We start from the raw sequence: 43429 nt of genomic DNA, 5'->3' as shown, positions 1-43429 counted from the left end.
TTCTTGACAGGTTACTTCCGTAACCCGCACTTGGTTCGTCTTGTTCAGTTTTCAAAGGGCTGATATGTGCTGTCTGAGACAGCAACTCTGATAGTATATCAAAGCCTTTATAAGTTTGTCAACACTTTTTTACAAATTTTTTCAAAAAAGTAAAAAACAAAGGAAGACGAGCCCTTCCTCTGTTTTATCCTTTGTTAATCCGTTAAGATTGATAGTGTTTCCAGCAGATTTTCAGCATTAACTTCAATCGTATCGCCAGTTGATTTGATTTTAACTTCAACAATTCCATCCGATGCCTTTTTGCCGACAGTTACGCGGATTGGCAATCCAATCAAATCACTATCAGAGAACTTGGAGCCGACTCGTTCATTGCGATCGTCTGTCAAAACAGAATAGTTAGCCTGTATTAAGCTTTCTTCAACTTTTTGCGTTAATTGCTGAGCAGCTTCATCTTTGACATTAACTGTAATCAAATGGACATCAAACGGAGCCAACGATTTAGGGAAATTGATTCCCCAAGCAAATCGGTAGCCGCCTTTAGGTGTTTTATTGACAAAAATACGGGCATGCTGCTCAATGACTGCAGACAAAATCCGGCTGACACCGATGCCGTAGCTGCCCATCACCACAGGAATTGAGCGGCCATTTTCATCCAGAATATTAGCCCCCATGCTTTCGGAGTAACGTGTTCCTAATTTAAAAATGTGGCCAATTTCAATGCCGCGGGCAAATTTCAAAACTCCTTTGCCATCCGGTGACGTTTCTCCCTCACAGACTTCGCGAATATCTGCATAAACGGCTTTAAAGTCGCGTTCAGGGTTGACTCCGGTCAAATGATAACCGTCCTCATTGGCGCCGACAACGGCATTTCCTAAATTCTGAACGTTGAGATCGGCTACAATTGTAACATTTTCAGGAAGATTGACAGGGCCTAAAGATCCAAATGAAGCACCGAAAATTTCTTTAGCTTCGTCCTCAGTCGCCGGCTCTAAAAAGTCTGCACCAAGATAGTTTTTCAGCTTAACATCGTTAATGCGGTCATTGCCTACAAGTAAAGCGACAACAGGAGCCTCATCTGCAATGAAAAACAGAGTTTTGATTGTTTGCGTCTCATCAATTCCTAAGAAGGCCGCTACTTCATCAATCGTCTTGCAATCCGGAGTTTCAACACGCTGAAGCTCTTCATGGGAAACAACCTTACCGCTTGGTTTATACTCGCTTGTAGCCATTTCAAGGTTAGCAGCATAATTGGATTCGCTTGAATAAGCAATAGTATCCTCACCTGATATAAGCCAGGATGAGAGCTCTTCTTTAATCTCTGATAAAACATCTTCAGGAATTTCTTCTATTGAAGCAATAGACTTATCAAGAACCAGCCAGTGTTTCAAATCGGTTCGGTCCGGCGTAATGGCCATAAATTCTTGGCTGTCCTTACCGCCCATAGCTCCGCCGTCTCCAATAATTGCCTTAAAATCTAAACCAACTCTGGTGAAAATGGCTTCATACGCTGTCCGGTAATCTTCATAAGTAGTATCAAGACTGTCATAGTTCGCATGAAAACTATAACCATCTTTCATAATGAATTCACGAGTACGAAGCAGACCGTTGCGGGGACGCTTTTCATCACGGTATTTAGCCTGAATCTGATAAAGGTTCAGCGGCAGCTGTTTGTATGATTTGACAGAATCTCTAATCAAGCTGGTAAAGGTCTCTTCGTGAGTCGGACCTAAAATAAAGTCTGACCGGTCACGGTTTTTTAACTTATACAGATCCTCGCCATAAGTTTCATAACGGCCCGATTCACGCCACAAATCAGCTGTCAAAAGAGCAGGAGCCAGCATTTCAACTGCGCCGATTTTGTCAAACTCTTCGTGCATAATCTGCTTAATCTTTTCAATCACCCGATTGGCCAAGGGCAGATAAGAATAAATCCCTGCTGACACTTGGCGAACATAGCCGGCACGTACCATAAGCGCATGGCTGATAACCTGCGCATCACTTGGCATTTCGCGCAAGGTTGGGATTAACATATTACTTTGTTTCATTAAAAATTTTTCTCCATCTAAATTAGTTTAGAAAAAGGCTCGCATAATATCATTCCACGTCACGGCGATCATCAATGCGACCATAACCAGAACACCGGCGAGTGTAATGTAAGTTTCTGTTTCCTGCCTAAGCGGCTTTTTGCGGATAGCTTCTATCAGATTGATTAGAATTTTTCCGCCATCCAAAGCAGGAATAGGAATCAAATTGAAAATACCTAAGTTAATAGAGAGCATTGCCATTAGGTTAAGTACAGGCGCTAAGCCTCCTCTGGCAGCCGTATTGCTCATCTGATAAATAGCAACCGGGCCGCCCAGTCTATTCAGACTGGGCTGTAGAATAAGACGCTTCAGTTCATTTAGTATGGCAAAAGCACCGTCCCAAGACATCTTAAACGCACCGACTATCTTATCAGAAAAGCCGGTCTTCAAGCTCGGCATAACACCGATAACATAGCTGCCGTTGACTTTCCTTGGGCGAACCTGTAATACTTCAACGCCGGTTTTCGTTTTGACTTTAAAGGGAATCGTTTCGTTCTTTCCTAAATCAGCGGTTGATTCAGCCACTGCCTCAGTAAGATCTTCCCAATTGTCAACTTTATTTTTACCAATTTGCAGAATTTGGTCATTATCTTTGACACCCAGCTTTGCCACAGCACCATCAGGCACTACCCTCACATGGTTGCTGGAAGCATCTTGGACGCCGCCTTGCACAAAGACAAGGATAATAAAGACGAGGATTCCCAGAATAAAATTATTCATCGGACCCGCAAAATTAGTAATCAAGCGCCCCCAGATACTGGCATTTTGGTATTGAACATTAAGCGGCGCAATTCTGATTTCTGTTCCGTCTTCTTCAACAATCGTTGCGTCATGGTCAACCTGATAGGTTTTTGTCTCATCCAGTACACGGCCGGTAATTTCCAGCCTGTCTTCTAAATCATAGGCAGTTACATTCATGGGCAGTGCCGTTTTGTCTAACTGTCTATTCGAAAGATTGATCCGAACCACAATTCCCTGATCATTAAGCGTTAAAGCAGCGGGTGTTCCCGTTTTAATTTCGGTCGTATCATCTCCCCAGCCTGCCATGCGAACATAGCCTCCCAAAGGCAGCATGCGAAGAGTGTAGGCCGTACCGTCTTTGCCCTGATGAGCAAAAATCTTCGGTCCCATACCGATCGCAAATTCTCGAACTAAAATGCCCGATTTTCTGGCAAAATAGAAATGCCCAAATTCATGGACAAGTACTATAATTCCAAAAATAATGATAAATGCAATTAATCCTGACATATTTTCACTGCCTCCCTTTTAGAACAATCCAAAGAAGTGCATAATAGGGAAAACAAAGATCATACTGTCAAAGCGGTCCAAAATACCGCCGTGCCCCGGTATCAGTTTGCCTGAGTCTTTAACACCGAAATGACGCTTTACAGAACTTTCTACTAAATCACCAAACTGAGCGAAAATACTAAAGAGCACAACCAAAAGGAGCATCACAAAGAAATTGTGAGGGGCATAGACAGCCTTATCAAAAAGCATGAACACAAAAGCAATGACAACTGCTGACAAAATACCGCCCAAGCTGCCTTCAACCGTCTTATTGGGTGAAACAGCCGGCATCAGCTTGCGGTTGCCAAACTGCCGCCCAATCATATAAGCACCGATATCTGTTGCCCAGACGATGAAAAGAGCCAAAAAGACTTTGTCAAGACCAGTGGTGCGGGCATTGATAAGATTTTGAAAGCCGATTCCTACGTAAAGACTGGATGCAATGGGAAAAGCAGCATCGTCAAAAGAATAATGTCCGGTATTGAGAACAGTTCCTGCTAAAATCAGGAAAACTACCAGACTAAAAGTGCTGAAATTACCATCAATCGGCAAAAAAGTTAAGTAATTATCCAAAGGAACGGTCAGCACAAAAGCTGCCAGCATTGTCAGGATACCTTCAAATGAAAAAATTTCTAAGCCCTTCATTTTCAGCATTTCCGATACAGCAATCATAGCTAGAATACCGACAAAGAGCTGAAAAAAGATTCCCCCTAAGAACAGGAATGGCAGGAAAACAGCTAAGGCCGCTCCTCCGAAAATAACGCGTTTCTGCATATGATAAACTCCTTCTAAACGCCGCCAAACCGACGGTGACGATGATTGAATTCTTCAATAGCCAAAAGCAGGGCATCCCTGTCGAAATCCGGCCACAAAACGTCAGTGAAATAAAACTCACTGTAAGCAGACTGCCAAGGCAAAAAGTTACTGAGCCGCATCTCCCCGCTGGTTCTGATGATTAAATCAGGATCCCGATACAGATAAGGAAGGCTGTCAGTCATCAGATAGGCAGCAATAAGATCTTCGGTAATATCTCCGGGATTCAGACGGGCATCCAACACATCCTGAGCAATTAATTTTACAGCATTGGTGATTTCAGCACGGCCGCCATAATTAAGGGCAAAATTCAAAATCAAGCCCGAATTATGTTTGGTCAGCTCTCTGGCACGCTCCAAAGCATCCAAAGTAGGCTGAGGCAGCCCTTCTTTGTCTCCGATGACTACAATGCGAACGTTATTTTTATGAAGTTCAGGAACGTACTTGTCAAAAAATTCTACCGGCAGATTCATGATGAACTTGACTTCGTCTTTAGGCCGGCTCCAGTTTTCCGTCGAAAAGGCATAAACCGTCAGCACCTTAACCCCTAAATCCGATGCAGCTATCGTCACTTCCTGCAGAGCATCCATTCCCGCCTTATGCCCAAAAACACGCGGTTTCATCCGTTTTTTTGCCCAGCGCCCGTTGCCATCCATAATAATAGCAATATGATTGGGGATTTTGGCTAATTTTACGTCTTGTTTTTTTCTCTTAAATGCAAACATTACTTTTCCTTAAAAAATACTATTGTTTCTATTTTACCATAATTTAAGAATTGTGACTGTTCTTTCACCTAAAAAAGCCCCAATCTAGTATGATTGAGGGGGCAATATTATTCTTCAATAGCAGATTCGCCATCTGATGCTTTGTCTGAAGCATCAACTGTATCTGAAGTTTCAATTGCTTCAGCTGATTCTTCCGGCAGCGAAGATGCACTGTCTCCCTTAGCCACCACGCGCTTGATCGCTGTCAATTCAAACGGAAGGAATACTCCGTCAACATCAAGGACGATTTTTTTGCTGTCATTATCCACTTCGTCAACAACAGCATACATACCGCCAATAGTCACTACTTCATCGCCCTTAGTGATAGCATTCAGCTGATTCTGGCGTTCCTGAGCCTGTTTCTTTTGAGAACGCTGCATCAAAAAAATAGCGCCAACAAGAACAGCAAACATAATAATTGTCGTATAAGGCATAGTTAATTCTCCTCATTATTTAAAGTCATCAAATACTATAACAAAATTAAGCCTTAAGAGCAAGCGGAAAGTCAGTAAAAAATCCCTGAGAGCAGGGATTGTAAGCGTTAAGCAATGAAATCACGGATTGCTTCTTCTGAAAGCGATGAGTCGCAGACCACCTTGATGTGACCATTTTGAGCTACCAAAAGCCCCGGAACAGTGTTGACAGAATAGGAGCTGCGCAATTCCTGAATTCCTTTTAAATCATTTTGATCCTCACTGTTTAAAAAGGCAACTGCCTGAAGGTCAGCTTTAGCTACAGCACTCAGCTTAGGCGCAAACCGCCGGCAGAAAGGACAAGTGGAACGTCCGATAAAAAGAACAAACCGTTCACCGCTGTCAATTCTTTTTTGTGCTTCTTTGGCTGTTACGGGTTCAAAATCTTTTATATCTTCTGCAAAAGTTGACATATCATTCCTCACTTCTTTTTTAATATCCCTATGATAGCCCTTTTAAAATAACTTTTCAAGAATTGCGCTTAAAGAAAAGGCCTGCTATGCAGACCTTTTATCTTATAAACCTTCTACATTGTGATAAACCTTTTGGACATCATCATCGTCTTCAAGGGTGTCTATCAATTTTTCAAAGATTTCTAAATCTTCTCCCTCCAAAGTGACCTCAGACTGCGGAATCATTTCAAGTTCGGTAATCTGAAATTCTTCAATACCTGAAGCACGCAAAGCTTCAAGCGCCTTATGCAGGTCAGTTGGGGCTGTATAGACAGTAACACTGCCGTCTTCTGCCTCAACATCTTCCACATCAACATCTGCCTCTAAAAGCTGTTCAAAGACAGCATCTGCATCGTCGCCCGCAAAAACGATAACACCTTTCTTGTCAAACATGTAAGATACTGAGCCTGCAGCTCCCATATTCCCGCCGTTTTTACCAAAGGCCGTCCGAAGGTTTGCTGCCGTACGGTTAACATTTGAGGTCAGTGTGTCCACAATAATCATTGACCCATTGGGGCCAAAGCCTTCATATCGCCCTTCAACAAAGGTTTCATCTGTATTTCCCTTGGCCTTGTCAATCGCCTTATCGATAACATGTTTAGGAACCTGTGCCTGTTTAGCGCGTTCAAGTACAAATTTTAAAGCTGAATTTGACTCCGGATCCGGCTCACCTTGCTTGGCAGCCACATAAATCTCAACGCCAAACTTAGCATATACCTTTGAATTTGCGCCGTCTTTAGCCGTTTTCTTTGCAACAATATTTGCCCATTTACGTCCCATTAAAAATTCTCCTTTGTATTTTTCAATCGTTAATTATTATAGCACAAGATAAGTCATTTGAGAATTCGCTTAAATTAATCTTCCCTCCAAATGATCCATTTCATGCTGAATAATTTGAGCAGGCAGCTCTTTAAAAGACAGGCTTTGCTTTTGCCAATGGTTATCAAAAAAGTCGACAGTGATATGGCGATAGCGCTTAGTAGGTCTGCTGCCAGTCAACGACAGGCAGCTTTCTTCAGTCTGATAAGGCTGTGTTTTTGCTGTGATGACTGGGTTATACATGACAAGATTGCTAAAGACGGACAGAAACAATAATAATCCGTTTATTAACACCAATCATGTTGGCTGCCATGCCAAGGCAAATATCCCTGTTAGCTAATAGTGTATCCTGCAAGTCCTGACCGACAGACAAGTCAGATTTTGCCGCCGGCTCCGCTTTTTGCTGTAACAAGAAGATGTCTTTAACGATAGGTCTAACCATAAGAAACCTTTTCTAGTTTTATAGCTAGTATAACAAATTTTGCAAAAAGGAAATACTCTTAACTGCAAAAAACAAATATATATAAATCAGATCCTGAGAAACATAGTACAATATACAATAGGCCAAAGCTAGTGCTTTGGCCCCTAGAGCAAGATTTACTGGCAGTAAGCCGCAATCGCCTGAGCTGCAAAAGCAGCTGTCCCCTGACCGCCTGCCTGATCAATAAACTGGCTAAATCGATTATCTGCAGCATACATTTGCCCTAAACTTGCTAAAACATCATTGCTGCAAGGATAAAAATGGTCACTGATATAATCTTTCAGAATATCCACCTGCTGCTGCACCTTGTTATCATCAACTGATAAGTCCTTCAATCGTCCGAATTCTGCCATAATAGCAGACATTTTTGAACTGATTTGAGAAAAATCTTGCTGATTGGTTCTAGTGTCAAATACCTGAAAGGCCGCTGTATTTCCCCAGCGTTCTTTAGCTTCTGCCTGAAAGGCTGTCAGGTCTGTTTTATCAAATGCTTGAAAATCCATGTAATTGTCCCCCTTCTGCCGCAAGGATTTAGCATGCTTTATGACTTTCTCTAAATGCTTCGTTTTCAGTTCCAGAAGTTTGATCTGATCTTTTAAAGCAGCATCTTTATCATAAGCAGCATTCCCTACAATCTTTTTAATATCTTTGAGAGGAAATTCCAGTTCCCGAAAAAGTAAGATTTCCTGCAGCTTTTCAAAGGCTTCGTTGTCATAATAGCGATAGCCGTTATCAGCAACAAAACTAGGTGTCAGTAAATTTATTTCATCATAATAATGAAGGGTGCGCACGCTGATACCTGAAAGCTGACTCATTTCTTTAACTGTTTTCATAGGTAAACTCCTCTCATAATTAGCAGTATAATCTATGACCCTACGTTAGAGTCAAGGGAGAAATTAAATAATTTATCGGTCATAAGATTATTTTTCGTCATCCAAAAGGCACTGGATAATTGTCATAACCCAGCGCCTTTTTACATCTCTTATTTTTTAGCTTTAGGAATAATAAAGATGATTGACAGAATAGACAGGCAGCCAAAGAAAATATTAGTCAAGAGGCCAAACACTGCAGCCTTATCGAAATTTCCTCCGGCAGCAACAGTATTAAAGACTGCCAGCGAAATAGCTACACCGATAGAATTACCAAGGGAACTAGCCATTTTATAAATGCCTGATGCTGTTCCCACTTTTTCTTCTTCAATTGTTGAAATAGCTGTGTCGGTTGACGGTGTCGCATAAATTCCCAAACTAATACCAAAAATAGCATAGCCAATAAAAACCAAAGCTAAATAGGCTGGCCCCTGCACACCAACAAGTGCCATAAAGGCAATACCTATCAAAGTACAGCTAGGTCCCCAAATCATGGGCTTGCGGGCACCAAAACGCTGCAGTAATTTCTCACCGATACGAATGGTAATCAAGACACAGACAAGATAACCCAACGACATGGTTCCTGCAAATCGGGAAGACAAACCGCGTCCCTGCTGCATATAAGTATTGATAACAATCAAAGTTCCAGCCACGCTATTTAACAAAAAGTTAGATAGAGCTGCACCCAGATAATATTTATTATGAAAGAGAGCAAAATCAATAAAACTTGTCTCCTTGCGAATTTCTACAAAATAGAAGACTATAAAGCCAATAATCATAAGGGCAAACAGTCCCAAGGTCTGAGGATGAAGGAGACCCTTACCCTGTGCGCTTGAAAGGCCGATATTTAAAGATAGCATGCTGATGATAAAAATCATCAGGCCAAGAAAATCAAAACGGCTCTTAGTCTGAATCTTACTCTCAGGTGTTCCCCAAATCAAGGCAAAACTGAGTAAGGAAGCAAGAATAGAAAAGACGAATACATAACGCCAGCCTAAAGAACCTGCAACAGCTCCGCCAAAGAAGGAAGCAAGTCCTGTACCACCCCAAGTTCCCATAGACCAGTAACTGACAGCTCTTTGACGGTTAGGACCGTCATAATAGGCTTTAACAAGAGACAGAGTTGAAGGCATAATACAAGCAGCTGCCAATCCTTGACAAATGCGTCCGATAATAAAAAGCGGCGCATTAGCTGCCAAAACAAGGCATAGAGAACCGATAATATTGAGCCCAAGACCTAAATAAGTAAATTTGACACGACCAATCTTATCAGCCAAGCCACCCGCTAAAACGATGAACAAGCCTGAAAAAAGTGACGTGATCGATACCCCGATAGAAAGAGTACTTTTACTGATTGATACGGACGCTAAAATAGTAGGCGTTAAATTTAAGATAGATTGGGCAAACAGCCAAAAAGATAAGACGGCTAACACGAGCCCAAATAACAATTTGCCATTCCCCTGAAAGTTTTCTGTTTGACGATCCATGACTGTCAAGTCTCCTCCTGTAAAATAAAGTTAGATAAAAATCAAAAATAGACTAGGTAAGATGGCAAAATTAATAGGGTTAATCTCCCTCATTAACTAACGGCTAATGGCGGCTGCTACAACAGTTCGCCCAAGCCACCTTACTAGCTTGTTCTCCCTGTGTTGTCGCTGCTCAAATACGCGTCGTAACCTAACCAAAGTTAATAGGCAAAAAGTGCCAAGGACTCCATAAGCTATGATTTTGATTTTTAAAGAGTCTTAATTTCCTAAATAAGCCCAAAGGGCGATTATGGCTGCCTGAGTTCCTGTTGTTAAGCTTGGCTGAATAGCTGGCGCAAAGTAGGAACTGTGGTTAGGATAAACAGCCTGTCCTTCAGTAAAGCCACCAAATCCCCAATACAAATAAGGAACGCCAAAAGCTTGTGCAAGGTATGAGAAATCTTCAGAAGCTGTCATTGGCTGATAAGTTATTACCCGATCTTTTCCCAAGTAAGTTTCAAAAGCAGTCCTTACTTTTTCGGTCACTTGAGCATCATTATCCGTCAATGGATAACTGTCGAATACTTCAATATCCGGCTTTTCCACACAGCCGCCTGCCTGACATTCTCCCAAAACAATACGCTCAATAGCTGCCAGCAAATCCTGCTTAACATTTTCATCATAGGCTCTGATATTCAAGAGCAAAGTGGCTTCGCTAGGAATAATATTAGCTTTCAGACCCGCTTGGAAAGAACCAACTGTCACCACTGCAAACTGAAAAGGATCCACTTCACGCGCCACAATCGTTTGCATTTTAGACACAATAGCCGATCCGATAACGATAGGATCAATGCTCAAATTAGGCATGGAGCCATGAGCCCCCTTACCATGAATGACCACCTTGACAGAAGCTGCACTAGATAAAAAAGCACCTACCTTAGTTCCCACTTTACCGGCTGCAGGTGAAGTCAGCACATGCTGAGCTAAAGCGACATCAGGCTGCGGAACCTTGTCCACCAAGCCATCAGCCAACATAGCCTTAGCACCTGCTGCAATCTCTTCCCCCGGCTGAAAAAGAGCGATATAGGTTCCTGACCAGCCCCCTTGATGCTGAGCCAAAGCCCAAGCGGCACCAAGGCCAGCTGTGATATGAAGATCATGGCCGCAAGCGTGCATCACAGGCACCGTCTGACCATCTGCATCCACTGCTTTAACTGTGGAAGCATAAGGAAGGCTTGTTTCCTCTTTAACAGGAAGGGCATCAATATCAGCACGAAATAGAACAGTTGGCCCATTCCCATTTTTCAAAACACCAACAATACCGCCTCCGATAGCCTGAGTTTCATAGCCATAAGATTCTAAAGTCTTTTCAATAAAAGCACAGGTCTCATGCTCTTGCATAGACAATTCTGGGTTGGCATGCAAGTGTTTATAAGCTTCTTCCTGCCAGTCTTTAATTTCTTCTAAAGAAGCAAGAACAGTTTGAAGTATCATCTCGGGTCTCCTTTTTCTTTTTAAAAGACGATAGATATTAGTATATTATTTTTCCAAGTAAAGCACACTTAGGATTTTAAATGATGAGTGATTTCCAAACAAGAATCTACTAGGAAAATAGACAAGGCAATGGCTCCTGATACAAGAATAGATTCGATGACATTTTGACCAGCCAATTCAGCATTTCCTTGAATATAATAATAAGCAATTTTATATACCCCAGCTCCTGGTACAAGCGGGAAAAAACTAGGAATATAAAAAACAGTCACAGGAGCTTTTAAGATTCTTGCAACAATTTGCGAGAAAAATGCAATGATAATCCCGCCTAACAAAGTCGCTACTGCATTTTCCATGCGTAAATGCAGGCACAGCAGATAAACGGCATAGCCCAAAGCACCGATAAAACCCGTTTGATAAAGCAGGTATTTGGGAATCTTCAAAATAACCCCTGATGTCACAGTTGCCAGATAAGCTCCTAAAATTTGAAAAATTAAACCCATGCTATGATTCCTTTCGATAAAAAGAGACCAAGAGCAACACCTACACCAAGGCTGACCGCAATGATAAGTGCCTCCAAAATCTTTGCCAGACCAGCACCATAGTCACCTTTGAAAGAATCTCTAAAACCATTGGTAAAGGCGGTGCCCGGAAAAAGCGGCATCAAGACAGCAATAATAATCTTATCAAAAGAAATGTCCGAATCTCCTAACATATGAATCAGTATTGGAATGACAGCAGCAACAATCAAAGTCGCCACTATCCCAAAAATAAAATCATTTAGCTTGAGCCAATCTTTCAGATAATTGGTCAATAAAAGCAAGAGCGCCGCAACAAATGATAAGACCACCTCCATCATGTTCCCGCCCAATAAAATGGTAAAAGACAGTACCAGCAACAAAAGCGAATAATGATGCCATTTCAAAGAATAGTCCGTTTTATCAACAGTCAGCCCCAGCAGCCTCTGATGAGCCTGTTCAATACTGATACAGCTCGCCGTCAAATCACGGGAAATCTGATTAACCGCATGAATCCTCGATAAATGCGTCGAACGCTTCTTGATACGCTTGACCAAACTAATGGGCTGAGGCAACTCAGGTCCATCCAGAGTAATAAAAAGTCCTGTGGTGTTAGCAAAAGCCTCAGCAGTCGGTAGCTGGCTGGTTTCTAAGATATGCGAAACCGTATTTTCCACACGATAGCACTCGGCATTGGATTCCAGCATAATAATGCCAGCCAAGGCCGCCACCTCTGCTATATATTTATAATCCTTAATAGGCATAGTTTCCTTTCACTTTCAAAACTATAGCAAATCCATTATATCACAAAAGCCCATCGCAATTGGAGGCTTTAGATTATAACTATTAATTAAAAAATTGATAGGAGAACTCATACCAATAATTTCCAATCATTATCAATTGGATTCTCACCTAAATTCCAATCACCGTTCACTTTATCAAGGAGATATTCCACATGTTCATCTTTCACATTATAATAACTAATTTTTATCGTATCAAAATTTTCATTCAAGTCTTTCCTACTTAAAATAAACAATAAGTCAAATCTCCTTATTGTCTGGGGTTTTATTAAAAATGAATATATTCCATTATCACCATATTGAAAGACTTCTTCTGCATTAATACTAGACTGAGCCTGAATCATCTTTCTCAGAAACCTATCATTTTGGTATAGGGAAACCTCTAAATCTCTGATAATTTTATTTTTTTGTATTAGAACACAAAAAAATAAAGCACAGCATTTTTACTGAACTTCATTTTTGATTGTTATCGGCACCCGTCCCCATGTTTGTTCTGTGATTTTGTGATGGCCCAACTGATAGACCTGGTCGGCTTGCTGGGTCATGGAATCCCACGGTTCAGCGCCGATGCGAGAGATGATATCCACAGATTTCTTTACCATTTTGAGATGCTTGCGCCCTTTGTCAGTGAAGCCGAGGACATGGACAGCTTTGGGCAAGCCAGCTTCTCTGGCATTGACAAGGATATAGGTCAGGATGCGGCGCACGCGCGCCTTGGTGTAGCGCTTGGTAGCGACTTTTTCCACCAGTTCTTCTGCCGTCGCTGCGCTCCGAATAGCCGAGCTGATACGGCTTGCTAGTTCCTCATTGACTTGAAAGATTTGAGTTAAGTCCGGACTGGTCACAATCTGATATTTCAACAGATTAAAATAATTCCCCCAAGATACCTGCGGGGAACTTAAGATCAGGCCACTGCTGGGTGCAGATTTTTCCACAAATGATTTATCGGTGATATGCCTGCGAATAGCCGTTGCTGAGGCAATCTCGATTTTCTCATCGGAATGATAGCCTGCCCCGATGCGCCGGATAGGCTGCAGTCGGATATTCTTCCCTGCGCAAGCTTTAGCGTAAGCAAGCCCAAGAATGTGGTTAGGTGTTTCTCCTGAGAATTTAATCCCCGCAAAGGTTTCCCACATTTTCTGTGTTTTCTGTGGATAGGACAGGTCATCTGGCAGCGTTTGGACAAAAGCCTCCATCTGCTCTGCTTTTTCCCCATAAACATCAGATAAGCGCTGATAATCCAGCACTTCCTCCGTACCAAAGGCCAGAGTATCAACGCCCAGCCGGTGCAGAATAGCTACAGCACCTGCCGCAAAATAGTCAGCAGACTGCACGGAGACGAGAAAAGGCAGCTCCACCACAAGGTCGGCACCATGCGCAAGCGCCATCTGCGCCCGGGTCCATTTATCAATAATAGCGGGCTCACCGCGCTGCACAAAGTTGCCGCTCATAACCACAATCTTTAGCCCTTGCGCCTGCTCTAGCAGATATTTGTGCCCATTATGAAAAGGATTAAATTCGGCGATGATGCCAGTTATGGTCATAAGATCTCCTTAAAGATATGTATCGCTGAGGGTAGTGTTAAATAGAGTTTACAACACCTTCCGATAGGATAATTGTACTCGTTTGTTCATAATCAGACAGCGCTGATACTAACTGCTCTTTTTCATGACTACCATTTGTTGGTAGTCTCAAAAGAGGGATATGATACTTTTCTAAAATACTATTTTTCACAGTGTCACGCCTGATTTGATCTGGGTGATGATGGTATCGATAACCATCTACCTCAACGGCTAAAACCGGAACTCTGGTTATTTTGTTAAATATTAAAAAATCTAAGCTTGTTCGACTTTGATTAGCAAAAGTCTTCTCTGCATCTGTCAATAATGAAACATCTCTTATAAGGTGTTGTAAACGATATTGTGTCACAACTTCTAGATCAGTATAGGAAGATAAAACTTCTTTAATTAACTCATGCATTAAGTTTTCTGAATCATATTTAGAATGTCTTTGCTTATTTTTAAAATACAATTCTCGCCGTTTTTCATATTGTTTATAAAGGTAATCAAACACAGATCGAATCTGGCTATCCTTAATTTCACAATTTTGATAGGAAATATATCCCATTAAGTCACTTATATTTTTCTCGGGCTTCTGTTGGTTTCCAGAAGTGACCATAATTAGCTGTTCCTTTGCTCTAGAAACAGCAACGTTTAATAAATGTGCATCATCAGTAAAACGTGTTATTTGATTATCTACCGTTGAAACAATCATTGTATCATATTCACGACCTTGAAACTTATGTACAGTATCACTTATAAATGTTTCTACTTGCTCTTGTAATAAGTTAACTTGCTTACGATAAGGTGCAACAATTCCTGTCTTGTCTTCATTCAAGTGGTAATGCTGTATAACTTCTTGCTTGATGATATCAACTTCTCGCTGATTAGCATGGTTTCTTGCATGGTTCCCTTCCACAGACTTGTAAGCAAGCAGGACATCTTTTTCACCTTTATCTTCTGTCATAATATGCAATTGACCATTGTAAAATTTGTGGTTACAAAACTGAATAATTTTAGGATGACAGCGATAGTGCTCTCTTAATAAAGTTTGTGGTTCATCAGGAAATAACTCTGTCATCACCTCTAAGAAACTTTTTTTAAAACTATAAGATGGGCTTATCTTATTTTCTTTCCTAAGACGCTCTGCTTGTTTTCCAACTTTTTTTGTTACGATATTAGGTAGTTGTTTAAGATCTCCTACAACAACTACATTTTTAGCACAGGACAATGCTAGTGCACCAGTGGCTATATCTACTTGGGACGCCTCATCTATAATCAAATAGTCATATATGACAGACGTATTTAAACAATTTTTAGCTGAAAAAGTTGTACTCAAAACAATAGGATATTCTTTCAAAAAATCATTCGACGATTTTAGAGTATCTAAATCTTTATTTTTAAATGATTTCCGTTTACTATTTGGTATGAATCTTTGCGATAGTTTATATTTTAAAGTTGTTTTTGAATACGACTCCATTTTCATCAATTTATCATCGCCCGATAATCTTTGATATTGACGTTTTAGTTTAGATAATGTCTTCTTTAGTTCCGATATTCTAGATTCGTAAAAATCTTTTTGAATTGTTGTAGCCAACAATATAGGATCCTGCTCATAAAAAGTAAAATCTTTGATTCGATATTTAAACAAACTTTTCAGTTTAAATATGAAACCGACTTTTTTATGTTGTTCAAAAAGATTCTCACAATCCAACAACAGTTCTAAAACTCTCTTCGAAGGTAGATTCGATAAGTCTGTCTCCAAAATGTTTTGCTCTACTAGGTAGTCTTGAAAATGTTTGTACTCTGTCTCAATAAACGCTAATTCTGACTTAATATCAGCTTCTTGCTCCTTAATAGCAAAAACTTGAACTAGGTCATTCATACTTATATCTTTATTGGCATCACTAGAAAACTCCGGCAAGTAATCAGGAAAAATTGTAGATTGGTTATTTAGAAATAGGTCCTTATTTTTCCGACTTCCTAAAGTAGCTGTTAGAAAGTCTAAAGATATCTCTGGCTGAGCTAGTTTTTCTGAAATATTGGCAATAGCAGAATTATTATTTGAGACCACAAGGGCTGTCTGACCCCTATAAAGGATATTTGACAAGATATTCAAAATAGTCTGAGTTTTTCCTGTACCTGGAGGCCCTTGAATGAGACTAATTTGATTTTCCATTGCATGCTTTGTTGCTGTAAATTGGCTATTATTACAACCAAAAGGAAAAATTAGCTCCGTATCAGCTAATTGGGGATTTTCTTTTGAAGAGTTTGGTAATAAGAAGCGAGTCAACACGATCTTTTTTGATATGAAATCTACTTTATCATAATTCTTACTTAATAAAGAGTTGCCATCCTCATCCCGAAGATCATTTAAATCAGCGAGTTTTTTTAAATAAGAAAAAATACTATGCGATTGCTCGTTAAGAAAGATAGATTCTTCAACTTCTAAGTTATCAGAGTCTACAATACTATAGCTGCCGTTTTTAAAACAAATCATAATTTTAACTTCATTCGCACAAGAATACTTCTTAACTGATACAACATTTGTGTAAGGCCCTTGTCCTAATCTACGATATTGATAATTGTTTACAGGAAGTTCTTGTAAGTAGTGATAAATTTTTACATTTTCTTTTTTATATAAGCATTCTTTACCACTTTGAAATTGAACTCTAACCTTATTGGTCGGTTCTAATTGGTAGTTCACAACTTCGGCTGTTTTATTTTTTTGGTTTATAAAAATCAGTTCATCCATATGTTTCTTTCCATATTGCTACTCTGGAACGTTTAAAACTAGAATTTTTTCCTCGTCCTACTTTTCACACACAAAAAACAAGGCATGCTTGTTGCTGCTGGCTTCTTTTTTATCTTTTTCTATTACTTTATTATACCATAGGTCGGAACAATAGATGTTTTAACGGAACAATATTTTACGATTTACGGAACAACAAAAGGCTATCAAATAGCCAGCTTTTGTCACTATTGCCTTATGCTGTTTCTTTAGTTAATAAGCCAAGTCCCCGTTATCAAATAAGTGATCAAATCTGAACACAAAACAAAGGTCGCTAGAAAAACCAGGCCCGTTACCATATTTCTAACAAGCTGTCGATGTTTTGCTACAAGCTTATCAAACCATTTTGTAAATATTAGATGTTTATTAGTCAAAATGGTGAACGTCAGTAAAAAAAGAGGCAGCTGGCTTAAAACAACCCAGATAAGGTTGCTCATAAAAGCTAATACTAAACGTTGCCGTCCCGAAAGGGCTAAAACAGCAATGAAGGTGGGATCAATGAGAGCTGTCATAATCATAAAACCAATCATTCCCCAAAGCCCCTTTTTACCTCCCTTTGCTGCTTTATCTTGCGCAATCTTTTCGATAGCTCGTAGCCTCTTTAGCCCTAAAATAACAAGGAAGAAAATGATAAAAATGTAAATGACAACCCATAGACTATCAGGCAGCTTAAAAAGACTAGATAATAGCTTCTCTATGAAATAGCTCAATTTATTGCCAAAAACAGCAGATAAAACCGTTCCTAACAGACTGGTCCCCAGAAAGACACCTAGCGCATAAATGAGGGTTTTCTTCTTATCAAATCCCTTAGCCAAGCCGCCAAGCAACAGTAACATACCTACAGGGTCAATGCCGGCAAAGCCAAGTCCCACAATAATCAGTAAATTTGTCATATTCAACCTCAAAAAACGAAAATTATCTATATTATAGCAAAAAAGCCCACTCTCTTGAGTGGGTCTAAAGTCGTATTTAGGGGTTTTTTCCTATTTCTCACACACAAAAAACCACCGCTTACTGGTCTTCGTCGGCTCCTTATCCTCAAAGTCGGCATAGACGCTAACTTTTTTAAAGCCTGCCTGCTCCAGCAAAATGTCATAGGTTAAGAGTTCATAGGTGCGTTCTTCATGGACCTCATCGTAGCGCGTGAAATGCCCGTCTTCGTTCTGAATGAAAAAGGTCAGCTCGTGGACAACCGAATGCGGTGCCTCATCTTCATAAGTATCCCAGACCATGGCAAAGTCTTCGGCATTTTCATGGTAAGAATAGCCCGGAAAAACCTCATCCGTCTGATAAGTCGAGTGCACATCAAAAATGAAAATCCCGCCTTCATTGAGGTGATCATAAACCTCTTTAAAGGTATCACCAACCTCCACCTCGTCCTGCAAATAGCAGAGCGAATCCGAATAGCAGGTTACAAAATCAAAGTTGCCGATTGGGGATAAATCCAGCATATTGCCCTGCACAAAAGGAACATCCACGTGCGCTGCCTCGGCACGTTTGCCTGCCAAGTCCAGCATGCCCGCACTCAAATCCAGTCCGGTCACATCAAAACCGGCCTTCTTAAAGCAAATAGACTGAATGCCGGTCCCGCAGGCCAGCTCCAGGAGTTTCTTGTTTTCTTTATCTTTTGGCAAATGGCGAAGCGAAAAGTCGGTCCAGAGATCGTAGAGCGAGTCGTCCATGATAGCATCGTAAACCGATGCAAATTTTTCGTAATTTTTTTCCATAATATATGTCGTTTTTGATTGTTGCCTTAGGCAGTGGATGCGTCAGCTAATCTTCGATTGCTAATACTTGCCATTCAGTGGTCAAAAACCTTGCCGCTTGGCAAGGTTACCTTTTACGCTAAGTATTCTGACACGTCCACCAGCGGCGCTTCGTGCCAGAGTTTTTCAAGGTTGTAGTGAAGACGCTCTTCTCCTGAAAAGATATGAACAACCACATCATTGAGATCAAGCAGCACCCAGCCGCCTTTTGAGTCGCCTTCAATATGGCTGGCATTGCCTCCTGCGGCGATGACCTGCTCACGAATATTATCAGCAATAGCTTCCAGCTGACGGCTGTTGGTCGCGTGCATAATAACAAAATAATCTGTCAAGGTCGTCAGCCCTTGCAAATCTAATACGACAATATCTTCAGCCCGCTTTTCATCAGCAGCCTTGACGATGATTTCTAATAACTCTTTGTCCTTCATCTAATCCTCTCTTAAATAATCTACATAAGCATTATAAGTTTCCAGTGTTTGCGGATAAATCGGCACAGCCAGATGTGCTAAATGTTCAACTGTGTGTGCCGTTTCATAGGCCACCGCCTTATCCAGTGACTTTTCAGCAATTTCACGCGCCCTGTCTACACCCGGAAAATCGCGATTAGCCTCAATATAATCCGCCACATAGACAATCTTATCCAAAGTTGTCATGTGGCTGCTTCCGACCGTATGGATTTCGATAGCCCGCAAAATCTCCTTATCTGTCAATCCCAGATCTTCCTGAATCTTGTAAATGCCGACCATGCCGTGCCAGACTTCATTGCCCCAATTTTTAAGGTCAGGATTGAGGTCATACTTGTCAATTAAAGCAAGGAATTCCTCATCGGACAGCTCCTTGGCATAATCATGCAGGAGGCCTGCAAGCCCTGCTTTTTCAGCATCATAGTCATTGATTTCAGCCAAGTAGACGCTGGCTTTTTCAACACCTAGCATATGCTTCAGGCGTTTTTGGGACACCTGCGTTTGGAGCTTTTCCAACAGGCTCTCGCGCGTCAGACCGATATAAGTTTCATAGGTCATTGATACAGTCCTTCTTTCTCAATATAGTCCAGAACCGGCTTGGGCAATAGAAAATTGGGCTTTCGATTTTTGCGGATAAATTCTCTCAGCATGCTGGATGAAATATCCATCAATGGCACATCCACCCAAATCACCGGATAAGAAGTCCCGGCCTTATACTTAGGCCGCTGAACACCGACAAACTGCACCAGCTGCACTAACTCATCAATCTTATACCATTTAGGCAGATAGTCAACCATATCAGCACCGATGATGAAATAATAATCAACGTCCGGATTTTTTTCGGTCAGCAGTTTCATAGTATCGTAAGTATAGGAGACTCCTTTGCGTTCCAGCTCAATCGTTTCAATATCAAGCCCTTCAATACCTTCAATCGCCAGCTGCAGCATCTTTAGACGGTGCTTTTCATCAATGGTTTCTTTCTTATCAACATGAGGCGGTATAAACTCAGGCATTAAAAGCACCTGATCAAGTCCCAGCTGCTGCCTTACCTGATCAGCAACAACCAAATGGGCATTGTGGACAGGATTAAAATTGCCTCCCAAAATACCAACCTGTTTACGATTGCTTTCTTTTTTTTCTTCTTCCAATTCCACCTTGGTAAAAGGTGTCAACAGTTCTAAAGCCATCTTGCCTCCACTATCAAAATCAACTCTTTAGATTGTTTTAACTTTAGCTGAAATCTTCCGGTTTTCCTTGCGGCTGGATTCCTTATACAGGATCAAAATACGGCCGATTTTCAAAACTGTCTCAAGACCGATTTCCTCTTCCAAAATCTCTGCAACGTCATGGATATTCTCATCCGTATTCTGCAAAAGCGTCACCTTGATCAGCTCGCGTGCATCCAGAGCCTTTCGGATACTTGTTTTGATTTGATCGTTGAGACCGTTCTTGCCGATTTGGATAATCGGCTTAAGCGAATGGGCTTCACTCTTTAAAAAAGCTCTTTGTTTACTTGTTAATGCCATAATCTTCCTTTATGTTTTTATATTAATGCTTTTCGTGTCACTACAGCGACGCCCTGCGGTGCCCAAGCAGCAATCCTTGCTGGTCCTTTGACCCGAATCCATCCTAAGCCGGAAAAGACAACATCCGTCTTTTCTTTAAGGGTAAACTCATGTTTCACCAACTGCGGGAAATCTTCCAGTTCTTTCTTGTCCGGCGGTGTCAAAAGACCGCCAACATGCTTATCATAAAAAGCATCTGCCCCTCTTGATTTGGTCCGATGAAGCTGCAGATTATTGTCAAAATAAGCGGTAAAGCCCTGCTTCTCACCGGAAATAAAATCAAAGCGGCCCAGACCGCCTAAAAAGAGGGTCTGTTCAGGATTAAGCTGATAAGTCTTAGGCTTGATTTCCTTTTTAGGACTGATGTATTTGAGCGCCTTGCCCGACAGATAATGAGCCATCTGATGGCGGTGGATAATCCCCGGTGTATCAAAGATATAGCTGCCGTCATCCAGCGGAATTTCGATTTTATCCAGCGTCGTTCCCGGAAAACGCGAAGTGGTAATCACATCCTTGTTCCCGGTAATCTCCCTAATGATAGCGTTAATCAGCGTTGACTTGCCGACATTGGTAACGCCGACCACATAAACATCACGGCTCTTACGCAGCTCTTCAATACGCTCTATCAATTCCTTGATGGCATAATGATTTTGCGCACTGGTCAAGAGAACATCAACCGGACGAAGGCCTTCCTCATGAGCTCGCTCTTTCAGCCACTGTTTTACCTTAGCAGCCTTTACAGATTTAGGCAGAATGTCAGCTTTATTTCCAACCAAAAGAACATCGTTGCCGGAGACAAAGCGCGGCAGGCCGGGAATAACCGAGCCGTTGAAATCAAAAATATCAACCACATTAACAACAAGCGCATGGCTGTCGCCCACTTCGTGCAAAAGCTTCAAAAAAGCATCATCAGAGATATGCACATCGGTAATTTCATTGTAGTGACGCAGCCGAAAACAGCGCTGGCAATAGACTTCGTTTGTTTCCAATCCCTTTTCTAAAGCCGATTGAGGTGTGTAACCTGCTTGATCTTTTTCCTGCGTTTGAATTTGGGCTCCGCAGCCGATACAAAATAATGCTTCCACTTAGATTTCCTTTTTGTATACGAATTTACCGTATTTTTCTTCGATTTTTTTCCAAACCCGGCGCTCACGCGCACGATTAAACTTGGTATTCCAGGCATCGGATTCAACCAGAGGTTTCACTAAAATACTCCTAATCCCCGCTCGGTGTGCCGCACGAATATCCGTCATCAGCTGATCTCCGACCATGACCACTTCATCTTTTGAAAAGCCATAGCGGCTGACAGCCGCGTTAATCCCATGCGCAAAAGGCTTCATGGCCCGACTGACAAAGTCCACATGAAACCGCTCTACCGCACGTCTGACACGCGCATGACTGTTATTGGAAACTACGACCACCGGCATATCAGCCTCGGTCATACTGTCCAGCCACTCACGCAGCTCGGGTGTCCCGTCCGGGTGATTCCAGGCGATCAAGGTATTGTCAAGATCCACAAGAGCGGCCTTAATTCCGTGTTTTCGCAGGCTATCAGGGGTCAAATCGTAAACAGCTTCTACCACAAAATCGGGTCGATAATTTTCAATACTCACAGATTTCTCCAAATAAAATAGTACCCTTTATTTTAACATAAAATGAAGAATAAGGCGAGGATGAAAAAGCCCTGCTATCCTAACAACAGCAGGGTCTTATTCTTTAATTTTCGTAAATAAAAGTCAACTTAACATCAGGATAAGCAGATTTAAATAAAGTTTTATAATAATTTTCAGCAGACTTTTTTATCATATGGGAATATTGCTTCAAGTATTGTTTCTGATTTTTACTAGTCAGTGATGAAGTAACTGCTTTCCCTGTATCTACTTCTTTTGTAGAACCGCTTAATAATTCTCCGCTTTTATTATACAGTTTATAAGGCTGTTTACTATCTAGTTCTACACCAATAACTTCAAATTTAGGGATTTTAATCTCAAAACTATTTTCTTTTGTTTTAGTTACTGAAACAGCTTTTTTAATTCCTAATTTTGCTGCATAATTTAAAATAATCATTGCTTTCTTCTGCGAATAAGGAATTGTTATACCAAGTACTTTAGTCGCATTAGAAAGTGTATCTACTTTTTCAATACCAACATTTAGGAAAACTGTCTCGTTTGTTTCCTCAATATATTTCACCATTGAGTAGGATTGAGAACTATCAGCAAGTTTGATCTTGTTTTGATTAGCACTATACCGATAAAAAATTATTCCTCCTGCAGCTATCAATACAATGACCCACATATAAATTTTATAGCTAGCAATTTTCGTTACTGTCTTCCATACTTTCTTTAATAATTTCATTCTATTTTTATTCTCCTAATCCTTTAAAAACCAAACCCCGGCAATGCCAACAATCCCCGCCAAATAAGGATTTAAAAAAGCTAAAAAAATAACTACTACTACCAATACAGACCACAATACAAGCTTTTTCATATCTATACTCCAAGTTTAATTTATTTTTCCTTTGCCTTATCATTATAAAACATTGTCAGAAATTTTACAATACAATTAATTTATGTTACGTTTTTCATATTTTTCTCACACCATAAACTTGTCTAGTCATAAAATCCACAAAAGTCTTAGAAACAAAGAAAAAGCAAGCACTTTTTGCTTGCTCTTTGTAAAAACAAAATAACAATAACCTTAATCAACCAGCTTCGCCAATTCCTCATTGAGCAGCTTTTGTGCTATCTGCGGGTTGGCTTGGCCTTTGGTTGCTTTCATGATTTGGCCGACGAGGGACTTAGCCGCGTTTTTATTGCCGCCCTTGTAGTCATTGAGGGCCTTTTCATTGTTGGCAAAGACTTCTTGAATGATTGGCAGGAGCTGTGCCGGATCTGAAATCTGGACAAGACCGGCTGATTTGACATATTCTTCTGCTGAACCGCCATTTTTAGCTAAGTGCACAAAGACTTTTTTAGCAATTTTAGAAGAGATAGTGCCATCAGCTACCAGCTTAAGCATTTCTGTCAAGTTTTCAGGTGTTAGGCCGATTTGGTCGATGCTTTGGCCTTCTGCATTGAGATACTGCGCCACATCTCCCTGCAGCCAATTAGAGACAGATTTGGCATCTGCTCCTTTAGCTACTGCAGCTTCAAAGAAATCTGAAATAGCTTTTGAGCTGGTTAATTGGGCAGCGTCATAAGCCGACAAACCTAGGTCATTGACATATTTCGTACGGCGTTCTTTGGGAAAGGCCGGCAATTCCGTCCGAACCTTTTCAATCCACTCATCTTCAATTTCAAAGATTGGCAGATCAGGCTCTGGGAAATAGCGGTAGTCGGCTGACCCTTCCTTGACACGCATGAGCAGAGTTTCACCTGTTGTTTCATCATAACGGCGGGTTTCCTGCTGAATCTCACCGCCTGCACGCAGCACTTCTGCCTGACGTTTTTCTTCATAAGCCAAGCCGCGGCGCACAAAGTTGAAAGAGTTAAGGTTTTTCAGCTCTGTTTTAACGCCAAATTCTTCCTGACCGTAAGGACGGATAGAGATGTTGGCATCAACCCGCATAGACCCTTCTTCCATCTTGACATCGGAAATACCGGTATACTGGATAATTTCCTTGAGCGCTGTCAGATAAGCATAGGCTTCCTCCGGCGAGCGCATATCAGCTTCCGACACGATTTCAATCAGGGGAACGCCCTGGCGGTTGAGGTCAACATAGGAATAACCGTCTGCACCGTGGGTATTTTTCCCAGCATCTTCTTCCAAGTGGGCACGTTCAATGCGGATTTTCTTGGTGCTTCCGTCTTCTAATTCAATTTCAATCCAGCCGTTATAACCGATCGGTTCATCAAACTGAGAAATCTGATAGGCCTTGGGATTGTCCGGATAGAAATAATTTTTCCGGTCAAAATGCATCCTTTGATGGATATCCATATTGAGTGCCAAGGCTGCTTTGATCCCATAATCAATAACACCCTTATTCATAACAGGCAGAACACCCGGGAAAGACCAGTCGACAATATTGGTATTGGCATTTGGATCTTCTCCGAAATGAGCCGGTGCAGGTGAGAAAATTTTTGAATTTGTTTTTAACTCAACGTGGACTTCTAAGCCGATGATTGTTTCAAAATTCATTAGTTGTCACCTCCAAAAATAACGGGCTGCTGTTTGTGATAATCTGTTGTCGCTTCAAAGGCTGCTGCTGCTTGATAGATTTTAGCTTCATCAAACGGCTTGCCGATCAGCTGCATTCCCACAGGAAGCCCATCTGCCAGACCGGCTGGAATCGAGATTCCCGGAAGACCGGCCAAATTCACCGGAATGGTCAAAAGATCGGCTAAATACATCGCTACCGGATCGTGGTGCTGGGAATCTAAGTCATAGGCAACCGTCGGTGCTGTCGGACCTAAAATCAAATCGTAATCTGCAAAAATCTTTTTAAAGTCTTCCATGATCAGTGTCCGAACCTGACCGGCCTTTTTAAAGTAGGCATCGTAGTAGCCGGATGACAGGCTGAAGGTTCCAAGCATGATGCGGCGTTTGACTTCCTCACCAAAGCCTTCGCTGCGGGTATTGACATAGACATCATCCAGATTTTCATAGTCGCTGGTGCGATAACCATAACGAATACCGTCAAAACGCTGTAAGTTGGAAGATGCTTCTGACGATGCAATGATATAGTAAACCGCTACGCCGTATTTACTGTGTGGCAGACTGACTTCCTCAACAACAGCTCCCAAACTTTCAAGGTGCTTAGCTGCTTTTAAAATGGTTTCTTTAATCTTGTCATCAATACCCTCACCAATGTATTCTTTAGGCAGGGCAATCTTCATTCCTTTGATGTCCTTACCGATGAACTGAGTGAAATCAGGTACTGCTTCCTGAGAAGAGGTCGAATCTTTCTTGTCATGACCTGAGATGACATTGAGCAATTGGGCGTTTTCTTTAACGGTTTGCGAGAAAGGACCGATTTGATCTAAAGAAGAGCCAAAAGCAATTAAGCCAAAACGAGAGACACGGCCGTAAGTCGGTTTGAGCCCTACAACACCATTAAAAGCTGCAGGCTGGCGGATAGATCCGCCGGTATCAGAACCAAGAGATAGACGAACCTGACCGGAAGCTACTGCAGTAGCGGAACCACCGGATGAGCCACCGGCAACCTTGTCTTGATTCCAGGCATTTTTAGTCAGTTTAAAATAGGAATTTTCTGTTGAACCGCCCATGGCAAATTCATCCATATTGGTTTTACCGATAATGACCATGTCTTTAGCATAGAGCTTTTCAACAGAAGTCGCATCAAAAATAGGCTTGTAATTATAAAGCATTTTTGACGCAGCTGTTGTCAGGATGTTCTTTGTTGAAATATTGTCCTTGACAGCAAGAGGAATACCTGACATGACGTTGTCAGCATCAACACCTTTTTGGTCAAGTGCTGCCGCCTGTTCCAAGGCTTCTTCTTCAGTCACAGTGATAAAAGAGCCCACCTGATCTTCTCGCTCTTCAATATCTTTCAAAGTGGCTTTTGTTAACTCAAGCACTGAAATTTCTTTATTGACGAGAAGGCTGTGCAATTCATCAATTGTCTTATTATTAAAAGTCATTAGGCATCTCCTCCGTCATCAATAATGGCAGGTACTTTAATAAGGCCGTCTTCGTGTTCCGGAACATTTTTGAACAGTTCCTCACGGCTCCAGCCCAGTACAGAAACATCTTCACGCATGTAATTGATGTTATCAGCTACATTGGAAGTAAAGGGCACACCTTCTGTATCAACTTCATTTAGTAATTCGACCATGTCCACAATTTTGGTCAATGTTGTCGCAAATTCTGTCGTTTCGCTATCCGAGAATTTCAACTTGGACAAGTTGGCCACATGGCGAACTTCTGCTTCTGAAATCTTCATTATTTTCTCCTTAATAAAATATCACTAACTTTTTTATTTTACCATAAAACCAACAGCTTAGTCACGCAAATCAAGGCGTAAATCCGCCAATTGATGCTCTCCGACAAAGCTTGGGCTCTCAAGCATGGGATCCGCTCCCTGACCGTTTTTAGGAAAGGCGATGACTTCACGAATATTTTCTTCTCCTGCTAAAATCATAACCAAGCGATCAAGCCCCAAAGCTAACCCTCCATGAGGCGGGAAGCCATAGTCTAAAGCTTCAAGGAAGAAACCAAAATCGCGTTCATAGTCAGCCTTTTTCATGCCCAGCAGCTCAAACATAGCTTCCTGTACAGAACGTTCATGAATCCTAAGACTCCCCCCGCCGATTTCATAGCCGTTTAAAACAATGTCATAGGCACGGCTCATGATCTTTTCAGGATTTTCCTGCCAGTTGCTGCCCTCTTCAAAAGCTCCTTGGGTGAAAGGATGATGCATGGCCTGGTAGCGGCCCAAGTCTTCATTCCACTCCAGCAGCGGCCAGTCTGTCACCCAGAGAAAATTCAGCTGACGCTCATCAATCAGTTCTAGGTCTTTAGCCAGTTTCAGGCGCAAGGCACCGAGAGCTTCCTGCACGCGTTTTAAAGACCCTGTTGCAAAGAAAATTAGATCTCCGTCCTCAGCTCCAAACAAGTCCAGCAATTGAGCATTATGCTCTTTGAAAGTCGATTTGAGAGAGCCTGTAATTTGTCCATTTTCTACAGTCGCTGTCGCAAAGCCGGCAACGCCAAAATCCATAACTGACTGCTTAAGTGCAGCCATTTGCCGATTGGTAAAGGCTGAGGCTGCACCTTTGGCACAAATACCCAGAACAGCACCATTTGCCTTTTTCAGTCCCTTTTGCAAAAAGAGCGACGGGTTGCCTTTTGACAGTTCCGTTAAATCTTTAAGCTCCATGGCAAAACGGGTGTCAGGCTTGTCAGAACCAAAGCGGCGCATAGCTTCTGCATAGGAAATTGTCGGAAAATCATCAAGCATGTCAATGCCTCTGCTGGCTTTGACAACCGCTTTGAGCATGCCTTCTACCAGCTGCCGGACATCTTCTTCGCTGACAAAACTCATCTCCAAGTCAACCTGAGTAAATTCAGGCTGGCGATCCCCACGGAGATCCTCGTCACGAAAACAGCGGACAATCTGATAATAGCGCTCAAGCCCTGCTCCCATGAGGAGCTGCTTTAACATCTGCGGGCTCTGCGGCAGAGCATAAAACTGATTTTTGAAAACGCGCGACGGTACCAGAAAATCGCGGGCACCTTCCGGCGTTGATTTGGTCAGATAGGGCGTTTCCACATCGATAAAATCAGCCTGATCGAGATAATTGCGAATGGCCTTTGTCACTTGGTGGCGGAGTTTGAGATTGCTGGTCATCTTTTCCCGACGCAGATCAAGGTAGCGGTATTTCTGACGGATCTCCTCACCGGCATGGGCATGATTGTCCAGTTCAAAAGGCAGAGCCTTGCTGTCAGCAATGATATCAATCTTTTCTGCCCGCAGCTCAACCTGACCTGATTTAATGTGAGGATTAACAAAGCGCTCATCGCGGGCAACAACTTCACCGGTTACCGCCAGAATGCTTTCCTTATGCAAATCGTGGAGTTTTTCAAAATCAGCAATCGTACTGTCTGCAAACACCTGCAAAATGCCTTCACGGTCACGAAGTTCAATGAAAGCGAGCTTTCCGTGATTTCTGATATTTGCAACCCAGCCTTTAGCTGTCAATCGCTGTCCTACCTGTTCGACACCATAGTTTCCGATAAATAATTCTTTCATGATTCCCTCTTTTTGTAACTAAAAAAGCACCGCCTTCATCAAACAGACGAAGACCGCGGTGCCACTGTTATTTGTCATCAAAGTATTGATAACCTCTTGATTCGTAACGTGAATAAAACGCCTAAATTTTTAAGATAGGAGATTAAAGCATGTTCTTCGGATTCTTTTAGCTTGGCATCTTTCCCAGCAACGGATGCTCTCTGGACAAGCTTACAAGGCCTACTCTGCTTCTCTTCGTATTTAATTTTCTGATTATTCTATTATAGTTGCCCCGAGCACATTTTGCAAGTGGCTGAGAGCAAATTGATGATTTTCCTCGTTTAAAGAGGCCACAGCCGACTTTATAACCTCAATCTGATAGCCGAGATTATAGGCATCAATCGCTGTATGCAAAACACAGATATCTGTCAGAACCCCTGTCAAAACAACTGTATTAACACCCCGTTCGCGCAGCCGAATATCCAAATCTGTTCCTGAAAAAGCAGAATAGTGGCGCTTATCCAGCCAAAAGACCCGATTGTCCTTTTGATGATCTTGATAAAAATCAGCCAAGGGGCCGTACAAATGGCGGCCGCTCGTACCTTTGATATTGTGGGGCGGAAAAAGTTTCGTTTCCGGATGGAAAGTATCGCCTTCGTCATGCCCGTCAATAGCAAAGAAAATATAGTCGCCTTTGTCGTAAGCAGCCTGCGTCACCTGAGCAATTCTTTCTGAGATTGCCTGAGCCGGTGCACCTGCTGTCAGCTTACCGTCATCAGCTACAAAATCATAGGTGTAGTCAATTGAAATCAGTGCCTTTGTCATTAACTGTAGTCCTTCAGCTTATCAAAAATACCTTCATTAATTACTTTTAAGTAAGTTCCTTTCATACCCAGCGATCGGCTTTCAATGATACCGGCACTCTCAAGCTTCCGCAGAGCATTGACGATGACACTGCGTGTGATACCAATCCGATCGGCAATGACCGAAGCCGTCAGGCGGCCTTCATTGCCATCAAGTTCATTGAGAATAGCCGCAACAGCTTTCATTTCTGAATAAGACAAGGTATTAATCGCCATATTAATCGCCGTTTGCTTGCGAATAGTTTCTTCCAGATTTTCTGTCTGCAGGTTCAAGAGCTGAATCCCTACAACCGTAGAGGCAATTTCAATTAAGATCAAATCATCGTCATTGAACTCTTTGTCATTGCGCCAGATAATCAGAGAACCCAGACGCATACCGCCGCCGTAAATGGGAGCAATGGTCGTTAAACCATCCGGATAGATATCCTTGGATTCAACCGGGAAAATCGTCAGCTCATTTTCAACTGACAGATTAGCCTCTGTGTCATAGATACGGCTGGCCGCTTTGACATAGTCCTCAGGAAGTTTTTTTGCTTGGAAAAATTCTTCAACACGATCGGTATTGGTTTTATATTTCATCGCATAGCCGAGAATATTACCGCTCCCATCGATAATGCAGGTGTTGCAGTCAATAATTTCAGCCAACTGATCTGCAATCGTATCGTAGGGTAAATCACTTTGAAGACTCTCGGCTGACCGCTGCAAAATAGACGTAATACGCCGTGTTTTCGATAATAAATTAGCCATAAGTCACTCTTTCTTTGATAGTCAAAACTATTATAACAAAGGATTTTTTAGAATGCAAATAATTGTCAGAAAATTCCTTACTGTTTGACAACTTTTTTGAAAGCCCTTTTATTTTCGATACTGATTGAGAAAGCGTGTCATTTTTTCCTGAATTTCAGAAAGCTCTTCAACACGCGGCAAATAAACGATACGGAAGTGATCCGGTTCCATCCAGTTAAAGCCCCGGCCGTGAACAAGAAGCACTTTTTCCTGTTTGAGGAAATTAAGCACAAACTGCTCATCGTCATCAATGCGGTACATGCTGCGGTCAATCTTAGGGAAAATATAAAGTCCGGCCTGCGGCTTAACGGCAGTAATTCCGGGGATTTCATTCATGGCCTTGTAAATGAAATTGCGCTGTTCGTAAATACGGCCTCCCGGCAGCAGAAGCTTATCAATAGACTGCACACCGCCCAAGGACGTTTGAATAACCTGCTGAGCTAAAACATTGGAACAAAGACGCATATTTGAAAGCATATTGAGGCCTTCAATATAGTCTTTGACATGCTTTTTCGGCCCGGACAGCACCATCCAGCCGACACGGAAACCAGCAATACGATGCGATTTTGACAAGCCATTCATTGACACACAGAACAAATCCGGCGCTAGGCTGGCGATAGCCACATGCTCACCGCCGTCCATTACCAGACGGTCATAAATCTCATCCGCAAAGATAATCAAATCATTTTGTCTGGCGATTTCAACAATATCCAGCAAAACATCTTTAGAATAGAGGGCGCCCGTAGGATTATTAGGATTGATGATAACGATAGCTTTCGTATTGGAAGTGATTTTTGACTTGATATCATCAATATCCGGGTACCAATCAGAACTTTCATCACAGACATAATGAACGGCATGGCCGCCTGCAAGACTGACAGATGCTGTCCAGAGCGGATAGTCGGGCATCGGGATTAGGACTTCGTCTCCGTCATCCAAAAGTCCCTGCATAGACATGGTAATCATCTCAGAGACCCCATTGCCGATATAAATATCATCAACGTCAACATCAGGAATATTTTTCAGCTGGCAGTACTGCATGATGGCCTTACGAGCCGGGAAAATACCTTTTGAGTCCGAATAGCCTTCACTCTCACGCGCATTCATAATTAAATCACGGATAACCTCATCCGGAGCAGTCAGACCAAAAGCGGCCGGATTGCCGGTGTTCAGCCGCAAAATCTTCTCACCGTTAGCAATCATGCGATTGGCTTCTTCCAAGACCGGACCGCGAATATCATAGGCAACATGTTCAAGTTTGATGGACTTGTTAAATTCTCTCATCGTTTCACCTCATTGGTTACATTGGTGTCATTATTGTAGCGCATTTTGGTTAAAATCGCAATCAGGCCCCTAGGGGCCTGTAGACATTTTGACCTCATCTGTTGACCAGGCAGCCGGTGTTTTTAAAGCTCTTCTTGCTTTTGCCAAAAAAATATGTCATAATACAGTTACCCTCAAAAATATTTTAGGTTAACTGAAAGGAGATCCTATCACTATGAAAACAAAAACAGTTGCTTTAATCGCCGTCATGATCGCTATTATCATTGCGCTTGGTTTTATTCCCGGCATTCCTCTGGGCTTTATTCCTGTTCCCATTATCTTACAGAATATGGGCATTATGCTGGCAGGAGCTCTCTTAGGCTCTAAACGGGGATTTTTATGCGTCTTCATCTTTCTTGTCATGGTCGCATTGGGGCTGCCTGTCTTATCCGGCGGATCCGGCAATATTGCTGCTTTCATGGGACCTACAGCAGGCTATTTGTTTTCCTATCCCTTTGCAGCTTATCTGGTGGGACTGGTCACCGAAAAATTTGACAAGGCTAACGCCTTCTTAGAATTCTTCTTGATTTGGCTGGCGGGAGCTGTATTTATAGATGTCATGGGAGCTGTCGGCCTGACCATTCAGTCTCATATGCCGCTGCATCAGGCATTATTAGCCAATCTCGTTTTTATCCCCGGCGACACCATAAAAGTACTGATTGTGACCCTCATCCACAGAAGATTTAAAAACTCATCCTTCCTTCAGGCATAGCTGCTCATAAAGCCCTTCGGCGACTGCTTAGATATATTTTACTTTTTTTCAGAAAAGGGTTACAATATAAGTAAAAGAGATGAGACGGAGGTTTAGCTTATGTCTACTTACAAAAATATCATGGTTGCTATTGACGGTTCCTATGAGTCCGAACTGGCTTTTGAAAAAGGAGTCAGTGTTGCTCTTAGAAATAATGCCAATCTGCTCTTGACCCATGTCGTTGACACGCGGGCACTCCAAAGCGTTGCAACCTTTGATGCTTACATCTATGAAAAGCTGGAACAAGAAGCTCACAGCGTCTTAGATGACTATGAAAAGCAAGCCCGCGAAAGAGGATTGGAAAATGTCAGACAGATTATTGAATTCGGTAATCCAAAACCTCTGTTAGCCACCGAAATTCCTGAGCGTGAAAAAGTTGACCTTATTATGCTTGGAGCAACCGGTCTCAACGCTTTCGAACGCCTTCTCATCGGTTCTTCATCAGAATATATTCTCCGCCATGCTAAGGTAGATCTGCTGGTCGTCCGTGACCCTGAAAAAACATTATAAGTAAAACAAATTAATAAAAAATGAACAGGCTGATATCTGATACAAAATCACGGTCAGCTTGTTCATTTTTTATTATTCTTATTCTTCAGCAGCTCATTATTTGCTAAAATGGCAGCTTAAAACCGCAAATGCAAAGACAGTTTCGTTTTTTATTCCTGCTAGTGAGTTTTGGTTCTTAGGACTTGCGCAGAGACTTTTGAATTTGGCGATCCAACTCCCTTTTAATGGCCGGTTCGGGAGCAAAGCGCTCTTCCCAGTCGTCCGGCTTTAAAATTTTATGGGTTTCAGGATCAAAATGTGCTTTGCCGTCCGGGAAAATTTTTCCAATATTGGCTTCGTGCACAGTGTCAAAAAAAGGCTTAGGATCCACTCCCATCAAAACAAAGGAGCCGTAGGTAAAGTAAAGCAGGTCTGTCAAAGCATCCACCTGCCCGACCAGCGGTGTTTCCGGATGCGGCTTGGCTAAGACCTTATCAGCCGCCTTGTCAACAGCTTGGTGGAGCCGCCGGACAGCCTGGGCAAACGCTTCTTGGTCGCCATTGCTGGCAGCGTATAAAAATTCGACCAGCTCTTCTGCTTTGAAATCTGAGCGATGTCCGCCCTCAATAATATCATAAACTCTTGGCGTTTCGCAGGTTTCTCCGTCCATCAGCTGATGGAAATCCTTGACCTTATTGAAATTATCGTCACTGCTTGAAAATACTTTGGCTGTTTTATGATGAATCAGGCCAAAATGTGACAGGGCTTTTGAAATCCCGTCATCATTGTTGCTGGCAGTTGTATAGCTGGCAATTTTTTTAATCTGCTCACTGGCATTGCCCATAGCTACGCCCAGACCAACACCAGACAGCATTTCGATGTCATTGTCCGAATCGCCGAAAGCCATAACCTCAGACATTTCAATGTCAAATTCTCTGGCAACGCGGGCAATCCCCTTGATTTTAGACATTCCCTTAGAAATCAAGTCAGCCGAGTAGGGGCTGCTGCGGGTAATGGTCAAATGCGGAAATTTTTCAGCAATAACCTTGCTTTGTTCCTTGGTTGCCACTAAAACGATCTGAAAAATCGGCTGGCGCATGATGGTCATTAAGCTAGCCAGATTCTGAGGTTTCACCCGACGAATAATATGCTTAAAACTTCTGGTTACTGTTCTGGTCCACCCTTTAGGAATAATCCGGCTGACCCATTGGCCAAAGCGGCTGGTTCCCATATTGATGATATTTGACCCCACAAGCCCGGAACTCGTCCCCAGAGAAATCTCACGGCGCTGTTCACTGGCATATTTAATAACACGGTAAACAGTTGATTTGGGCAGCTGATTCTGGTATAAAACACGGTCGCGTGTAAAAATATACTGACCGTTATAGGTAATGGCAAAATCCAGACCCAAATTTTCCATAAAAGGTGCAACAAAAGCAGGCCCTCTGCCGGTCGCCACACCAACAAGGATGCCTTGTTTTTTCATATTTTTAATTGCCTGCTGGGTAGATTTCTGAACATGCTTGCGATCATTGAGCAAAGTGCCGTCAATATCGAAAAAAACTGCTCTGATTGCCACGGTATCACCTTTTATTTCCTTTAAATTATGTTAAAATATAGTATAACACAATTTGAAAGAATTTTAAAAACGATGAAAAAAATACTTGTTTTGCATACAGGCGGAACCATTTCCATGCATACCGATGAAAGCGGCAAGATTGTCCCGGATAAGGAAAATCCTATGAAAAACGTCGGTTTTACGCTGGATGATATCCAGATTGAATCAATTGATTTTTTCAACTTGCCCAGTCCTCATATCAAGGTTGAACACATGCTGCTGTTAGCACAAAAAATTCGTGAAACAGCCGGTTCCTATGATGGTGTTGTCATTACACACGGAACAGATACTTTAGAAGAGACTGCTTATTTTCTTGATACCATGCTGCTGCCTGCTATTCCCATTGTCTTGACCGGTGCCATGCGGTCTTCCAACGAGCTGGGCAGCGATGGTATCTATAATTATCTGTCTGCCCTGCGGGTTGCCAGTCATGATAAGGCAGCCGACAAAGGGGTTCTCGTGGTTATGAACGATGAAATCCATGCCGCTAAGTATGTCACCAAGACCCATACAACCAATGTTTCAACCTTTCAGACACCGACACACGGCCCTCTTGGAATTATCATGAAAGACGATATTCTCTTTTTCAAAACAGCTGAACCGCGGGTTCGTTTCCGCTTGGAAACCTTGGAAGGAACCGTTCCTATTATCAAGGCCTATGCCGGTATGGGAAATTGGTTTTTAAGCAGTTTGCAGCCGGACACTATTGACGGCTTAGTCGTTGAAGCGCTCGGGGCCGGCAATCTGCCGCCTGAGGCAGCGCAAAGCATTGTGACCTTAATCAGCCAAGGTATTCCTGTAGCCTTGGTCTCTCGCTGCTTTAACGGCATCGCAGAACCTGTCTATGCCTATGAAGGCGGCGGCGTTAAGCTCCAAGAAGCCGGAGTGATGTTTGTCAAAGAATTAAACAGCCAGAAGGCTCGTCTCAAACTTCTGATTGCTCTCAATGCCGGACTTAAAGGTCAAGAACTCAAGGAATATATTGAAGGATAATAAGGATAATAAATTTGGAGGAACTCATGAAACTAAAGATTACTGCATCAGATAAGCCTAAACAAAAAGATTTCAGCTACTCACTGGAAATCTCAGACAAACAAATCTTAACGACTGTGCTCGCTGTCTGCGGAACAATTTTGCTGGGCACCTTTATCAAAGGCTGTCTTAAAAAGTAAAGCAGCCATGCATATTTATAAAAATAATAAAGCATAAATCCCTTTAAGCTGAATCCTAGCATTTCGGCTTAAAGGGATTTTTTATAGATTCATATTATAACCGCCGACAGCTTCTGCTCTTCTGGATTTTTAACAATCCTTCAGGGTACAGGCTCCCTTGGCTAAAATTCTTGCCCTTAAGGCAGACTGTTGCCGGCGCTGAGGTAGATATCATACCATTCCGGACGGGTTAGATTTACCTCATGGGCAGCAGCAATTTTTGCAATACGCTTAGGATTCATAGAGCCAATAACAGCCTGCATTTTAGCCGGATGGCGCAGTATCCAGGCAATGACGATTGCTTCGGCAGAAACGCCGTATTGCTGAGCATATTTGGCAATCGTCAGATTGAGATCCTGATAGTCAGGACTTTCTGAAAACAAACCGCTGGCCAGATCGATTTGGAAAGGAGACCATGCCTGAATTGTAATCTGATGCAGACGGCAGTAATCAACCGTTCCGCTGTCACGGTCAATCGCTGCGCTGTTTTTCATATTGACATTCAGACCTGCATCAAAGAGCGGCGTATGAGCAGGGGACAGCTGCAGCTGATTGACAGCCAAGGGCTCGTCTAAATAAGCAGCCAGCAGTTCCATTTGGTAGCGGTTTTGATTGCTGACACCAAAATGCTTGACCTTGCCAGCCTTTTTCAGCTGGGTAAAAGCTTCTGCTACATCGTCCGGTTCCATGAGAACATCCGGCCGGTGCAGCAGCAGGAAATCCAGATAATCCGTATTTAAACGCTGTAAAATCCCATCTACAGAAGTTAAAATATGTTCCTTGGAAAAATCAAAATAACCTTTTTGAATACCGCATTTTGACTGCAAAATCAGCTGTTCCCGCTCAAGGCCCAAGTTTTTAGCAGCTGCTGCAAAACGTTTTTCAGATTCGCCGCCGCCATAAATATCAGCATGGTCAAAAAAGTTTATGCCCTGTTCAAGAGCCGCACCAATAACATGCTCGGCATCCTTTACTTCCAGCGCTGCCATACGCATGCAGCCCAGAGCAATACGTGAGCCAACCACATTTGTCTGTCCAATCTTTTGTAACATAGCCTGTCTCCTTTTTTCATTTGTCTTTATTATAGCATTTTATGTAAGCGTTTGCTCACAAAGATAAGAGAGTGGGACAAAAATCGGTAAATCGTAATGTCATTACGATTTCGATTTTGTCGTCCCACCTCCAATCAGCAGTGGTTCATTGGTGCTAAAGCACCTAATGAACTGTGCAGGGGTAAGACTAAGTCGGCTAAATCGACAAGTCTTACTCCCAACCACTGCGTCAAACTGCTATATCTTAAATAGTTAAAGGAGGAAAGACTTTTGTCCCAGCCCCATGGCAAAGCCTGAAAGTTTTACTCACACAGCAAAGACAGGTCTAGACGAAAACAAAGTGCATTTGGCAGTCTTCCCTGCAGTTTTGAGCCTTTGAAAATATGAAATTTACTTGCTTTTTAATAATAAGGCTTGCAAAAAGATACGGTCTAACCCTCAGTCAAGAATTTCTTTCTTTTTTAGATTTTGAACCAGCAGACTCCATCTTTGATCTTTTTGCCAATCTTTAGCAGCGACAATTTGTGCCGCAACCTTTCTGGCTTCCTCCAAAATGGGATAATCTTCCACAATATCGGCCACCTGAAACTCCGGAATACCTGACTGACGGGTTCCAAAAATCTCACCGGAACCGCGCATTTTTAAATCTTCCTCAGCCAAGAGAAAGCCGTCTGTCGTTTCAGTCATAATCCGCATGCGATCCCGGCCGGCATCTGTTTTGGGATTGGCTACTAAAATAGCATAAGACTGTTTATCCCCGCGGCCGACACGCCCGCGCAGCTGGTGCAGCTGACTGAGCCCAAAGCGATCGGCATCCATAATGATCATGATGGTGGCATTGGGAACATTGACACCGACTTCGATGACCGTTGTCGATACTAAAATATCAACCGCTCCCTTTTTAAAGGCCTGCATAATCGCTTCTTTTTCGTCATTTTTCATGCGGCCATGCATCAAAGCAACAGCTGCACTGTCCGCAAAATAATCTTTTAATTCTTTTTCTAAGGCACTGGCATTTTTTAAATCAAGACTTTCAGATTCTTCAATCAAGGGAGAAACGACATAAATCTGTGCGCCGTTTTTAATCTGATCTTTGACCCAAGACAAAACCTGATCCAGCTGCTCGTGCTTGACCCAACGCGTTTTAATCGGTTTGCGGCCTTTTGGCATTTCGTCAATAACAGAAACGTCCATTTCCCCAAAAGCGGTGATGGCTAAGGTTCTTGGGATAGGTGTTGCAGTCATCATGAGAACATCAGGATTCTCTCCTTTTTCGCGGAAAAGACGCCTTTGCTTTACTCCAAATCGGTGCTGCTCATCGGTAATAACCAAACCTAGCTTATGATAATCAACCCCTTCTTGAATTAAGGCGTGTGTCCCGACAATCATGTCAACAGAACCATCTGCAATGGCCGCAAGCGCTGAGCGTTTGACAGCAGCCTTCATACCCGAGGTCAAAAGAGCAATAGATAAGTCTGGAAACAAAGCGCACAGACTGTCGTAATGCTGTTCTGCTAGAATTTCAGTTGGCACCATCAGGGCAGACTGCATACCGGCCGTATAGGCTGCATACATGGCAAGACCTGCAACAACCGTTTTACCGGAACCCACATCTCCTTGCAAAAGACGGTTCATATGGGCACCGGATGCCATATCTGTCAGTATCTCTTCCAAACTGCGCTTTTGAGCATCTGTCAAAGGAAAAGGCAGCGCCGCAATTTTCATTGCCAGCTTATCTTTGTCATAGGCAATGGCTAAGCCATTTGACTCGGCCTTATTGCTGGCTTTTAAAATCTGCAGATTCACTTGAAAATAGAACAGCTCTTCAAATTTAATGCGCCGAAGGGCCTGACGGTACTCTGCCAAATCTTTGGGAAAATGCATGGCTCGCGCAGCTGTCTTTCTATCCAATAGACGGTACTTATCCAGCAAAACCTGAGGAAGATTTTCAGGCAGGCCGTCTGCATAGCCTGAGTCAAAAGCCGATCTGATAGCCTTCACCAAGGCAGCCTGTGATACGCCCTGAGCAACATGGTAAACAGGCTGCATGTCATCAGCTGCTTGAGCTAAAATTTTAATCCCTGTCAGAGAAGACTTGGCCTGATTCCATTTGCCAAAGACAGCCAATTTTTGATTGACTTCTACCTTATCCTGCAAGTAGGGCTGATTGAAAAAGGAAACAGCAATAATCGCTTCTCCCTGCTTGATTTTAAAAGATAGGCGGTTGCGCTTAAAGCCATAATACTGAACGTTTGGCGGGGTGACTGCCGTTCCTGTGACAACTGCTTTTTCACCGTCCAGCAGGTCAAAAACAGATTTTGCCTTAAAATCTTCATAACGGAAAGGATAATAAAGCAGCAGATCTTCGATGGTATAAATGCCTAATTTATGAAATTTTTCTGCAGACTTAGGACCTAAACCCTTTAAAACTGCAATTGATGATTGTAAGTCCATAAGCACCCTTTCAATAACTTTTTTACTATTATAACAAAAGCAGCCGACTTTCGACAGACACAAGGCAACTCTTTGATAAGACATAAAAAAGCAGGAGCATCTGCATGACTGCACAGCGCATGCCTACTCCCAAGCTTTTTTATTGTGTAACGCTTGCCATCAAGCAATTAGACAAAGCTAATTGTCGGTATCGTTGTATTTTCTGGGGACACGGTCACTGATTAAGCAGAGAACCTCATAATTAATAGTTCCTTTTTTGTCAGCAACATCAGTCGCTGAAATAGCCTGACCGCCATCTTGACCAATCAGCGTGACCTTTGTACCTAAAGGATAGGCTTTAGGCAGACGTACTGTAATTTGGTCCATAGACACACGTCCGACAATTTCACAATACTCGCCATCTATCAGAACGTTAAAACCTTGAAGGTCTCTTGTCCAGCCATCGGCATAACCGATAGGCACTGTACCAATCACTTCATTTTGATGAGCCGTATAGGTGGCGCCATAACCGATAGTGTCTCCGGCATTGACCTCTTTCACTTGAACCAAAAGCGATGTCAATTCTAGCGCAGGTTTGAGCGGATAGGGCAGCTCAAGTGCTTGACCGCTTGGATTCAGACCGTACATTACAATTCCCAGGCGAACAGCACTCATCACGGTAGTGCTGTGCCAAATGCTGGCAGCCGAATTGGAGGCATGGACAAGGGGAGGCCTGCTGTCCAGCCCTTCAACAATTTCCTCAAAGGTTTGCAGCTGCTGATCAAATTTGACAGCGGAAGCTTCGTCAGCTGTCGCAAAATGGGTAAAAATGCCTCCAACCAAAGCGCCCGCTTCCTGCAAACCAGCAATAAGCTGATTCGCTTCTGCCAAGCTTCTGACACCGATTCTACCCATGCCGGAGTCGACTTTAATATGCACCGACAGCCCTTGTAAATCAATCTTTTTAGCCCTAGCTTCCTGCAGCCACTCGCGATCAGCTACCGTAATAGTAATTCCTTCTCGTTTAGCCAGAACGATTTCATCTGGCAAAATAACGCCTAAAATCAGAATGAAATCTTTCAAACCGGCCTGACGCAGCTCCAAAGCCTCATCTAAATTGGATACACAAAAGCCATCTACCTGATTTTGAATAGCTTGAGCCACCTGCACAGCACCGTGGCCGTAAGCGTTAGCCTTGACAACCGCAAAGGTTTTAATATCTTTCTTGATATGGCTTTGCACCTGTTTGATATTAAAGGCAATGTTGTCTAAGTTAATATGAGCAGTTGTTGGACGATGATAGCTGGCAATCATGATTCTTCCTCCAAAATGACACTGGCCTCGACAAAGTTCCCAGAATGAGAGATGCTGATAAAGATATTGCCGGAAAAAGGCGCCTTGGTAAAGATTGGCGCTCCTTTTTCATTGGATAAAACTTCCAAATCCTGAAAACGCAAGTTACCGATACCGCTGCCGTAAGCTTTTGAAAAAGCCTCCTTAGCAGCCCAGCGACCGGCCAAGTACTCAAACCTGCGTTTGTCGGCAAGCTTCGAAAATACTTCTAATTCTTTAGCTGTCAGCACCTTGTCAGCGAAGCGGCTGTTTTTTTGATAGGCCTGCTGGACAGCACCTATATCTTGCAAATCAATTCCGTGTCCTATTATCATAATATCTTTCTAAAAGAGACCAAGACACGGTCTCAATCTCTTATCTTTATCAGGTTTACTATGCGGCGGGGTGAGCTCTGGCAAGCTCCCTTAATTTTTCATGAGATTTTTCACAGCCTTTGCTTGAAATCAGCTGAACCGTTTATTGTTCTTTTAAGGTATTGTAGATTTCATGCACCAATTGTTCGGTCTTATCCCAACCCAGACACGGATCGGTGATAGATTTCCCGAAGACTTCCGGTTCGTCCTGACGCCCGTCTTCCAAGTAAGACTCGATCATAAAGCCGCGAACGTATTTATTGATTTTGTCATTCCAATCACGGTTAACCAAACTATGGCGAATAATTCTGACCTGCTCCAAATAATTTTTCCCTGAATTATCATGATTGGTATCAATGATAATGAAAGGATTGGCCAGCTCCATGTCCTCGTACTTCTGAATAAGCTTTAAAAGGATATCATAGTAATAATTGGGCTCATATTCACCGTGTTCATTGCTGCCGCCGCGCAGGATGACATGGGCTAAGGGATTGCCGTCAGTCTCCACTTCGGCACTATTGTAAATAAAGTTTTGTGAATTCTGAGCTGCATGGATAGCATTCAGCATCACCTGAAGGTTGCCTGAGGTGGGATTTTTCATACCAACCGGAGCATCAATTCCCGAAGCCACAAAGCGGTGTTCCTGATCTTCAACCGAACGGGCACCGACAGCATGGTAGGAAACCAAATCATCAACTAAGATAAGGTTGGAAGGATAGAGCATTTCATCTGCCGTTGTCAGCCCCGTCTCAGTAATGACGCGGTAATGAAGATTGCGGACTGCATGAATCCCGTTAATAAGATCGGGCAGCTTGGAACTGTTAGGCTGATGGATAAGTCCCTTGTAGCCGTCGCCGTTAGTCCGGGGTTTCGCTGTGTAAACACGCATGACGATAAAGATATGGTCTTTAACCGCTTCCTGCAGCCTGGCTAAGCGATGAGCGTATTCCAGCACCGCTTCTTCATTATCTGATGAACAAGGACCGATAACCAGAAGAATGCGCTTGTCTTCTCCCTTGATAATCTTAGCCAATTCAGCGTCACGCGCCTGCTTTCTGGCTAAATCCCGGTCTTTTAACTGTGTATCTGCTTTAATTTTAGAAATATCTATGGTTGTACTTTTTTGATGAATGCCCATTTTACTTTCCTAAGGTATCGTAAATTTCGTGAACTAATTGTTCAGTGCTGTCCCAGCCCAAACATGGATCAGTAATGGATTTTCCGAAAACTTCCGGTTCATCCTGACGCCCGTCTTCCAAGTAAGATTCGATCATAAAGCCGCGAACGTATTTATTGATTTTGTCATTCCAGTCACGGTTAATCAGGGTCTGGCGAACAATTCTAACCTGCTCTAAATACTGTTTTCCTGAATTGTCATGATTGGTATCAATAACGATGAACGGGTTTTCAAGCCCCATTTGTTCATATTGTTCAATGGTATCCAGAAGGTTGTCGTAGTAATAATTTGGAATGTTTTTACCGTATTCATTAACACCGCCGCGCAGGATAGCATGCGCTAAAGGATTGCCGCTGGTTTCAACTTCTTCGCTGTTGAAAAGGAAAGACTGCTTGTTTTGAGCCGCATAAATACCATTAAACATGATATTTAAATTACCCGAAGTCGGATTTTTCATTCCTGTCGGAACGCTAATCCCGGAAGCAACAAAGCGGTGCTGCTGATCTTCAACTGAACGGGCACCGACAGCTATGTAAGACACTAAATCTTCTATCAAAGGCAGATTTTCCGGATAAAGCATTTCATCAGCCGTTGTCATCCCTGTTTCCGTGATTACACGGTAATGAAGATTGCGAACAGCCGTAATCCCGTTAATCAGACTTGGCGCCTCTTCTGTATTGGGCTGATGTACCATTCCTTTGTAGCCGTCACCGTTGGTGCGAGGTTTAGCCGTATAGACACGCATCACCATAAACACACGGTCCTTGACTTCTTCCTGCAGCTTTGCTAAGCGCTTAGCATACTCAAGAACAGCTTCTTCGTTATCTGACGAACAAGGTCCGATGACCAAAAGCAGACGGTCATCTTCGCCCTTAATAATCGCTTCCAACTCGCGGTCGCGAGCTTCTTTTTGAGCCAAAGACGCACCTGTCAGCTTTGACAGGTTGCGGACTTCGTCAACATTAATTTTATCACTGGTTGCTTTAAACGACATCTTCTTATCCTCACTAATTTTTAAAATTGTTTGCGGCCGTGACAATTTTTAAATTTCTTGCCTGAACCGCACGGACATTTATCATTGCGGCCAACTCCTTTAAAAATAGGATTTTGCTGAGCCGCTGCTCTAGCTGTTCTAGACTGAGCTGAAATATTTTTCTCAGCAGTTGTCGTACGTTCTGCTTCTTTTTCGCGTTCTTGCTCATGAATTTGTGCTTTCATCATGGTACGGGTCACATCGAATTCAATGGCACCAATCATGTCCTGGAACATTCTAAAGCCTTCTGACTGATATTCAACAATGGGGTTATTTTGCGCATAGCCACGCAGGCCGACTGAACTTCTAAGCTGATCCAAAGCATCGATATGATCCGTCCACTTATTGTCAACGACCATAAGGATAAGCACCTTTTGGAATTCCCGAATAGCTTCTTCATCACGCAATTTTGCAATCTGACGGTCGTAGTTTTTAAGGGCTGCATCGTAGAGCAGATCCTTAATATCATCATATTTCAGATCTTCTATATCGTGTAAGCTGATTGAATCTTCCGGCAGCAGATTGGTTTTGGCAAAGGTAAGAATGGCCTCAAGGCTTTCCTTACGGTCCAAGCGGCTGTGAGCCTCTACTGTGCGTTCAATCGTCCGCTTAATCATGGCTTTAATTTCCGGAGCAAGGTCTCGCTCAGCGGTAATGACATCATAGCGTTCTGCATAGATAATCTCACGCTGCTCGCGCATGACATCATCGTATTGAAGGACTTGTTTACGGGTATCATAGTTATTTCCTTCAACCCGTTTTTGAGCCGATTCAACCTGATTAGTCAGCATACGTGACTTGATAACGACATCGCTGTCTTCCTCAATAAAGC

The 43429-nt window shown here is 42.5% G+C and carries 43 protein-coding genes and 1 pseudogene (1 of these 44 running past the window's edge); 4 read left to right on the top strand and 40 right to left on the bottom strand.

Features of this window, described 5'->3' with window-relative positions; genetic code table 11:
* Nucleotides 1-194 precede the first annotated feature (194 nt).
* The 32 genes and pseudogenes from G573_RS0103465 to G573_RS0103305 all read right to left on the bottom strand — a co-directional run bounded on the left by G573_RS0103465 (nucleotide 195) and on the right by G573_RS0103305 (nucleotide 31088).
* The gene (locus tag G573_RS0103465) at nucleotides 195-2045 is read right to left on the bottom strand and encodes a proline--tRNA ligase (RefSeq protein ID WP_027975409.1); all 1851 of its coding nucleotides are present in this window, start codon (nucleotides 2043-2045) and stop codon (nucleotides 195-197) included.
* Between the two features lie 27 nt (nucleotides 2046-2072).
* Nucleotides 2073-3332 carry a M50 family metallopeptidase gene (locus G573_RS0103460; protein WP_027975408.1) on the bottom strand — a complete coding sequence of 420 codons (1260 nt, stop codon included), beginning with the start codon at nucleotides 3330-3332 and terminating at the stop codon, nucleotides 2073-2075.
* Between the two features lie 18 nt (nucleotides 3333-3350).
* Nucleotides 3351-4145: a phosphatidate cytidylyltransferase gene (locus G573_RS0103455; protein ID WP_027975407.1), complete on the bottom strand. Its 795-nt coding sequence runs from the start codon at nucleotides 4143-4145 to the stop codon at nucleotides 3351-3353.
* Nucleotides 4146-4159: 14 nt separating this feature from the next.
* Complete coding sequence (locus tag G573_RS0103450; protein ID WP_027975406.1) at nucleotides 4160-4909, bottom strand: undecaprenyl pyrophosphate synthase; 750 nt, start codon at nucleotides 4907-4909, stop codon at nucleotides 4160-4162.
* Between the two features lie 107 nt (nucleotides 4910-5016).
* Complete coding sequence (yajC, locus tag G573_RS0103445) at nucleotides 5017-5382, bottom strand: preprotein translocase subunit YajC (protein ID WP_027975405.1); 366 nt, start codon at nucleotides 5380-5382, stop codon at nucleotides 5017-5019.
* A gap of 107 nt (nucleotides 5383-5489) precedes the next feature.
* Complete coding sequence (locus G573_RS0103440) at nucleotides 5490-5834, bottom strand: DUF6568 family protein (RefSeq protein ID WP_027975404.1); 345 nt, start codon at nucleotides 5832-5834, stop codon at nucleotides 5490-5492.
* A gap of 102 nt (nucleotides 5835-5936) precedes the next feature.
* The gene (locus G573_RS0103435; RefSeq protein WP_027975403.1) at nucleotides 5937-6653 is read right to left on the bottom strand and encodes a YebC/PmpR family DNA-binding transcriptional regulator; all 717 of its coding nucleotides are present in this window, start codon (nucleotides 6651-6653) and stop codon (nucleotides 5937-5939) included.
* A gap of 69 nt (nucleotides 6654-6722) precedes the next feature.
* Nucleotides 6723-7134 (bottom strand): annotated as a pseudogene (locus G573_RS10880) (peptide deformylase).
* Nucleotides 7135-7289: 155 nt separating this feature from the next.
* Nucleotides 7290-8006, bottom strand: a complete 717-nt coding sequence (locus G573_RS0103425; RefSeq protein WP_027975402.1) for a MerR family transcriptional regulator — start codon at nucleotides 8004-8006, stop codon at nucleotides 7290-7292.
* A 149-nt stretch (nucleotides 8007-8155) separates the two neighbouring features.
* Nucleotides 8156-9529: an MFS transporter gene (locus G573_RS0103420; protein ID WP_027975401.1), complete on the bottom strand. Its 1374-nt coding sequence runs from the start codon at nucleotides 9527-9529 to the stop codon at nucleotides 8156-8158.
* Nucleotides 9530-9787: 258 nt separating this feature from the next.
* Nucleotides 9788-11002 carry an amidohydrolase gene (locus tag G573_RS0103415; RefSeq protein WP_027975400.1) on the bottom strand — a complete coding sequence of 405 codons (1215 nt, stop codon included), beginning with the start codon at nucleotides 11000-11002 and terminating at the stop codon, nucleotides 9788-9790.
* A 68-nt stretch (nucleotides 11003-11070) separates the two neighbouring features.
* The gene (locus G573_RS0103410; protein ID WP_027975399.1) at nucleotides 11071-11502 is read right to left on the bottom strand and encodes a threonine/serine exporter family protein; all 432 of its coding nucleotides are present in this window, start codon (nucleotides 11500-11502) and stop codon (nucleotides 11071-11073) included.
* Nucleotides 11493-12281, bottom strand: a complete 789-nt coding sequence (locus tag G573_RS0103405) for a threonine/serine exporter family protein (RefSeq protein ID WP_027975398.1) — start codon at nucleotides 12279-12281, stop codon at nucleotides 11493-11495. Before G573_RS0103405 ends, G573_RS0103410 begins: the two co-directional genes overlap by 10 nt.
* Before the next feature lie 107 nt (nucleotides 12282-12388).
* Nucleotides 12389-12661 carry a hypothetical protein gene (locus tag G573_RS0103400; protein WP_027975397.1) on the bottom strand — a complete coding sequence of 91 codons (273 nt, stop codon included), beginning with the start codon at nucleotides 12659-12661 and terminating at the stop codon, nucleotides 12389-12391.
* Nucleotides 12662-12760: 99 nt separating this feature from the next.
* A complete protein-coding gene (locus G573_RS0103395; protein WP_027975396.1) occupies nucleotides 12761-13861 on the bottom strand; it encodes a nucleotidyltransferase in 1101 nt (366 codons plus the stop codon).
* A gap of 37 nt (nucleotides 13862-13898) precedes the next feature.
* Nucleotides 13899-16631, bottom strand: coding sequence for an AAA domain-containing protein (locus G573_RS0103390; protein WP_027975395.1), 2733 nt, complete (start codon nucleotides 16629-16631; stop codon nucleotides 13899-13901).
* Nucleotides 16632-16876: 245 nt separating this feature from the next.
* Nucleotides 16877-17560 (bottom strand): hypothetical protein, encoded by a 684-nt coding sequence (locus G573_RS0103385; protein ID WP_027975394.1) that lies wholly within the window; start codon nucleotides 17558-17560, stop codon nucleotides 16877-16879.
* 90 nt (nucleotides 17561-17650) lie between these two features.
* Complete coding sequence (locus tag G573_RS0103380; RefSeq protein ID WP_027975393.1) at nucleotides 17651-18394, bottom strand: class I SAM-dependent DNA methyltransferase; 744 nt, start codon at nucleotides 18392-18394, stop codon at nucleotides 17651-17653.
* Nucleotides 18395-18507: 113 nt separating this feature from the next.
* On the bottom strand, nucleotides 18508-18861 hold the full coding sequence (rsfS, locus tag G573_RS0103375; RefSeq protein ID WP_027975392.1) for a ribosome silencing factor: 354 nt from the start codon (nucleotides 18859-18861) through the stop codon (nucleotides 18508-18510).
* A complete protein-coding gene (gene yqeK / locus G573_RS0103370; protein ID WP_027975391.1) occupies nucleotides 18862-19455 on the bottom strand; it encodes a bis(5'-nucleosyl)-tetraphosphatase (symmetrical) YqeK in 594 nt (197 codons plus the stop codon). It lies immediately after the preceding gene.
* Nucleotides 19452-20084, bottom strand: coding sequence for a nicotinate-nucleotide adenylyltransferase (locus tag G573_RS0103365; RefSeq protein ID WP_027975390.1), 633 nt, complete (start codon nucleotides 20082-20084; stop codon nucleotides 19452-19454). Before G573_RS0103365 ends, yqeK begins: the two co-directional genes overlap by 4 nt.
* A gap of 27 nt (nucleotides 20085-20111) precedes the next feature.
* Nucleotides 20112-20423, bottom strand: coding sequence for a ribosome assembly RNA-binding protein YhbY (gene yhbY, locus G573_RS0103360; protein ID WP_027975389.1), 312 nt, complete (start codon nucleotides 20421-20423; stop codon nucleotides 20112-20114).
* A 17-nt stretch (nucleotides 20424-20440) separates the two neighbouring features.
* The gene (gene yqeH, locus G573_RS0103355) at nucleotides 20441-21547 is read right to left on the bottom strand and encodes a ribosome biogenesis GTPase YqeH (protein WP_027975388.1); all 1107 of its coding nucleotides are present in this window, start codon (nucleotides 21545-21547) and stop codon (nucleotides 20441-20443) included.
* The gene (locus G573_RS0103350; protein WP_027975387.1) at nucleotides 21548-22075 is read right to left on the bottom strand and encodes a YqeG family HAD IIIA-type phosphatase; all 528 of its coding nucleotides are present in this window, start codon (nucleotides 22073-22075) and stop codon (nucleotides 21548-21550) included. It abuts the gene before it with no gap.
* Between the two features lie 103 nt (nucleotides 22076-22178).
* Nucleotides 22179-22817, bottom strand: a complete 639-nt coding sequence (locus tag G573_RS0103345; RefSeq protein WP_027975386.1) for a DUF4230 domain-containing protein — start codon at nucleotides 22815-22817, stop codon at nucleotides 22179-22181.
* Nucleotides 22818-23159: 342 nt separating this feature from the next.
* The gene (gatB, locus tag G573_RS0103335) at nucleotides 23160-24599 is read right to left on the bottom strand and encodes an Asp-tRNA(Asn)/Glu-tRNA(Gln) amidotransferase subunit GatB (RefSeq protein ID WP_027975385.1); all 1440 of its coding nucleotides are present in this window, start codon (nucleotides 24597-24599) and stop codon (nucleotides 23160-23162) included.
* Nucleotides 24599-26065 carry an Asp-tRNA(Asn)/Glu-tRNA(Gln) amidotransferase subunit GatA gene (gene gatA / locus G573_RS0103330; RefSeq protein WP_027975384.1) on the bottom strand — a complete coding sequence of 489 codons (1467 nt, stop codon included), beginning with the start codon at nucleotides 26063-26065 and terminating at the stop codon, nucleotides 24599-24601. The genes gatB and gatA overlap by 1 nt, the downstream gene beginning before the upstream one ends.
* Nucleotides 26065-26367, bottom strand: a complete 303-nt coding sequence (gene gatC / locus G573_RS0103325; protein WP_027975383.1) for an Asp-tRNA(Asn)/Glu-tRNA(Gln) amidotransferase subunit GatC — start codon at nucleotides 26365-26367, stop codon at nucleotides 26065-26067. Before gatC ends, gatA begins: the two co-directional genes overlap by 1 nt.
* Before the next feature lie 57 nt (nucleotides 26368-26424).
* Nucleotides 26425-28176 carry an aspartate--tRNA ligase gene (aspS, locus tag G573_RS0103320; protein WP_027975382.1) on the bottom strand — a complete coding sequence of 584 codons (1752 nt, stop codon included), beginning with the start codon at nucleotides 28174-28176 and terminating at the stop codon, nucleotides 26425-26427.
* A 252-nt stretch (nucleotides 28177-28428) separates the two neighbouring features.
* Nucleotides 28429-28980 (bottom strand): cysteine hydrolase family protein, encoded by a 552-nt coding sequence (locus G573_RS0103315; RefSeq protein ID WP_027975381.1) that lies wholly within the window; start codon nucleotides 28978-28980, stop codon nucleotides 28429-28431.
* A complete protein-coding gene (gene codY, locus G573_RS0103310) occupies nucleotides 28980-29765 on the bottom strand; it encodes a GTP-sensing pleiotropic transcriptional regulator CodY (RefSeq protein ID WP_027975380.1) in 786 nt (261 codons plus the stop codon). Before codY ends, G573_RS0103315 begins: the two co-directional genes overlap by 1 nt.
* Before the next feature lie 108 nt (nucleotides 29766-29873).
* On the bottom strand, nucleotides 29874-31088 hold the full coding sequence (locus G573_RS0103305) for a pyridoxal phosphate-dependent aminotransferase (RefSeq protein ID WP_027975379.1): 1215 nt from the start codon (nucleotides 31086-31088) through the stop codon (nucleotides 29874-29876).
* Nucleotides 31089-31302: 214 nt separating this feature from the next.
* Here G573_RS0103305 and G573_RS0103295 point away from each other — a divergent pair, with 214 nt between their 5' ends.
* On the top strand, nucleotides 31303-31839 hold the full coding sequence (locus G573_RS0103295; protein WP_027975378.1) for a biotin transporter BioY: 537 nt from the start codon (nucleotides 31303-31305) through the stop codon (nucleotides 31837-31839).
* 99 nt (nucleotides 31840-31938) lie between these two features.
* Complete coding sequence (locus tag G573_RS0103290) at nucleotides 31939-32388, top strand: universal stress protein (RefSeq protein WP_027975377.1); 450 nt, start codon at nucleotides 31939-31941, stop codon at nucleotides 32386-32388.
* 175 nt (nucleotides 32389-32563) lie between these two features.
* Here the strand turns inward: G573_RS0103290 and G573_RS0103285 are convergent, their stop codons facing one another.
* Nucleotides 32564-33946: a Cof-type HAD-IIB family hydrolase gene (locus G573_RS0103285; RefSeq protein ID WP_037586731.1), complete on the bottom strand. Its 1383-nt coding sequence runs from the start codon at nucleotides 33944-33946 to the stop codon at nucleotides 32564-32566.
* Nucleotides 33947-34018: 72 nt separating this feature from the next.
* Between G573_RS0103285 and G573_RS0103280 the strand changes: the two genes are divergently transcribed.
* Together G573_RS0103280 and G573_RS11500 are read left to right on the top strand one after the other, a co-directional pair.
* Nucleotides 34019-34978, top strand: a complete 960-nt coding sequence (locus tag G573_RS0103280) for an asparaginase (RefSeq protein ID WP_027975375.1) — start codon at nucleotides 34019-34021, stop codon at nucleotides 34976-34978.
* Nucleotides 34979-35004: 26 nt separating this feature from the next.
* Nucleotides 35005-35157, top strand: a complete 153-nt coding sequence (locus G573_RS11500; protein WP_169364437.1) for a hypothetical protein — start codon at nucleotides 35005-35007, stop codon at nucleotides 35155-35157.
* 176 nt (nucleotides 35158-35333) lie between these two features.
* Here G573_RS11500 and G573_RS0103270 read toward each other — a convergent pair whose 3' ends face one another.
* The 7 genes from G573_RS0103270 to secA all read right to left on the bottom strand — a co-directional run.
* Nucleotides 35334-36248, bottom strand: a complete 915-nt coding sequence (locus G573_RS0103270) for an aldo/keto reductase (RefSeq protein WP_027975374.1) — start codon at nucleotides 36246-36248, stop codon at nucleotides 35334-35336.
* Nucleotides 36249-36686: 438 nt separating this feature from the next.
* The gene (gene recG, locus G573_RS0103260; RefSeq protein ID WP_027975373.1) at nucleotides 36687-38702 is read right to left on the bottom strand and encodes an ATP-dependent DNA helicase RecG; all 2016 of its coding nucleotides are present in this window, start codon (nucleotides 38700-38702) and stop codon (nucleotides 36687-36689) included.
* Nucleotides 38703-38879: 177 nt separating this feature from the next.
* Entirely contained in the window at nucleotides 38880-39995 is a 1116-nt protein-coding gene (alr, locus tag G573_RS0103255) for an alanine racemase (protein WP_027975372.1), read from the bottom strand.
* Complete coding sequence (gene acpS, locus G573_RS0103250; RefSeq protein WP_027975371.1) at nucleotides 39992-40348, bottom strand: holo-ACP synthase; 357 nt, start codon at nucleotides 40346-40348, stop codon at nucleotides 39992-39994. The genes alr and acpS overlap by 4 nt, the downstream gene beginning before the upstream one ends.
* Nucleotides 40349-40490: 142 nt before the next feature.
* Nucleotides 40491-41525, bottom strand: a complete 1035-nt coding sequence (locus tag G573_RS0103245; protein WP_027975370.1) for a 3-deoxy-7-phosphoheptulonate synthase — start codon at nucleotides 41523-41525, stop codon at nucleotides 40491-40493.
* A gap of 1 nt (nucleotide 41526) precedes the next feature.
* The gene (locus G573_RS0103240; protein WP_027975369.1) at nucleotides 41527-42558 is read right to left on the bottom strand and encodes a 3-deoxy-7-phosphoheptulonate synthase; all 1032 of its coding nucleotides are present in this window, start codon (nucleotides 42556-42558) and stop codon (nucleotides 41527-41529) included.
* Between the two features lie 20 nt (nucleotides 42559-42578).
* A protein-coding gene (secA, locus tag G573_RS0103235) for a preprotein translocase subunit SecA (RefSeq protein ID WP_027975368.1) crosses the window boundary here: on the bottom strand, nucleotides 42579-43429 show its 3' portion. It continues 1681 nt past the right edge of the window; only the last 851 of its 2532 coding nucleotides appear in the window; its start codon lies beyond the right edge, outside the window — the gene reads right to left on this strand; its stop codon occupies nucleotides 42579-42581.

The sequence above is a fragment of the Streptococcus devriesei DSM 19639 genome (assembly GCF_000423725.1).
GTDB classification, from domain to species: domain Bacteria; phylum Bacillota; class Bacilli; order Lactobacillales; family Streptococcaceae; genus Streptococcus; species Streptococcus devriesei.
The sequence above is the reverse complement of the archived record's forward strand: the minus strand, read 5'-3'. Positions and strand labels throughout refer to the sequence as shown.

Excerpts from the sequence above, each read along its gene's own strand:
- G573_RS0103465 (WP_027975409.1), bottom strand. The coding sequence starts at position 2,045 with ATGAAACAAAGTAATATGTTAATCCCAACCTTGCGCGAAATGCCAAGT.
- G573_RS0103460 (WP_027975408.1), bottom strand. The coding sequence starts at position 3,332 with ATGTCAGGATTAATTGCATTTATCATTATTTTTGGAATTATAGTACTT.
- G573_RS0103455 (WP_027975407.1), bottom strand. The coding sequence starts at position 4,145 with ATGCAGAAACGCGTTATTTTCGGAGGAGCGGCCTTAGCTGTTTTCCTG.
- G573_RS0103450 (WP_027975406.1), bottom strand. The coding sequence starts at position 4,909 with ATGTTTGCATTTAAGAGAAAAAAACAAGACGTAAAATTAGCCAAAATC.
- yajC (WP_027975405.1), bottom strand. The coding sequence starts at position 5,382 with ATGCCTTATACGACAATTATTATGTTTGCTGTTCTTGTTGGCGCTATT.
- G573_RS0103440 (WP_027975404.1), bottom strand. The coding sequence starts at position 5,834 with ATGTCAACTTTTGCAGAAGATATAAAAGATTTTGAACCCGTAACAGCC.
- G573_RS0103435 (WP_027975403.1), bottom strand. The coding sequence starts at position 6,653 with ATGGGACGTAAATGGGCAAATATTGTTGCAAAGAAAACGGCTAAAGAC.
- G573_RS0103425 (WP_027975402.1), bottom strand. The coding sequence starts at position 8,006 with ATGAAAACAGTTAAAGAAATGAGTCAGCTTTCAGGTATCAGCGTGCGC.
- G573_RS0103420 (WP_027975401.1), bottom strand. The coding sequence starts at position 9,529 with ATGGATCGTCAAACAGAAAACTTTCAGGGGAATGGCAAATTGTTATTT.
- G573_RS0103415 (WP_027975400.1), bottom strand. The coding sequence starts at position 11,002 with ATGATACTTCAAACTGTTCTTGCTTCTTTAGAAGAAATTAAAGACTGG.
- G573_RS0103410 (WP_027975399.1), bottom strand. The coding sequence starts at position 11,502 with ATGGGTTTAATTTTTCAAATTTTAGGAGCTTATCTGGCAACTGTGACA.
- G573_RS0103405 (WP_027975398.1), bottom strand. The coding sequence starts at position 12,281 with ATGCCTATTAAGGATTATAAATATATAGCAGAGGTGGCGGCCTTGGCT.
- G573_RS0103400 (WP_027975397.1), bottom strand. The coding sequence starts at position 12,661 with ATGATTCAGGCTCAGTCTAGTATTAATGCAGAAGAAGTCTTTCAATAT.
- G573_RS0103395 (WP_027975396.1), bottom strand. The coding sequence starts at position 13,861 with ATGACCATAACTGGCATCATCGCCGAATTTAATCCTTTTCATAATGGG.
- G573_RS0103390 (WP_027975395.1), bottom strand. The coding sequence starts at position 16,631 with ATGGATGAACTGATTTTTATAAACCAAAAAAATAAAACAGCCGAAGTT.
- G573_RS0103385 (WP_027975394.1), bottom strand. The coding sequence starts at position 17,560 with ATGACAAATTTACTGATTATTGTGGGACTTGGCTTTGCCGGCATTGAC.
- G573_RS0103380 (WP_027975393.1), bottom strand. The coding sequence starts at position 18,394 with ATGGAAAAAAATTACGAAAAATTTGCATCGGTTTACGATGCTATCATG.
- rsfS (WP_027975392.1), bottom strand. The coding sequence starts at position 18,861 with ATGAAGGACAAAGAGTTATTAGAAATCATCGTCAAGGCTGCTGATGAA.
- yqeK (WP_027975391.1), bottom strand. The coding sequence starts at position 19,455 with ATGACCTATGAAACTTATATCGGTCTGACGCGCGAGAGCCTGTTGGAA.
- G573_RS0103365 (WP_027975390.1), bottom strand. The coding sequence starts at position 20,084 with ATGGCTTTAGAACTGTTGACACCTTTTACCAAGGTGGAATTGGAAGAA.
- yhbY (WP_027975389.1), bottom strand. The coding sequence starts at position 20,423 with ATGGCATTAACAAGTAAACAAAGAGCTTTTTTAAAGAGTGAAGCCCAT.
- G573_RS0103345 (WP_027975386.1), bottom strand. The coding sequence starts at position 22,817 with ATGAAATTATTAAAGAAAGTATGGAAGACAGTAACGAAAATTGCTAGC.
- gatB (WP_027975385.1), bottom strand. The coding sequence starts at position 24,599 with ATGAATTTTGAAACAATCATCGGCTTAGAAGTCCACGTTGAGTTAAAA.
- gatA (WP_027975384.1), bottom strand. The coding sequence starts at position 26,065 with ATGACTTTTAATAATAAGACAATTGATGAATTGCACAGCCTTCTCGTC.
- gatC (WP_027975383.1), bottom strand. The coding sequence starts at position 26,367 with ATGAAGATTTCAGAAGCAGAAGTTCGCCATGTGGCCAACTTGTCCAAG.
- aspS (WP_027975382.1), bottom strand. The coding sequence starts at position 28,176 with ATGAAAGAATTATTTATCGGAAACTATGGTGTCGAACAGGTAGGACAG.
- G573_RS0103315 (WP_027975381.1), bottom strand. The coding sequence starts at position 28,980 with ATGACAAAGGCACTGATTTCAATTGACTACACCTATGATTTTGTAGCT.
- codY (WP_027975380.1), bottom strand. The coding sequence starts at position 29,765 with ATGGCTAATTTATTATCGAAAACACGGCGTATTACGTCTATTTTGCAG.
- G573_RS0103305 (WP_027975379.1), bottom strand. The coding sequence starts at position 31,088 with ATGAGAGAATTTAACAAGTCCATCAAACTTGAACATGTTGCCTATGAT.
- G573_RS0103295 (WP_027975378.1), top strand. The coding sequence starts at position 31,303 with ATGAAAACAAAAACAGTTGCTTTAATCGCCGTCATGATCGCTATTATC.
- G573_RS0103290 (WP_027975377.1), top strand. The coding sequence starts at position 31,939 with ATGTCTACTTACAAAAATATCATGGTTGCTATTGACGGTTCCTATGAG.
- G573_RS0103280 (WP_027975375.1), top strand. The coding sequence starts at position 34,019 with ATGAAAAAAATACTTGTTTTGCATACAGGCGGAACCATTTCCATGCAT.
- G573_RS11500 (WP_169364437.1), top strand. The coding sequence starts at position 35,005 with ATGAAACTAAAGATTACTGCATCAGATAAGCCTAAACAAAAAGATTTC.
- G573_RS0103270 (WP_027975374.1), bottom strand. The coding sequence starts at position 36,248 with ATGTTACAAAAGATTGGACAGACAAATGTGGTTGGCTCACGTATTGCT.
- recG (WP_027975373.1), bottom strand. The coding sequence starts at position 38,702 with ATGGACTTACAATCATCAATTGCAGTTTTAAAGGGTTTAGGTCCTAAG.
- alr (WP_027975372.1), bottom strand. The coding sequence starts at position 39,995 with ATGATTGCCAGCTATCATCGTCCAACAACTGCTCATATTAACTTAGAC.
- acpS (WP_027975371.1), bottom strand. The coding sequence starts at position 40,348 with ATGATAATAGGACACGGAATTGATTTGCAAGATATAGGTGCTGTCCAG.
- G573_RS0103245 (WP_027975370.1), bottom strand. The coding sequence starts at position 41,525 with ATGGGCATTCATCAAAAAAGTACAACCATAGATATTTCTAAAATTAAA.
- G573_RS0103240 (WP_027975369.1), bottom strand. The coding sequence starts at position 42,558 with ATGTCGTTTAAAGCAACCAGTGATAAAATTAATGTTGACGAAGTCCGC.